36 protein-coding genes are annotated in these 53,046 nt (G+C 75.0%); 27 read left to right on the top strand and 9 right to left on the bottom strand.

Going from position 1 to position 53,046, the window contains the following annotated elements:
• From ABZZ17_RS32545 to ABZZ17_RS32520, 6 genes are all read left to right on the top strand, one after another.
• Positions 1 to 1,887: condensation domain-containing protein (locus tag ABZZ17_RS32545; protein WP_356881516.1), on the top strand; the 1,887-nt coding region annotated here is incomplete at its 5' end.
• Positions 1,884 to 9,044: an amino acid adenylation domain-containing protein gene (locus ABZZ17_RS32540; protein ID WP_356881514.1), complete on the top strand. Its 7,161-nt coding sequence runs from the start codon at positions 1,884 to 1,886 to the stop codon at positions 9,042 to 9,044. The genes ABZZ17_RS32545 and ABZZ17_RS32540, both read left to right, overlap by 4 nt.
• Positions 9,045 to 9,178: 134 nt before the next feature.
• A complete protein-coding gene (locus tag ABZZ17_RS32535) occupies positions 9,179 to 10,003 on the top strand; it encodes a 2,3-dihydro-2,3-dihydroxybenzoate dehydrogenase (RefSeq protein WP_356881512.1) in 825 nt (274 codons plus the stop codon).
• A 109-nt stretch (positions 10,004 to 10,112) separates the two neighbouring features.
• Positions 10,113 to 11,339 (top strand): isochorismate synthase, encoded by a 1,227-nt coding sequence (locus ABZZ17_RS32530; protein ID WP_356881510.1) that lies wholly within the window; start codon positions 10,113 to 10,115, stop codon positions 11,337 to 11,339.
• Positions 11,336 to 12,976, top strand: coding sequence for a (2,3-dihydroxybenzoyl)adenylate synthase (locus tag ABZZ17_RS32525; RefSeq protein WP_356881508.1), 1,641 nt, complete (start codon positions 11,336 to 11,338; stop codon positions 12,974 to 12,976). Before ABZZ17_RS32530 ends, ABZZ17_RS32525 begins: the two co-directional genes overlap by 4 nt.
• 68 nt (positions 12,977 to 13,044) lie before the next feature.
• Complete coding sequence (locus ABZZ17_RS32520) at positions 13,045 to 13,677, top strand: isochorismatase family protein (protein WP_356881506.1); 633 nt, start codon at positions 13,045 to 13,047, stop codon at positions 13,675 to 13,677.
• An 89-nt stretch (positions 13,678 to 13,766) separates the two neighbouring features.
• Here ABZZ17_RS32520 and ABZZ17_RS32515 read toward each other — a convergent pair whose 3' ends face one another.
• The gene (locus tag ABZZ17_RS32515; protein ID WP_356881504.1) at positions 13,767 to 14,522 is read right to left on the bottom strand and encodes an AraC family transcriptional regulator; all 756 of its coding nucleotides are present in this window, start codon (positions 14,520 to 14,522) and stop codon (positions 13,767 to 13,769) included.
• 307 nt (positions 14,523 to 14,829) lie between these two features.
• Between ABZZ17_RS32515 and ABZZ17_RS32510 the strand changes: the two genes are divergently transcribed.
• The 3 genes from ABZZ17_RS32510 to ABZZ17_RS32500 all read left to right on the top strand — a co-directional run bounded on the left by ABZZ17_RS32510 (position 14,830) and on the right by ABZZ17_RS32500 (position 17,146).
• Positions 14,830 to 15,528, top strand: a complete 699-nt coding sequence (locus ABZZ17_RS32510) for a pyridoxal 5'-phosphate synthase (protein ID WP_356881502.1) — start codon at positions 14,830 to 14,832, stop codon at positions 15,526 to 15,528.
• A 114-nt stretch (positions 15,529 to 15,642) separates the two neighbouring features.
• Entirely contained in the window at positions 15,643 to 16,419 is a 777-nt protein-coding gene (locus ABZZ17_RS32505; protein ID WP_356881499.1) for a class I SAM-dependent methyltransferase, read from the top strand.
• A gap of 22 nt (positions 16,420 to 16,441) precedes the next feature.
• The gene (locus ABZZ17_RS32500; protein WP_356881497.1) at positions 16,442 to 17,146 is read left to right on the top strand and encodes a M24 family metallopeptidase; all 705 of its coding nucleotides are present in this window, start codon (positions 16,442 to 16,444) and stop codon (positions 17,144 to 17,146) included.
• 23 nt (positions 17,147 to 17,169) lie between these two features.
• Here the strand turns inward: ABZZ17_RS32500 and ABZZ17_RS32495 are convergent, their stop codons facing one another.
• Positions 17,170 to 17,559 carry a gamma-glutamylcyclotransferase family protein gene (locus ABZZ17_RS32495; RefSeq protein ID WP_356881495.1) on the bottom strand — a complete coding sequence of 130 codons (390 nt, stop codon included), beginning with the start codon at positions 17,557 to 17,559 and terminating at the stop codon, positions 17,170 to 17,172.
• A gap of 510 nt (positions 17,560 to 18,069) precedes the next feature.
• On the opposite strand from ABZZ17_RS32495, the gene ABZZ17_RS32490 reads away from it, so the two are divergent.
• Positions 18,070 to 19,296, top strand: coding sequence for a cytochrome P450 (locus tag ABZZ17_RS32490; protein ID WP_356881493.1), 1,227 nt, complete (start codon positions 18,070 to 18,072; stop codon positions 19,294 to 19,296).
• A 196-nt stretch (positions 19,297 to 19,492) separates the two neighbouring features.
• On the opposite strand, the gene ABZZ17_RS32485 is transcribed toward ABZZ17_RS32490, so the two are convergent.
• Complete coding sequence (locus tag ABZZ17_RS32485; protein ID WP_356881491.1) at positions 19,493 to 20,353, bottom strand: SDR family NAD(P)-dependent oxidoreductase; 861 nt, start codon at positions 20,351 to 20,353, stop codon at positions 19,493 to 19,495.
• Positions 20,354 to 20,442: 89 nt separating this feature from the next.
• On the opposite strand from ABZZ17_RS32485, the gene ABZZ17_RS32480 reads away from it, so the two are divergent.
• A complete protein-coding gene (locus tag ABZZ17_RS32480; RefSeq protein ID WP_356881489.1) occupies positions 20,443 to 20,919 on the top strand; it encodes a MarR family winged helix-turn-helix transcriptional regulator in 477 nt (158 codons plus the stop codon).
• Positions 20,920 to 20,959: 40 nt separating this feature from the next.
• On the opposite strand, the gene ABZZ17_RS32475 is transcribed toward ABZZ17_RS32480, so the two are convergent.
• Both ABZZ17_RS32475 and ABZZ17_RS32470 read right to left on the bottom strand, forming a co-directional pair.
• Positions 20,960 to 21,655, bottom strand: coding sequence for a VOC family protein (locus ABZZ17_RS32475; RefSeq protein ID WP_356881487.1), 696 nt, complete (start codon positions 21,653 to 21,655; stop codon positions 20,960 to 20,962).
• Positions 21,656 to 21,740: 85 nt separating this feature from the next.
• Positions 21,741 to 22,400, bottom strand: a complete 660-nt coding sequence (locus ABZZ17_RS32470) for a TetR/AcrR family transcriptional regulator (RefSeq protein WP_356881485.1) — start codon at positions 22,398 to 22,400, stop codon at positions 21,741 to 21,743.
• Between the two features lie 64 nt (positions 22,401 to 22,464).
• On the opposite strand from ABZZ17_RS32470, the gene ABZZ17_RS32465 reads away from it, so the two are divergent.
• Positions 22,465 to 24,072, top strand: a complete 1,608-nt coding sequence (locus tag ABZZ17_RS32465) for an FAD-binding oxidoreductase (RefSeq protein WP_356881483.1) — start codon at positions 22,465 to 22,467, stop codon at positions 24,070 to 24,072.
• A 57-nt stretch (positions 24,073 to 24,129) separates the two neighbouring features.
• Here the strand turns inward: ABZZ17_RS32465 and ABZZ17_RS32460 are convergent, their stop codons facing one another.
• Entirely contained in the window at positions 24,130 to 24,486 is a 357-nt protein-coding gene (locus ABZZ17_RS32460) for a hypothetical protein (protein ID WP_356881481.1), read from the bottom strand.
• Positions 24,487 to 24,754: 268 nt separating this feature from the next.
• Here ABZZ17_RS32460 and ABZZ17_RS32455 point away from each other — a divergent pair, with 268 nt between their 5' ends.
• The 5 genes from ABZZ17_RS32455 (at position 24,755) to thpD (ending at position 29,231) form a co-directional block, all read left to right on the top strand.
• On the top strand, positions 24,755 to 25,615 hold the full coding sequence (locus ABZZ17_RS32455) for a DUF4344 domain-containing metallopeptidase (protein WP_356881479.1): 861 nt from the start codon (positions 24,755 to 24,757) through the stop codon (positions 25,613 to 25,615).
• Between the two features lie 299 nt (positions 25,616 to 25,914).
• Positions 25,915 to 26,472, top strand: coding sequence for a diaminobutyrate acetyltransferase (gene ectA, locus ABZZ17_RS32450; protein ID WP_356881477.1), 558 nt, complete (start codon positions 25,915 to 25,917; stop codon positions 26,470 to 26,472).
• A 68-nt stretch (positions 26,473 to 26,540) separates the two neighbouring features.
• Positions 26,541 to 27,809 carry a diaminobutyrate--2-oxoglutarate transaminase gene (gene ectB / locus ABZZ17_RS32445; protein WP_356881475.1) on the top strand — a complete coding sequence of 423 codons (1,269 nt, stop codon included), beginning with the start codon at positions 26,541 to 26,543 and terminating at the stop codon, positions 27,807 to 27,809.
• 44 nt (positions 27,810 to 27,853) lie between these two features.
• Positions 27,854 to 28,258, top strand: coding sequence for an ectoine synthase (locus tag ABZZ17_RS32440; protein WP_356881473.1), 405 nt, complete (start codon positions 27,854 to 27,856; stop codon positions 28,256 to 28,258).
• A gap of 70 nt (positions 28,259 to 28,328) precedes the next feature.
• Positions 28,329 to 29,231 carry an ectoine hydroxylase gene (gene thpD, locus ABZZ17_RS32435; protein WP_356881471.1) on the top strand — a complete coding sequence of 301 codons (903 nt, stop codon included), beginning with the start codon at positions 28,329 to 28,331 and terminating at the stop codon, positions 29,229 to 29,231.
• 75 nt (positions 29,232 to 29,306) lie between these two features.
• Here the strand turns inward: thpD and ABZZ17_RS32430 are convergent, their stop codons facing one another.
• The 3 genes from ABZZ17_RS32430 to ABZZ17_RS32420 form a co-directional block, all read right to left on the bottom strand.
• On the bottom strand, positions 29,307 to 29,819 hold the full coding sequence (locus ABZZ17_RS32430; RefSeq protein WP_356881469.1) for a universal stress protein: 513 nt from the start codon (positions 29,817 to 29,819) through the stop codon (positions 29,307 to 29,309).
• 172 nt (positions 29,820 to 29,991) lie between these two features.
• Complete coding sequence (locus tag ABZZ17_RS32425) at positions 29,992 to 31,176, bottom strand: Ig domain-containing protein (RefSeq protein WP_356881467.1); 1,185 nt, start codon at positions 31,174 to 31,176, stop codon at positions 29,992 to 29,994.
• 106 nt (positions 31,177 to 31,282) lie between these two features.
• On the bottom strand, positions 31,283 to 32,176 hold the full coding sequence (locus tag ABZZ17_RS32420) for a LysR family transcriptional regulator (protein ID WP_356881465.1): 894 nt from the start codon (positions 32,174 to 32,176) through the stop codon (positions 31,283 to 31,285).
• A gap of 671 nt (positions 32,177 to 32,847) precedes the next feature.
• Between ABZZ17_RS32420 and ABZZ17_RS32415 the strand changes: the two genes are divergently transcribed.
• From ABZZ17_RS32415 to ABZZ17_RS32370, 10 genes are all read left to right on the top strand, one after another.
• The gene (locus tag ABZZ17_RS32415) at positions 32,848 to 39,675 is read left to right on the top strand and encodes an SDR family NAD(P)-dependent oxidoreductase (RefSeq protein WP_356881463.1); all 6,828 of its coding nucleotides are present in this window, start codon (positions 32,848 to 32,850) and stop codon (positions 39,673 to 39,675) included.
• Positions 39,665 to 44,221 (top strand): beta-ketoacyl synthase N-terminal-like domain-containing protein, encoded by a 4,557-nt coding sequence (locus ABZZ17_RS32410; protein ID WP_356881461.1) that lies wholly within the window; start codon positions 39,665 to 39,667, stop codon positions 44,219 to 44,221. Before ABZZ17_RS32415 ends, ABZZ17_RS32410 begins: the two co-directional genes overlap by 11 nt.
• Positions 44,211 to 44,534: an acyl carrier protein gene (locus tag ABZZ17_RS32405; protein WP_356881459.1), complete on the top strand. Its 324-nt coding sequence runs from the start codon at positions 44,211 to 44,213 to the stop codon at positions 44,532 to 44,534. Before ABZZ17_RS32410 ends, ABZZ17_RS32405 begins: the two co-directional genes overlap by 11 nt.
• Before the next feature lie 5 nt (positions 44,535 to 44,539).
• On the top strand, positions 44,540 to 45,373 hold the full coding sequence (locus ABZZ17_RS32400; RefSeq protein ID WP_356881457.1) for an alpha/beta hydrolase: 834 nt from the start codon (positions 44,540 to 44,542) through the stop codon (positions 45,371 to 45,373).
• Complete coding sequence (locus tag ABZZ17_RS32395) at positions 45,370 to 46,542, top strand: nucleotide disphospho-sugar-binding domain-containing protein (protein ID WP_356881455.1); 1,173 nt, start codon at positions 45,370 to 45,372, stop codon at positions 46,540 to 46,542. The genes ABZZ17_RS32400 and ABZZ17_RS32395 overlap by 4 nt, the downstream gene beginning before the upstream one ends.
• On the top strand, positions 46,539 to 48,389 hold the full coding sequence (locus ABZZ17_RS32390; RefSeq protein WP_356881453.1) for a class I SAM-dependent methyltransferase: 1,851 nt from the start codon (positions 46,539 to 46,541) through the stop codon (positions 48,387 to 48,389). The genes ABZZ17_RS32395 and ABZZ17_RS32390 overlap by 4 nt, the downstream gene beginning before the upstream one ends.
• Positions 48,386 to 49,294, top strand: coding sequence for a galactokinase (locus ABZZ17_RS32385; protein ID WP_356881451.1), 909 nt, complete (start codon positions 48,386 to 48,388; stop codon positions 49,292 to 49,294). Before ABZZ17_RS32390 ends, ABZZ17_RS32385 begins: the two co-directional genes overlap by 4 nt.
• A 101-nt stretch (positions 49,295 to 49,395) precedes the next feature.
• Positions 49,396 to 50,634: an alkaline phosphatase family protein gene (locus ABZZ17_RS32380; protein WP_356881449.1), complete on the top strand. Its 1,239-nt coding sequence runs from the start codon at positions 49,396 to 49,398 to the stop codon at positions 50,632 to 50,634.
• Between the two features lie 66 nt (positions 50,635 to 50,700).
• A complete protein-coding gene (locus ABZZ17_RS32375) occupies positions 50,701 to 51,939 on the top strand; it encodes an MFS transporter (RefSeq protein ID WP_356881447.1) in 1,239 nt (412 codons plus the stop codon).
• Positions 51,936 to 52,958, top strand: coding sequence for a TolB-like translocation protein (locus ABZZ17_RS32370; protein WP_356881445.1), 1,023 nt, complete (start codon positions 51,936 to 51,938; stop codon positions 52,956 to 52,958). Before ABZZ17_RS32375 ends, ABZZ17_RS32370 begins: the two co-directional genes overlap by 4 nt.
• The last annotated feature ends 88 nt before the right edge of the window (positions 52,959 to 53,046 follow it).

Genomic DNA, 53,046 nt, shown 5'->3' with positions numbered 1-53,046 from the left:
CTCCCCGAGTACATGGTCCCGGCCGTCGTCCTCACCCTCCCCGCGCTCCCCCTCTCCCCCAACGGCAAACTCGACCGACGCGCCCTGCCGGCACCCGCCGCTCCGGCGCGCCCCGCGGCGGCCCCGGTGGAGCGGTCCGGTCCGGCCGGAAGCCCCGAGGAGGTCCTCGCGGCGCTGATGGCGGAGGTCCTCGGACTCCCCTCGATCGGCGCCGACGAGAACTTCTTCGAGCTCGGCGGTGACAGCATCGTCTCCATCCGGCTGGTGGGCCTGGCCCGCAAGGCAGGGCTGACGGTCTCCGCCCGGCAGGTCTTCCAGCACCCGACCCCGGCCGGCCTGGCGGCCGTCGCCACACCGCGCGGGGACGCGGCGGCCGCTCCGGCCCGGCCTGCGGACGGCGGTCCCGGGCCGCTGCCGCTGCCTCCGGTCGCGCAGTGGCTCGCCGCACGCGGTGGCCCGTTCGCCTCGTTCGGGCAGGCCCGGCTGGTCCTGCTGCCGGCCGGGGCGGATCACGCGTACCTGGCGGCCGCGTTGCAGTCCGTACTGGACCACCACGACGGCCTGCGGCAGGCCCTGACCGTTCCGCACCCCGGCGTGTGGAGCGCGGAGATCCGCCCCGCGGGCTCGGTGGCGGCCGCGGCGGTCCTGGAGCGCGTCGACGCCTCCGCCGCCGGGGACGCCGAGCTCCGCGAGCTGGTCGCCGGGGCGTCCGCCCGGTTGCCGGGGCTGCTCGATCCGGTGTCCGGGGCGCTGGTGCGGGCCGTGCACCTCGACCGGGGGCCCGGCGCACCGGGGCGGCTGCTGATCGCAGCGCACCACCTGGCGGTGGACGAGGTGTCCTGGCAGATCCTGCTGCCCGACCTGCGGTCGGCGTACGAGCAGGCCGCCACGGGCCGGGTTCCGGTACTGGAGCCCGTCGGGACCTCGCTGCGGACCTGGACCACGCACCTGCTCGCCGAGGCGCAGCACCCCCGCCGGACCGCCGAACTGGACCGTTGGCTGGCGGCCGCGCCGGCCGGGCCGCTCCTCGCCGGGCGTCCGCTGGACCCGGCCCGGGACACGGCGGCGACCGCGCGGGCGCTGACCGTACGCCTGTCGGCGGAGCGGACCGCGCCGCTGCTCCAGGCCGTGCCGTCGGCCTTCCACGGCACGGTCGGGGACGTGCTGCTGACGGCGCTGTCGCTGGCCGTCGGGGAGTGGGCGGTCCGGGAGGGCCGGTCGGGGCGCGGCGGGTTCACGGTGGACCTGGAGGGACACGGCCGGGAGCAGGAGTTGCTGCCGGGCGCCGACCTCACCCGTACCGTCGGCTGGCTGACCAGCATCCATCCGTTGCGGCTGGCGGCGTCCTCGTACGATCCGGCGGCCGTGCTGGACGGGCGGGAGGATGCCGGGGCCGCGCTGAAGGAGGTCAAGGAGCTCCTGCGCGAGGTGCCCGACGGGGGCATCGGTGCCGGGCTGCTGCGGTACGCGAACCCGGCGACGGCCGCGCTGTTCGCCGGGACGGGCCGCGCCGAGATCCTGTGGAACTACCTGGGCCGGCAGACCGGCGGGGACCACTCCGCGTGGGGTCCGGCCCCGGAGGCGGACGCCCTGTCCGGCCGTCCGCACCCGGAGCTGCCGCTGTCGCACGCGCTGGAGGTCAACGTCGAGGTCGTCGACGGGACGGACGGCCCCGAGCTGGCCGCCGTGTTCGTCAGGGCGGGCGAGGTCCTGCCCGAAGCGACCGTCGCGCTGATCGCCGACCGCTGGCTGGCCGCGCTCGACACCCTCGCCGCCTGGGCATCCGGCGGCACCACCGCGGGGCACACCCCCTCGGACCTCGACCTGGTCGAACTCGACCAGGACCAGATCGACATGCTCGAAGAAATGTGGAGGGCCCAGCAGTGACGCAGGCTCGTATCGAGGACATGCTTCCGCTGTCCCCCTTGCAGCAGGGCATGCTGTTCCATTCCGTGTACGACCGGAGCGCCCCGGACGTGTACACCGTGCAGGTGTCGGTGGCGCTGGGCGGGCCGGTCGACGCGGACCGGCTGGAGCGGGCTGCGGCGGCGCTGCTGCGCAGGCACCCGAACCTGCGGGCCGGTTTCTGGTACGAGGGCGTTCCGCAGCCGGTGCAGTTCGTTCCGGCCGAGGTGACCTTCGCCCTGGACCGGGTGGACCTGTCGGACGACCCGACGGCGTCGGCGGTGCGCCGGATCGAACGGGCCGAGCTGGCCCGCCGGTTCGAGCTGCACCGGCCGCCGCTGCTGCGGCTGGCGCTGGCCCGGCTGGGGCACGACGACCACCGGCTGGTGATCACCGTGCACCACATCCTGGTCGACGGCTGGTCGATGCCGCTGCTGGTGGCGGACCTGCTCGCGCTGTACGACCGGGACGGCGACCCGGCCGGGCTGGCGCCCGTGCGTCCCTACCGGGACTACCTGAAGTGGCTCAAGCGGCAGGACACCGGGGCGGCCGAGGCGGCCTGGCGGTCCGCGCTGGCCGGCGTGGACGGGGCGACGCTGGTGGCGGCGGCCGATCCGGCGCGGACGGCCGTGCGGCCGGGCGTGCACCGGCTGGAGCTGACCGAGGCCGCGACCGCGCGGCTGACGGCGACGGCCCGGCGCCTCGGGACCACGCCGTCCACGGTGATCCAGGCGGCGTGGGGGCTGCTGCTCGGTTCTCTCACGGGCCGTCAGGACGTCGTGTTCGGGCTGACGGTGGCGGGCCGGCCGGAGGAGCTGCCGGGCGTCGAGTCGATGGTCGGGCTGTTCATCACGACCGTTCCGGTGCGGTTCGCGGCACGGCCCGGGGAGAGCGTGGCCCGGGTGCTGCGCCGGTTCCGGGACGAGCAGAACGGCCTGCTGGCCCACCACCACCTGGGGCTGCGGCAGATCCAGAAGCAGGCGGGCGGCGGCGAGCTGTTCGACACCCTGGTCGTCATCGAGAACTATCCGGTGGATCCGGCGGCCCGGCCCGCGCCGGCCGACGGGGTCCGGGTGACGGGCGTCGAGGCGCGGGACGGCACCCACTACCCGCTGACGCTGGCGGTCTCGCTGGACGAGCGGGCCGAACTGGCCCTGGAATACCGGCCGGACCTGCTGACCGGGCGGGCCGTGGCCGTGATCGCGGAGCGGTTCGCCGACCTGCTGGAGCAGCTCGCGGCCGATCCGGAGCTGCCGGTCGGTTCGCTGGCGCTGCTGACGCCCGCCGAACGGGCGGAGCTGGTGGCCGGCTGGCACGGGACGGTGCGCGAGGTGCCCGCGGGGACGGTTTCCGACCGGTTCACCGAGCAGGCGGCGGCCACCCCGGACGCGTGCGCCGTCGTGGCCGGGGATCGGCGGCTGACGTTCGCCGAGCTCGACGAGCGGGCGGGCCGGCTGGCCTCGCTGCTCGCCGCGCGGGGGGCGGGGCCGGACACGGTGGTCGCTCTGGCCGTCCCCCGGTCGGTGGACTCGGCGGTGGCCGTCCTCGCGGTGCTGCGGGCGGGAGCCGCGTACCTGCCGCTGGACCTGGACTATCCGGCGGACCGGCTGGCGCTGATGCTCCGCGACGCGGGCCCGCTGTGCGTGGTGACGACCGCGGCCGCGGCGGAGCTGCTCCCCGCCGGGGACGCGGCCGGTCCGGCCCTGATCGTGCTGGACGCACCGGACACCGTGCGTGAACTCGCGGCGTGCGCAGCGGGGTTCGCGGCGGTGGCGGTGGACGCGGCGCACCCGGCGTACGTGATCTACACGTCGGGTTCGACGGGTGTGCCCAAGGGCGTGGTCCTCACCCACGGCGGGCTGTCGAACCTGTACGCCAACCACCTGGCCGACGTGTTCGGGCCGGTGGTCGCGGCGGCCGGCGGGCGGCGGCTGCGCGCCCTGCACACCGCCTCGTTCAGCTTCGACACCTCCTGGGAGCAGCTGTTCTGGCTGATCGCCGGGCACGAGCTGCACGTCCTGGACGAAGTGGGCCGCAGGGACGCCGAGTTCACCGTCTCCTACGTCCGCGAGCGGCGGGTGGACGCCATGGACGTGACGCCGACGCACGCGCAGGCGCTGCTGGAGTGGGGTCTGCTCAGCACGGACCACCACCGGCCGGGGCTGCTGCTGCTGGGCGGTGAGGCGGTGCCGGAGGCGGTGTGGAACGAGGTGCGGTCCACGCCCGGGGTGATGTCCGTGAACCTGTACGGGCCCACCGAGTACACGGTGGACGCCCTGGCCGCCGACCTGTCCGTGTCGGACACGGCGGTGGTCGGGCGGCCCATCGGGAACACGTCGGCGTACGTGCTGGACGGGGCGCTGCGCCCGGTGCCGGCGGGCGTGCCCGGAGAGCTGTACCTGGCCGGTCGCGGCCTCGCCCGCGGCTACCTGGGCAGACCGGCGCTGACGTCGGAGCGGTTCACGGCCGATCCGTACGGGGCTCCGGGCGGGCGCATGTACCGGACGGGTGACCTGGTGCGGCTGCGGGCGGACGGGGAGCTGGAGTTCCTGGGCCGCGCGGACGACCAGGTCAAGATCCGGGGCTTCCGGATCGAGCTGGGCGAGGTGGAGGCCGAGCTGAGCGCCCTGGACGGGGTGGCGGGCGCGGCCGCGGTGGTGCGCGAGGACACGCCGGGGGTGAAGCGGCTGGTGGGCTACGTCACCGGTGACGTCGACCCGGTGGAGGCGCGGGCCGTGCTGGCGGCGCGGCTGCCGGAGTACCTGGTGCCGGCGGCGGTGGTGGTCCTGGAGGCACTGCCGGTGAACGTCAGCGGCAAGCTGGACCGGGCCGCGCTGCCCGCTCCGGCGCTGGGCGGCGGGGCTCCGTCCCGGGTTCCCCGCACGGCCCGCGAGGAGACGCTGTGCGCGGTGTTCGCCGAGGTCCTGGGGCTGGAATCGGCGGGCGTGGACGACGACTTCTTCACGCTGGGCGGGGACAGCATCGTCTCGATCCGTCTGGTGGCCCGGGCCCGAAAGGAGGACCTCGTCCTGACCCCGCGGGACGTGTTCGAGCACCGTACGCCGGCCAGGCTGGCGGCCGTCGCGGGCGCGGCCGGGCAGTCGACGACACAACTCCTGGCTTCGGACCGCCCCTTGGTGGAGCTGACGGACGCCCAGCGGGCGCTGCTCGCCGAGGCGTTCCCGTCGGGTGAGGAGGTGCTGCCGCTGGCCCCGCTCCAGGAGGGCCTGTACTTCCACGCGGTGTACGACGACCACGCGCTGGACGTGTACCTGATGCAGAACTTCGCCGAGCTGCGGCACGCGGTGGACGCGGAGGCCATGCGTGCGGCGTTCGGGACGCTGCTGGACCGTCATCCGCACCTGCGGGCCGGGTTCTGGCACGAGGGCCTGCCGGGCCCCGTCCAGGTGGTGCCCGCGGAGTGGGAGCTGCCCTGGCGGGTCGTGGACCACGCCGGGCTGGACCGGGCCGAACAGGACGAGGTGCTGCGCGTGTTCTCCCTGGCGGACGCGCAGACCCGGTTCGACCTGGCGGCGCCGCCGCTGGTCCGGGTGACGCTGCTGCGGTTCGCCGAGGACCGGTGGGTGCTGTGCGTGACCCAGCACCACATCCTGACGGACGGCTGGTCGGAGTCGCTGTTCCTGGAGGAGCTGTTCGCGCTGTACGGGGCGCGCGGCAAGGAGGCGGCGGACCCCGCGCCGGTGACCCCGTACCGGGACTACCTGCGCTGGCTCGCGGCGGTCGACACCGACGCTTCGGTGGCGGCCTGGCGGACGCACCTGTCGGGTCTGGAGCAGGGCACCCTGGTGGCGGCCGCCGACCCGGCCCGGACGCCGGTGACGGCCGAGGTCGTGGACCTGTCCCTGGACGCGACGACCAGCGACCGGCTGCGGGCCTTCGCCCGCGGGGCGGGGGTCACGCTCAACACGGTGCTGAGCACGGCCTGGGCGATGGCCCTGGCGGGGATGACGGGCCGTGCCGACGTGGTGTTCGGCGCCACCGTCTCGGGCCGCCCGGCGGACCTGCCCGGCGTGGACCAGATGATCGGCATGTTCATGAACACGCTGCCGTTCCGGGTGGCGCTGCGGCCGGGCGAGGCGCTGCGGGACCTGCTGGTGCGGGTGCAGAGCGAGCACGCGGCGCTGCTGCCGCACCACTACGTGGGCCTGGGCCCGGTCCAGCGGGAGACGGGGATCGGGCAGCTCTTCGACACCCTGTACGTGTTCCGCAACACGCCGCTGGACGACGCCGCCCGCGAGGCCGCCTTCGAGGCGCACCAGATCGGCTGGACGCACAGCGTGGACGGCACCCACTACCCGCTGACCCTCGCGGTCACCCCGGGACGGGCGCTGGAGCTGACCCTGGCCTACCGGCCCGACCTGTACGACGAGGAGACCGCGCGCGGGCTGGCCGGACGGCTCGCCCTGCTGGTGGCCCAGATGGCCGACGGCGGAGCGCTGCCGGTGGGCCGCCTCGCGACGCTGACGCCCGAGGAGCGGGCCGCCCAGCTGGCCTGGGGCGACGACACGGGCCGGCCGGTCCCGGACACCACGGTCGTCGACCTGTTCGCGGAGCAGGCGGCGCGCACCCCGCACGAGACGGCCCTGGTGTTCGGGGACGAGCGGCTGACGTACGCGGAACTCGACGGGCGGGCCAACAGGCTGGCGCGCGCCCTGGTGGCGCGGGGGGCGGGCCCGGAGCGGGTGGTGGCCCTGGGGCTGCCCCGCTCGGCGGACTTCGTCGTCGCGCTGTTCGCCGTACTGAAGACGGGTGCGGCCTACCTGCCGCTCGACCTGGACCACCCGGTGGACCGGCTGGCGACGATGGTCGCCGACGCCGCCCCGCTGTGCCTGCTGACGACGGCTCCGGTCGCGGACCGGGTGCCCCGGGTGGAGGGGGTGCCCGCGCTCGCGCTGGACGCGGACGCGGTGCGGACCGAACTGGCCGCGCTGTCCGGGGTGGCCCTGTCCGAGGCGGAGCTGACGGGGCGCAGGGACGGCAGGCATCCGGCGTACGTCATCTACACGTCCGGTTCCACGGGCCGCCCGAAGGGTGTCGTGGTGCCCTACGCGGGTCTGACGAACATGCTGTTCAACCACCGGGAGCGGATCTTCGCCCCGGCGGCACGGCTCGTGGGCGGGCGCCGGATGAAGGTGGCGCACACGGTGTCGTTCGCCTTCGACATGTCCTGGGAGGAGTTCTTCTGGCTGGTCGACGGGCACGAGGTGCACGTCATCGGCGAGGAGCTGCGGCTCGACCCTACGGCTCTGACGGCGCACTACGACCGGGTGGGCATCGACGTGGTGAACGTGACCCCGTCGTACGGGCAGCAGCTCGTCGAGGCCGGTCTGCTGGACGCGGACCGCCACCGGCCCGCCCTGTTCCTGCTGGGCGGCGAAGCGGTGCCCGACTCGCTGTGGGGCCTGCTCCGGCGCACCGAGGGCACCATGGGCTACAACCTGTACGGCCCCACCGAGTACACGATCAACGCGCTCGGTGCGGACGTCTCCGGCAGCGACACCTCCTGCGTCGGCAGCCCCATCCACAACACCCGCGCCTACGTGCTGGACGGTGCGCTGCGTCCGGTCCCCACCGGGGTGCCCGGGGAGCTGTACCTGGCGGGTGCCGGTCTGGCGCGCGGCTACCTCCGCCGGCCGGCGCTCACGGCCGAGCGGTTCGTCGCCGACCCGTTCGGCGGGCCCGGCACGCTGATGTACCGGACCGGCGACCTGGTGCGCCGGCGGGCCGACGACGGGATCGACTACCTGGGCCGGGCCGACGACCAGGTGAAGATCCGGGGTTTCCGGATCGAACTCGGCGAGATCGAGTCCGCGGTCGCGGACTTGCCGGGCGTGTCCGCGGCGGCCGTCGCCGTCCACGCGGGGGCGTCCGGGGTGAAGCGCCTGGTCGCCTACACGGTGCCGGCGGCCTCCGGGGCCTGCGACCCGGTCCGGCTGCGCGCCGGACTGTCCACGTCCCTGCCCGAGTTCATGGTGCCCTCCGCGTTCGTCGAGCTGGCGGCGCTGCCGCTGACGGTGAACGGCAAGGTGGACCGGGCGGCGCTGCCCGCCCCGGACTTCGGGGACGGCGGCGGGCGTCCGCCCAAGGACGCCCGGGAGGAGCTGATCGCCGCCGCGTTCGCCGAGGTGCTCGGCCTGGAACGGGTCGGCGCGGAGGACAACTTCTTCGAGCTGGGCGGGCATTCGCTGCTGGCGATGCGGCTCGTCGGCCGGATCCGCGCGGAGCTGGGCATCCCGCTCCAGGTCGCCACCGTGATGTCGGCGCCGACGGTGGCGGACATCGCCGCCCGGATCGGCTCCGACGCCCGCCGGGACGCGCTGCGGGTGCTGATGCCGCTGCGCGAACGCGGCACGGCGGCCCCGCTGTTCTGCTTCCATCCGGCGTCCGGGTTCAGCTGGCAGTACACCGGACTGCTGCGCCACCTGGACGCGGACCGGCCGGTGTACGGGCTCCAGTCTCCCGGCCTGTCGGGGCCGCGGCCGGAGGTCGCGGACGTGGCGGACCTGGCCGAGCTGTACCTGGCGGAGATCAGGACGGTGCAGCCGCAGGGCCCGTACCACTTCCTCGGGTACTCCTTCGGCGGGACCGTGGCGCAGACGCTGGCCGCGCTGCTCCAGGAACGCGGCGAGGAGGTCGCCTTCCTCGGGCTGCTCGACGCGTACCCCCCGGAGACCGACGACTGGTCGTACGTCGACGAGCCCGGCTGGCAGGAGCGGCTGGAGCGGGAGGAGAGCGGGTTCCTGCTGTCGGTGGCCGGGCTGGAGCAGCCGGCGGACGGCGGCGCGGTGGACCGGTCGGAGGCCGTCCGGGCGATCCGTGACAGCCAGGGGCTGTTGGCCGGGTTCGACGAGGCGCTCCTCGACTCGATCGTCGCCACCAACATGCACTGCGTGCGGCTGCTCTCGCGCAGCCGCACCCGCCGCTACCGGGGTGACGTCCTGTTCGTCACCGCGGGCCGCAGCACCCCGGCCGCCGAGGCACCGGGCCGGGTGTGGCCGCCCTACCTGGACGGGCGCATCGACGAGCACGTCCTGGACTGCGGACACGACGAGCTGATGTCGCCCTCGGCGCTGGACCGCATCGGACCGCTCGTGGCCCGGGCGCTGAACACCCGGTAGGTCCCCCCTCACCCCGGTGGCGGGCCGGCCGGCTGCTCGGGCGGCCGGCCCGCCACCGGACCCCGGTCCCCACCCGCCCCATCCCCATCCCCATCTCCTCATCTCATCTCATCTCATCTCTGGAGGACGGACCCATGTCCGCTGCCACACTGACCGGCCGGTCCCGGCTCGACGGACGGATCGCGCTGGTCACCGGGGCCGCACGGGGCATCGGCGAGGCCGTCGCCCGCACCCTGGCCAGGCTCGGCGCCGAGGTCGCCGCGACCGACCTGCGCGCCGCCACCCTGACCGAGCTCGCCGACCCGGTCGGCGCACGAGGCCGGCCCGCCGGCGGGGAGCGGTCCGGCCGCGTCCACGCGTACCCCATGGACGTGACCGACCGTACGGCGGTCGACGCGACCGTCGCCCGGGTCGAGCGGGAGCTCGGCCCGGTGGACATCCTCGTCAACGTCGCCGGGGTGCTGCGCACCGCGCCCGCCGCCGAACTCACCGACGAGGACTGGGCCCGGACCTTCGCCGTGAACACCACCGGCGTCTTCCACACCACCCGGGCCGTCGTCGGCGCGATGGCCCTGCGCGGCGGCGGCAGCATCGTCACCGTCGCCTCCAACGCCGCCGGCATACCGCGGACCCACATGGCCGCGTACGCCGCGTCCAAGGCGGCGTCCGTGATGTTCACCAAGTGCGTCGGGCTGGAGTACGCGGGCAGCGGTGTCCGCTGCAACGCGGTCTGTCCCGGTTCCACCGACACTCCCATGCAGCGCGCCCTGTGGACCGACCCGGACGCGCCGCGACGGGTCCTCGACGGGGACCTCGCCAGCTACCGCACCGGCATACCGCTGGGCCGGATCGCCGACCCCCAGGACATCGCCGACTCGGTCGCCTTCCTCTGCTCCGACCAGGCCCGTCACATCACCATGCAGGACCTCTACGTGGACGGCGGCGCCACGCTGCGCTGAGCACGGCCGCACCTCGGGCCCCACCAGCTCGACCAGCCCCACCAGCCCCACCAGCCCCTCACGACTTCCCCCTGTCTCCCCTCCCTCCCCTCCCCGAACAGGAGTCACCATGCCGACGGTCCACCCAACCGCCACCCCCACCGCAGCCGGCGAGCCCGCCCACCCCTCGGTGGGCGCCGCCACCAGCCTGCTCGACGCCTACCGGCCCGGGCTGCGCTTCCTGGCCACCCCGACCCGCACCCTGCTCACCGAGGGCGTGCACGCGGAGGTGCCCGACGACGGCCGCCCCCTTCCGGAGCGGGTCCGCTCCGCCGTGGCCCGGGCCGCCGGCGGCGGCCACGCCCGGCCCCTGGTGATCGGGAGCATCCCCTTCGCACCGGACGCGCCCGCCGCCCTGGTCGTGCCGGAGACCGTGTTCGAGGGACCTCCGCTGGCCTCCGACCCCCTCATCGCCCTGCCGCCCGAGCCCGCCTCCGGCGCCCGGTGGACGGTGACCCCCGTCCCGGAGCCCGAGGTCTACGGCCGGGGGGTCGAGGACGCCGTCCGGCGCATGCGCGCGGGCGAGTTCACCAAGGTGGTCCTCGCCCGCGCCCTGGACCTGGCCTCCGACGCCCCGCTCGACCTGCCCGCGATGCTCCAGCGGCTGGCCCGCCGGGACCCCGGCGCCTACACCTTCGCCCTGCCCACCGGCCCCGGCCGGACCCTCGTCGGCGCCAGCCCGGAACTGCTGGTGTCCCGCCGCGGGGAGCGCCTCGTCGCCAATCCGCTCGCCGGGTCCACCCCGCGCAGCGCCGATCTCGCCGAGGACGTCAGCCGGGCCGCGGCCCTGCTCCGTTCGCCGAAGGACCTGCACGAGCACGCCGTCGTGGTCGACGCCATGCGCCGTGCGCTGGCCCCGTACACGACCGGCCTGGTCGTACCGGAGCGGCCCACGCTGATCCGGACGGCCACCATGTGGCACCTGTCCACCACCCTCACCGCGACCGTGGCCGGCCCCGAGCTGACCGCCCTGGACCTGGCCGGCGCCCTCCACCCCACCCCGGCCGTATGCGGGACCCCGACCGATGTCGCGCGCCGGGTCATCGCCGAGACCGAGGGCTTCGACCGGGGCTTCTTCACCGGGATGGTCGGCTGGCAGGACGCGTCCGGCGACGGCGAGTGGGTCGTCACCATCCGCTGCGCCGAGGCGGAGGACGGCGGGGGCGGGCGGGGCGGCGGGCGACTGCGGCTGTACGCCGGGGCCGGGATCGTCCCGGACTCCCGTCCCGAGGAGGAGACCGCGGAGACCGCCGCCAAGTTCCGTACGTTCCTGCAGGCCGTGGGGGTCGCGCTGTGAGCACCCAGGCACCCGTGTGGCCCGCCGAGTTCGCCGACCGCTACCGGGCGGCCGGCTGGTGGCGCGGCGAGACCTTCGGCGGCATGCTCGCCGAACGGGCCGCCGCCCACCCCGAACGGATCGCGGTCGTAGACCCAGCCGGCGGCCCGGACGGCGGCCGTCGTACCTGGACGTACGGCGAACTCGACCTGCGGGCCGACCGGATGGCCGCCGGCTTCGCCGCCCGCGGCATCGGAGCCGGGGACAAGGTCGTCGTCCAGCTGCCCAACTGCGCCGAGTTCTTCGAGGTGGTGTTCGCACTGTTCCGCCTCGGGGCGCTGCCCGTGTTCGCGCTGCCCGCCCACCGGCGTTCCGAGATCGGGTACTTCTGCTCCTTCACCGGGGCCGCCGCCTACGTGATCCCCTCCGCGCACGCCGGTTTCGACTACCGCGAACTGGCCGCGGCGGTACGGGAGGACGCGCCGGAGCTGCGGCACGTGTTCGTGGCCGACGGGGATCCGGGGAGGTTCACCGCCCTGGCCGAGGTGCCCGAGGATCCGGGCCCGGACTTCCCCGCGCACCAGCCGGGCCCGCAGGACCTGGCCTTCCTCCAGCTGTCGGGCGGCAGTACGGGCGTGCCGAAGCTGATCCCCCGCACCCACGACGACTACCTCTACTCGCTGCGCGGCTCCAACGAGCTGTGCGGGGTGGACGCCGGCTCCGTCTACCTCGTCGCCCTGCCGGCCGCGCACAACTTCCCGCTCTCGTCGCCCGGTTCGCTCGGCGCGCTGTACGCGGGCGGCCGCGTCGTGCTCGCCCCGCAGCCGGTGCCCGACGTGGCCTTCCCCCTCATCGAGGCGGAGGGGGTGACGATCACCGGCCTGGTGCCGCCGCTGGCCCTGCTGTGGACCGACGCCGCCGGGCACACCACGCACGATCTGAGCAGCCTGGAGGTCCTCCTCGTCGGCGGCGCCAAGTTCAGCGAGGAGGCGGCGCGCCGGGTGCGGCCCGCCCTGGGGTGCACCCTCCAGCAGGTGTTCGGGATGGCCGAGGGCCTGGTCAACTACACCCGGCTCGACGATCCCGAGGAGGTCGTCGTCACCACCCAGGGGCGGCCCATCTCACCGGACGACGAGATCCTGATCGTCGACGACGAGGACCGGCCGGTGCCGCCCGGCACGGTCGGTCACCTGCTCACCCGCGGCCCCTACACCATCCGCGGCTACTGGAACGCCCCCGAGCACAACGCCCGTTCGTTCACCGAGGACGGCTTCTACCGTACGGGCGACCTCGTCCGGGCCACCCCGACCGGCCACCTGGTGGTCGAGGGGCGGGCGAAGGACCAGATCAACCGCGGCGGGGAGAAGATCGCCGCCGAGGAGGTGGAGAACCACCTCCTCGCCCACCCCGCCGTGCACGACGCCAACGTGGTCGCCGAGCCCGACCCCTACCTCGGCGAACGGACCTGCGCCTACGTGATCCTGCGCGCGGACGCCGAGCCCGCCACGGGCACCGCGCTGCGCAGGTTCGTACGGGAACGCGGGCTGGCCGCGTACAAGGTGCCCGACCGGGTGGTGTTCGTCACCGCCTTCCCCACCACCGGGGTCGGCAAGATCTCCAAGAAGGACCTGCGCACCCGCACCCCCGCCCGCCCCTGATCCGAACCGCTCCCCCTGCCCTCCCCCTCCCCCGCTGCCGCCTCCCCCGCACTCCGAACGGAACTCCCATGGCCCTGCCCGCCGTCGCCCCCTACCCGATGCCCACCGCCGCCGAACTGCCCGCGAACCGGGTGGACTGGAAGCCGGATCCGCGGCGGTCGGTGCTGCTGGTCCACGACCTGCAGAACTACTTCCTGTCCGCCTACGACGCCACCCGGCAGCCCGTCACCGGACTGCTCCGGGGGGTGGCCCGGCTCCGGGAGGAGGCGGCCCGGGCGGGCGTCCCGGTGTTCTACACCGCGCAGCCGGGGAACCAGAGCGCGCGGGAGCGGGGGCTCCAGCAGGACTTCTGGGGTCCCGGGCTGCCCGCCGACCCCGAGGCCGAGGCGATCGCGCCGGCCGTCGCGCCGGGGCCCGGGGACACCGTGCTGACGAAGTGGAAGTACAGCGCCTTCGTCCGTACCGACCTGCTGGAGCGGATGCGCGCCCTCGGCCGGGACCAGTTGGTGATCACCGGGGTGTACGCGCACATCGGCGTCATGATGACGGCCTGCGACGCCTGGATGCAGGACGTCCAGGCGTTCGTGGTGGCCGACGCGGTGGCGGACTTCTCGGCCGCGGAGCACCGGATGGCACTGGAGTGGGCGGCCGGCCGGTGCGCGTACGTGACCACCGCCGACGGGGTGGCCGCGGCCTGGTGACGGCGGCCCGCGGCGGCCCCGGCGTCGGCGCGGCCGCTGCGGGTCGCCACGGCGCCGGGGCCGGGTCCGGTGCCGTGCCGCGGGGGCCGTCAGGGCGACTGGCGGCTGTAGGAGCCCGGCGTTTCACCGAAGTAGCGCCGGAAGGCCGCTATGTAGCCGTTGACGCTGGTGAAGCCCACGCGGGCGGCCACGGTCCCCACCAGGAGCCCCTGGGCCAGCAGTTCCAGCGAGCAGTTCAGCCGCAGCCGGGTGCGCCACTCGGAGAAGGCCAGGCCGGTCTCGTCCCGGAAGGAACGGCGCAGGCTGGTCGAGCTGGTGTAGACGTCCCGGGCCCATTCGGTGGCGGTTCGCGGGTCGTTGGGCCGGCGGGACAGCAGCCGGGCGACCTCCGCGGCGGCCCGGCTGACGGGCTGGGGCAGCGGCAGGGAGTCCGGGTGTCCGCCGCTCAGCGCCGCGAAGACGGCCGGATCGTCCGGGACGGGCTCCGAACTGCGCATCCGGGCGAGCAGCAACGTCCGCTGGGCGCCGGTGACGTTGATGACGGCCGGCCCGGGGTACGGCAGGTGGTGCGCCTCGGGGTCGAAGGCCTCGACGACGATGAGCGAGTCCGGTTCGAAGCGGGCGCTGTGCCACACCCCTGCCGGGATCCACAGGCCGACCGAGGGGTCGAGCTGGTGCTCCTCGCGGCCGATGGTCACCGTGATCCGGCCCATGGGCACGTAGAGGAACTGGTGGAAGTCGTGGACGTGCAGGGGGTGTCCGCCGGCCGCGATGAAGTCGTCGTCCACCACGGTGTCGGGCGTCCGGCTCGCAACGGGGTCGCCGAGCAGAGCGGTTGTGGCCACGGGCCTACCTCCACAGACTGAAGTGCCCGGCCTGTCCGGGACTCCGGGGATCACGGGCCCGCCCCTGGTCACGGGCGGGGCCCGGCTCTCCACACCGAGCCACCCCCGCAAGTAAGGCTACCCTAAGTTTCCTGTTCCGCTCCGGTTCGGCGGGCGGGAGCCGAGTCGTGGCTCTCTCCAACATCCAACCGGCACCGGTGTCGTTTTTTGGCCGATCAACTAAGCATTTGCCATGCGATTGCCATCGATCAGGTAGCAGATGCAGGATGGCGGGTGAAGGGTTGCCGGGCGGAGGAAGGCGTATCGGGTGGCTGACACAGGAGGCGGCGGCGCGGACGTCCGCCAGTGGCTCAGGAGCATCGACGTGTTCGCGCGCCCGCTGCCCGCGTTCGACCGCGACCGGGCTCCGGCCGAACCGGCCGCCCTGTTCCTGGCGTGGCTCGCCGAGGCGGTCGCGGCGGGCGTTCCCGATCCGCACGCGATGACGCTGTCGACGGTGGACGCGGCCGGTGACCCCGACGCCCGCACACTGATCCTCAAGGGCGTGGACGCCTCCGGGTGGAGCTTCGCGGGGCACGCCTTCAGTCCCAAGGGCGGGCAGCTCGCGTGCCATCCGCGGGCGGCGCTCACCTTCTACTGGCCGGAGCACGGCCGGCAGGTGAGGGTGCGCGGGAGCGTCACCACGGGCTCGGCGCGGGACAACGCGGCGGACTTCCTGGGCCGTTCGGCCACCGCCCGCGCGGAGTCATTGCTGGGCCGCCAGAGCCAGTACCTGACGGACCCGGCCGAGCAGGAGCGGGCCGTCGCGGGCTCCCTGGCCCTGATCCGGCGCGAGCCCTCGCTCGTGGATTCCGCCTGGACGCTGTACACGCTGGAGCCGACCGAGGTGGAGTTCTGGCAGGCGGCCGAGAGCCGCCTCCACACACGGCTGCGCTACGAACGCGCCGGAGTCGGAGCCACCGGCGGCGGCGACGGCGGCTGGGAGCGTTTCGCGCTCTGGTCATAGCGCCCCGCCCGCTGCCACCGCAGCCACCGCAGCCACCCCCGCTCCCGCACGACCCGCGCGCCGCGACCCGTGGCGCCCCTCCATGTTCCTGCTCACGAGGCGAGGTAAGGACCCATGAACGCACGCACCCAGGACGGCAGCGCCGGAGACGTCGACTACGGCGCCGTCGGCACCGGTTACGCCTCCTACCGGAGGCCCGACCCGCGCGTCGCCCGGTTCATCGCCGAGGCCCTGGACGGGGCGCGGACCGTGCTGAACGTCGGCGCGGGCGCCGGATCGTACGAGAACGCGGCCCGCGCGGTGACGGCCGTGGAACCCTCGGAGTCCATGCGGGCCCAGCGCCCGGCCCGTCTCGCCCGAGCGGTCGACGCCGTCGCCGAGTCCCTCCCCTTCGGGGACGGGGAGTTCGACGGCGCGATGACCCTCTTCAGCGTCCACCAGTGGAACGACGTCACGGCCGGCCTGCGCGAGATGCGCCGCGTCACCCGCGGCCCGGTCGTCGTCCTGACCTGCGACCCCAAGCTCGTGCGCGACTTCTGGCTCCACGAGTACGCCCCCGAGGTCCTCGACACCGAGGCCCGCCGGTACCCTCCGATCGAGGACATGGCGGCCGCCCTGGGCGGCAGCGGCACCGTCCAGACCGTACCCATCCCCCTCGACTGCACCGACGGCTTCAACGAGGCCTACTACGGACGGCCCGAGATGCTCCTCGACCCCGCCGCCCGGCAGGCCTGCTCCGCCTGGAGCTTCGTCGACGACGGCGTCCGCGAACGCTTCGACGGGACACTGCGCCGCGATCTGGAGTCCGGGGCCTGGGACGATCGCTTCGGGCACCTGCGTACGCAGGCGACGTACCAGGGATCGCTCGTGATCGTGCGCGCGACCCCGTAACACCGGGAAGAGGAACAGCACCATGGGAGTACCCGACCGCATGGACGAGCAGCTGCGCGCCCTGGGGCTCGTCGAGGCCCAGCGCAAGGCCGTACGTCTCTTCACCGAGGTCGAAGCCCGGGGCCTGGTCGCCCCCGGAGCCGGTGAGCGGGAGGTCAGCGACCGGATCCGGGACCTCGCGAACGAGATGTTCGGCACCACCAAGCACTGGCACAAGCGGATCGTCCGCTCCGGGCCCCACACCCTGTTCCCGTACAAGGAGAACCCGCCGGACCGGATCATCGGCGGGGACGACATCGCCTTCGCCGACTTCGGCCCCATCTTCGAGGAGTACGAGGCCGACTTCGGCCGGACCTTCGTCTTCGGTGAAGATCCGGCCAAGCACCGCCTGCGCGACGGCCTCGAAGAGGCCTTCGCCGGCGGACGGCGGGCCTTCCGGGCCGATCCGCACATCACCGGACGGCAGTTGTACGCCGAGGTCGAGCGGCTCGCGCACGAGGCCGGCTGGAGCCTCGGCGGCTGGCACGCGGGCCACCTGGTCGGCGAGTTCCCGCACGAGACCATCGACGGGGCCAAGGCCGAGTCGTACATCACCCCCGACAACGACACCCCGCTGCGCCGCACCGACCGGGCCGGCTGGCGGTGCCACTGGATCCTGGAGGTCCACCTCGTGGACGAACGGGGCGGCTTCGGAGGGTTCCACGAGCAGCTGCTCGACCTGGAGTGACGTCGGCGGGGCCCGGGGCCCGGTCAGGCGGCGGGACCGGACTCCCCGTCGGCGGCCGGGGCCGCCTGCGCGCCGAGGTAGGCCCACGCCTTCGTGCCGGAGCGCAGGAGGACCCGGGTCCGGGCGTAGTCGTCGACCTCGTAGTCGTCCGCGGAGGCCAGTTCCTCGTCGGTGATCGAGAAGACCGTGCCCTCGACGGCGTCGGCCTCGTCCGAGGAGGCGACGAGCAGGGGGTGCCGGTCGGTGCCGCTCGCGGCGATCACCTCAGGGTCGGTGATCCGGATGTAGGTGATCCGGAATCCGGGCAGCGCGTCGGGAGCCCCTTCGAGCGGCCTGCCGAACCGGGCCAGCTGGACCTCGGGGAACTGCAAGGTGCCGTAGGAGAACAGCTGGTGGCGCATTGGGGCTGCCATGCGGAGAACCTCCTGGAATACCTGCCGGATACCTGCCGCGCGCACCTGGCGCCGACGTGATCACCCCAACCTACCGAACGCCGAGACGACAGGGACCGCCACTGCGCATTTGCCACCTGAACTTAAGGCTTACCCTTGCAGGTGCGCGAGATATTGCGCGATTCGGCTCTTGGATGATTCACTGCAATCACACGGGCCCCAGTGGCCTGATTCCGTTGCAGGAACCAGTCGTCCCCACGGGTCGGCCCTTGGTTCACTGGTGCGGACGCCCCGCCCCCAGGGACCGCTTGCGGCTCTCGCGGCCCCGAGGCGGCGCGGCGAAGGAAGCCCCTGCGCGTCGATCAGCGGTGTTCGACACGCAGGGGCTCCGTCATGCGCGCGGGCCGTCTCCCGATGTCCGGATTCGAACGGCCGGGCGGCGCCGTGGATCATCATGGGGTCGAGGACGCGCCACCGTGCGGCCGTCCGCCGGCCGCCCGGCCCGCCCCCGCCCCGCGACAGAGGACACCCATGACCGCACCGTCCGCAGCCCACCCCGGCGCCACCCCGTTCGACGACGCCTACCGCGACGATCCGCACGGCGTCCTCGGCCGGCTGCGGGAGTCCGGTCCGGTGCACCGGGTCGCCCTGCCGGACGGGACGCTCGCCTGGCTGGTGACCCGGGAGGCCGACGTCCGGGCGGGACTCGCCGACCCCCGGCTCTCGGTCGACAAGAAGCACGCGGGCAGCGGCTACCGCGGCTTCTCCCTGCCCCCGGCCCTCGACGCGAACCTGCTGAACCTCGACGGCGCGGACCACCTGCGGCTGCGGCGCCTGGTCTCCAAGGCGTTCACCCCGCGGCACACCGCCGCCCTCCGCCCCCGGGTGACGGCCGCGGCCGAGGGGCTGGCGTCCGAGCTGGCCGGACGGATCGCCGCCGAGGGCCGGGCGGACCTCGTGGCCGGCTTCGCCGCACCGCTGCCCCTGCGCGTCATCGGCGACCTCTTCGGGGCCCCCGAGGCGGACCGGGAACAGTTCGCCGCGTGGGGCGGCGCGATGGTTGCGCCGGCGGGACCGCAGGACGTCGCGACCGCCGTCAAGGGGATCTACGGGCTGCTGCTGCGCTGGGTCGCCGAGCGCCGGGCCCGTCCCGGCGACGACCTGCTGTCCGCGCTGATCGTGGCGCGCGACGACGAGGACCGGCTCACCGAGGACGAGCTCGTCTCGCTCGCCTTCCTGATCCTGCTGGCCGGCACCGAGAACACCCAGCACCTGATCAGCGGCGGAACGCTCACCCTGCTCCGGCACCCCGACCGGCTCGACGCCCTGCGCAGGGACCCGAGCCTCCTCGACGCGACCGTGGAGGAACTCCTGCGGTACGCCCACCCCAACCAGAGCGCCATCCGGCGCTTCCCCACCGAGCCCGTCGAGATCGGCGGCACCGCGGTACCGGCGGGCGACACGGTGCTGCTCTGCCTTGCCTCCGCCCACCGCGACCCCGAGCGGTACCCGGAGGCGGACCGCTTCGATCCCGGGCGGACCGACCTGGCGCACCTCGCGCTGGGCCACGGCGTGCACTACTGCCTCGGCGCGCCCCTGGCCCGCCTGGAGGTGTCGACCGCCCTCACGACGCTGCTGGCCCGCTTCCCGGCCTTGGCGGTCGCCGAACCCGCGGCCCTGCACTGGAACACCTCGTTCCGGTCCCGGGCGCTGCGCGAGCTCCACGTCACGGACGAGAGCCTTCGCGCGGGGGGCTAGCCGGCCCCCGTCATCGTCCGAGGGTGTTCATCAGGACGATGGCCGTGAGGTTGAGGAGGATGACGGCCATGACGCCGCCCACGGTGATCCAGGCCCGTCGCGATTCGTCCATGCGTACGCGTCACCTCCCGGTTCGGGCATGTCCGGCCATCATGGCCCGGTTCAGCGCGGGGCGCAGTTCGGCCGGGCGGGCCCGTCAGGCTCCGGCGACCCAGGCTCCGGTCATGCCGAGGACGGCGGAGCCGTCGCCGTCGGCCAGCTTGGTCCCGGTGAAGTCGCGGGCCCACTGCGAGGTCTGGATGCGGAACGCGGGGCGGTCGGCGGTCAGCGCCTCCATGACGGCCTCGGCGGCACCGGCGGGGGTCTGGGCGCCGTCCAGGAACTGGCCGACCGTACGGTCCACGTAGTGGCGCAGCGCGTCGGCGTACGGACCGGCCGCGGCGACGTGCCCCTCGATGTCGAGTCCGAGGTTGTTGACGAACTCCGTGGCCACCGCGCCCGGTTCGACGACGGACACGCTCACGCCGACGGCGCCCGCGACGGGGGCCAGGCTCTCCATGTATCCCTCGACGGCGAACTTCGCGGCGCAGTAGGCCTCGTTGAAGGGCTGGCCGACGACGCCGCCCACGCTGGTGACCGTGATCAGGCGGCCTCCGGTGGCCCGCAGGTGGGGCAGCGCCGCCTTGGAGACGTTCAGCACGCCGAAGAAGTTGACCTCCATGACCTCGCGGACGTCGGCGACGGTTTCGAGTTCGAGGGTCCCGACGTGTCCGGCGCCGGCGTTGTTCACGACGGCGTCCAGGCGTCCGTAGTCGGCGATCACACCGTCGACGGCGGCGGCCACGGAACGTTCGTCGACGACGTCGAGCTGCCGGACGTCGAGTTCGACGCCGGCGTCGGCGGCGGCCTCGCGCAGGGCATCGGCCTTGCCGGTGTCACGCAGCGTGGCGATCGTGCGCCATCCCGCGCGGGCGGCCGCGACGGCCGCGGCCAGGCCGATGCCGGAGGAGGTCCCGGTGATCAGGACGGTGCGGGGGGTGGTGGGGAGGGTCGACATGGCGGTCGCCTTTCACGGAACGTAATTTATGTGCGTGCACACACACCATAAAGTTATGTGCGTGCGCACGCAACCTCTAGACTGCCGACATGCCGAAGAAGCTCACCGAAGCCGAGATGCCCGCGGCCGACTACGCGTTCTACGGGCTGGTCTGGGCCGGCACCGTGCTGACCGACCGCGTGGACCGCGCCCTGGTGAAGGCCCATGACCTGCCCGTGTCCTGGTTCGAGGTCATGCTCTGGCTGGCTTCGAGCCCCGAGCCCGTACCCGCCTCGGTCCTCGGCAACAGCACGCTGCTCAGCCGCAGCCAGGTGTCCCGGGTCGTGGACGCCCTACGGGCGCGCGGGCTGGTCACCCGTACGCCCTCGGCGCGTGACGCCCGGTCGGTGGAGGTGTCCCTCACGGACGCGGGGCGCACGGTGTTCGCCGAGGCCGACGCCACCCGGCGCGAGGTCCTGGCACCGGTCTTCACCGGACTCCTCGACGAGCGGGACATGGAGGCGCTGGGGACGGCGTGGCGCAAGCTCAAGGCCGACCAGGGCCTCAAGGACGAAAACGCCTCCTAGCCGAACACGCCTCCTGGTCTCGGAGGTTTCGGAGCGCGCCTCAGTCGTCCCGGCCCTGCCACGTGGTCACGCAGACCTCGTTCCCCTCCGCGTCGGCGAGCACCCAGAACGCGGGGGCCCGGGTCGCGGACACGAGCCGGCCCCCTGCCGCCAGCGCCGCCTCGATCCGCCGGGGTGCCTCGTCATGGGGAACGCAGACGTCGAAGTGGATGCGGTTGCGCTGGGGGCGTGCCCGGTCCATCTGCTGGAACCAGATCGCGGGGCCCTGCCCGACGGGGTCGACGAGTGGATCCTCCGGTCCTTCGGCGCCCGCCTCGTCGGCATAGCCCAGCACCGCCTTCCAGAACGGCCGGATCCCGGCGATGTCCAGCGCATCGATCGCGATCTCCACGAGTTGGACGGACCGCGGTGCCCCCGTTCCGATCTCGGGCTCCGTCATCGGCGACCCGGTCTCCTTGACGGCGGTGGAGATCCGGCGCGCGAGTTCGACGTCCCGGGTGGTCACCGCCGCGTGGTCCGGCGACTGAAGGGTGAGCACGAGCCGCTGGGGGCGGGCATCGACCCGGAGGTGCCGGTCGGCGCTGCTGCCGCACACCGCGACGGCGTCCGCCGCCAGGCCGATCGCCCGAGCCAACGATCCGACCGGGACCGACGTCCGCAACGTGCCCAGCAGGAAGTGCCAGCCGTAGTCGTGGACGGCCTCCGACGCTTCCCGCCGGCTCAGTACTCGGTCCATGCCCGCATCCTCGCAGTCCACCGCGAGACCCGTCCGGTGGACCTCGAAATCCGCAGGGGGCGCACGGGGCGGCGGGGGCCGGGGGTCAGCCGGAGCCGCCGTCCGGCTCGCCGGTGACGGCGGACGCGTCCGAAGCCAGGCCCGCGGCGGCCGCGAAGAGACGGGCGCAGCGCCGCGTCATGGCCGCCGGCGTCTGCTCCGGGTGCTTGACCCACCAGCGGACGAGGGTGGCGACCAGGTCCCGCCAGACGTATTTGAGCGCGTCCGCGTCCAGCGGGTCCGTCGAGCCGGCCGCGCGCAGCAGTGCGGCGGTGCCGCCGGCCGCGAGCCGGTCGATGGCCGACCGGTACGCCGAAGCCCGGCGCTCGGCCTCGCCGCCGGGCGGCAGCGAGGTGTCATAGAGCACGAACCACGCCTCCCGCTGCCCCTCCAGGGCGGTGAAGAGGGCGTGCAGCACGCGCAGCGGCGTGTGCGGCGCGGCCGGGTCCGGGCCCATGGCCGTGCCGATCGTCTCCAGGAGCCGTTCGCCGACGGGCACCAGGCAGGCGACGTACAGCTCCTCCTTGGTGCCGACGTACTGGTGCAGCAGCGTCTTGGTGACGCCCACGCGCGCGGCGATGGCGGGGAGCGACGCGGCCGCGTAGCCACGGGTGCCGAACTCCTCCGTGGCGGCGTCCAGCATCTGCCGGCGGCGGTGCTCGCGCGGGACTCCCTTGGTGCCGGCCTTCGAAGGAGGGGTTGCCATGAGCCGATATTATCAGTAGGTAATTTACCTCAAGGTAAATTCCTGCGACCTCCGGAGCGCACCCATGACCGGCACCACCCCGCAGCCGACGTCCCGCAGCCGCTCCTGGTGGGGCTGGGGCTGGTCGGACGCCCATCCCGACGACGCGGAGTGCGCCGCGCTGGGCGCCCTGCTCCCCGGCACCCTCGCCCGGCCGCTCCCCGTGCCCCGCGTCCGCGACCTGGGCATCGGCGCCCCCGTCCTCGAACCCCCGACGAGCCTGGCCCACCTGGTCACCGCCGACCCGGCGGACCGCGCCGCCCACGCGATGGGCAAGGCGTACCGCGACGTCGTACGGGCCCTGCGCGGGCGCCCCGGCCGCGTACCCGACCTCGTCGCGCGCCCGACGGACGAGCGCGAGGTGGCCGCCCTGCTGGACTGGGCCGGTGACCGGCAGGTCGCCGTCGTCCCGTACGGCGGGGGTTCCTCGGTCAGCGGGGGCGTGGAATACCGCGGCGACGCCCACCGGGCGGTGCTGTCCCTCGACCTGACGGCCATGGGCCGCGTCCTGGAGGTCGACACCGAGGGCCGGGCCGCCCGCATCCAGGCAGGCACCCTCGGACCGGCCCTGGAAGACCAGTTGCGGCCCCACGGCCTGACCCTGCGGCACTTCCCGCAGAGCTTCGAGTTCTCCACCCTCGGCGGCTGGCTGGCCACCCGCGCGGGCGGCCACTACGCCACCGGCCGCACGCACATCGACGACTTCGTGCAGTCGATGCGCGTCGTCACCCCGGCCGGTACGAGCGCTTCCTGGCGGCTGCCGGCCTCCGGGGCGGGCCCCTCCCCCGACCGGCTGTTCCTGGGCTCCGAAGGGGCCCTGGGCGTGATCACCGAGGCGTGGGTGCGGCTCCAGGAACGCCCCCGCCACAAGGCGTCCGCGGCGGTCTCCTTCACGGACTTCCAGGACGCGCTGCGGGCGGTGCGCACGCTCGCCCGGTCCGACCTCTCCCCCGCCAACTGCCGTCTGCTGGACGCCGGTGAGGCCGCGCTGTCGGGCGCGGCGCGGGACGGGAGCGCCGTGCTGGTGCTGGGCTTCGAGTCGGCGGACGCGCCGGTGGCGGACCGGCTGGAGCGGGCCGTCGGCCTGGCCCGCTCGTACGGCGGCAAGGGCGGGATCCCGGACGGGGACCCGTCCGGCGGTGCGGGCGGCGACGCGGCGGTGGGCGCCTGGCGCTCGGCGTTCCTGCGGATGCCGTACCTCCGCGACGGGCTGGCCAGGATGGGCGCCGTCGCGGAGACGTTCGAGACGGCGGCCACCTGGGACCGGATCCCGGGCCTGATCGAAGCGGTGCGCACCGAGGTCGGCGCGGCCGCACTCAAGGCCACCGGCCACCCGGCGACCGTCAACTGCCGCCTGACACACGTGTATCCGGACGGCGCGGCCCCCTACTTCACCGTCCTCGCCGCGGGCCGCGCCGGTGACGAGGTGGCCCTGTGGGACGACCTGAAGGCCGTGGCGGGCGAGGTCCTGCACCGCCACCGGGCCACCATCACCCACCACCACGCCGTCGGCCGGGACCACCGGCCGGGCTACGACCGCCAGCGCCCCGAGCCCTTCGCCCTCGCGCTGCGGGCCGCGAAGGGGGCACTGGACCCGCGGGGCATCCTCAACCCCGGGGTGCTCGTGGACTGACCGGGGGCCGCGCGGGTCCGGGGCCCGCCGGCACCGGCCGCGCGTACGGGCCCGGCGTCACCAGGCGGACCAGGGCACGCGGCAGGTGTGCGGGGCCGTGCCTTCCGGGCACAGGCCCCGGATCACCGCCTTGCGGACGGCCCGGTAGGTGCGCAGCGAACAGTCCAGGCGGACGCGCAGTCCGACGCTCTCCCGTCCGCCGCTGCTGAGCCCGGGGTTCTCTACGGCCCACTGCTCCGCGAGGAGGCCGTCGTGCCCGTCGTCCGCCGGCCCGCCGTCGGGGCGGGCGCGTACGACGGTCCGCGCCGTGACGCGGGCGCGCCGGGAGGCGGCTTCCCGGTCGACGAGTTCCCCGACCCAGGCGAGCCCGTCCGTGTCCGCGTACAGGTCGAACCTCAGCGTGCGTGTCCCCACCGGCTCCACCAGCCCCTCTGCCGCGCCGTCCCGGCCGGGCCGCGCGGCGCCATGATCTCCGACGTCCCAGGAGATGCGACTGCGCCGCCCGGCCGCAACCGGGTTTCCCCCGGGGACCAGGCGCTCCACGGTCCGCGCCGGACGCCCACACGTCCGGCCGGCCCGCAAGTCGAGGAGCCCGCAGCCCACTCGAACGGCCCGGCGGAATCGCCCGTACGGCCTTCCCGCGGGATGCTGGTGCGGGGACCGGGCCGATCGGAGGTCTGCCGTGAACCGTTGGAGCACGTCCCTCGCCGCCGTGGCGGCGGCCGCGGCCTGGAGCCTGTGCGCGGTGGCGCCGCCGGCGGCGGCCTCGGTCCGCGCCGTCACCCCGGAGCCGTCGGCGAGCGCCGAGGGCGCGTTCCGCGGCGAGTACGCGCCGATCACGCGCCGTGACGGGGGCGCGGCGGCGCGCGGCCGGGAGATCATGGAGGGCGGCGAGTACCTGGAGAAGTACGTGGCCCTGTCCAACGCCCGCCTCACCCTCCCGACGGACATCGTCGTCCGGGCGGTGCAGTGCGGACAGGCCAACGCCTTCTACCAGCACCCGTACATCAACCTCTGCTACGAGTACGCCGCGCAGCGGGAGCGGATGTTCACGGAGGCCAACGCGGAAGTGGACGCCGCTGACCCGGGCGCCACCCACGACCCGGTCCTGGCCGACGTGGCCGGGGCGATGCTGGGCACCTACTTCCACGAACTCGGCCACGCCGTCATCCACGTCTACGACCTGCCGTTCACCGGCAACGAGGAGGACGCGGCCGACGAGCTGGCCGTGCTGCTGCTCCTCGCGGTCGACCCGAGCGGGGACACCACGCGCAGCACCCTGTGGGCGAAGAAGCTGGAGGCCCGCAGGGAAGCCGCCGGCACCCCCGACTACTCGGACGAGCACGCGTTGAGCGCCCAGCGCTACTACAACCAGCTGTGCATGCTGTACGGCTCCGACCAGGTCAAGTACGCCTGGGTGGTGTCGGACGAATGGCTGCCGAAGCACCGTGCGTACCGCTGCGAGGAGGAGTTCGAGCAGGCGAACAGCAGCTGGGGCAAGCACCTGGCCGCCCATTGGAAGGGGCGGCCCCCCGAGGGCTGACCCGCCCCCGCGTCCCGCGTTCCGGGAGCAGCGCGTCTTTCCCGTTCCGTCGTGCCGAAACGGGGCCGGCGGCGAATGTCACGGCTCTCACATCACGCATATGGGACAGGTCGAAGTCGTTATCGTCTCGTTACTTTCGCGGGGGGTGGGGTGAATTGTCCGGATAAACCCACCCTTTCCGCCCCGGTCGACCGGGGCTTCGACCGGTCGGGCCGTGCCGCCGGATAACACGGATGATCCGCGGGCGGAACCCCGTCGCGGCATGTGATTTCGGCCGACGGTCGGTAGCTTCGGCCCGCATGACCACTGCACCCGCAGCTCCGGCCACCCGTTCCCGAACCCCCGCCCCGACGACCCGGCCCGGCATCCGGGCCGACCGGCCCACCGTGTCCGACGGCCCCGCCCTCTGGCGCATCGCCCGTGACACGAAGACCCTCGACGTCAACTCCCCCTACAGCTACCTGCTGTGGTGCCGCGACTTCGCCGGGACCTCCGCGGTCGCCCGGGACGAAGCCGGCCGGCCGGTCGGCTTCGTCACCGGGTACCTGCGCCCCGACGCCCCGGCCACGCTGCTGATCTGGCAGATCGCCGTCGACGCGGCCGCCCGCGGCCAGGGGGTCGCCGGGCAGCTCCTCGACCACCTCACGGCACGGGTCGCCGCCGAGCACCGCATCGACGGCCTGGAGACGACCATCAGCCCCGGAAACACCGCGTCGGAGCGGCTGTTCGCGTCCTACGCCGAACGCCACGGCGCCCGCGTCACCCGGAAGGTCCTCTTCGCCGAGGAGGACTTCCCCGGCAACGCGGGGGCACACGAGGCGGAGGTCCTCCACCGGATCGCCCCCCTGTCCCCCTGACCGCCCCCCGACCGCGTCCGCCACAGAACAGCACCGACCGCCCCAGAGCACCTCAGGAGAGGATCACCTTGACCACCACCGCACCGAGCCCGACCGTCTTCGACACCGTCGAGTCGGAGGTGCGCAGCTACTGCCGCGCCTGGCCCGTCGTCTTCGACCGCGCGGAGGGCAGCCGCCTCCACGACGAGGACGGACGCACCTACCTGGACTTCTTCGCCGGGGCCGGCTCGCTGAACTACGGGCACAACAACCCCGTGCTCAAACAGGCGTTGGTCGACTACATCCAGCGCGACGGCATCACGCACGCCCTGGACATGTCGACGACCGCCAAGCGGGCCTTCCTGGAGACCTTCCACTCCACCGTCCTCGCCCCCCGCGCACTGCCGTACAAGGTGATGTTCCCCGGCCCCACGGGCACCAACGCCGTCGAGGCGGCGCTGAAGCTCGCCCGCAAGGCCAAGGGGCGCGAAGCGGTCGTCTCCTTCACGAACGCCTTCCACGGCATGTCCCTGGGCTCGCTCGCCGTGACCGGCAACGCCTTCAAGCGCGCGGGTGCCGGCGTTCCGCTGGTCCACAGCACGCCGATGCCCTTCGACAACTACCTCGGTGGCCGCACTCCGGACTTCCTCTGGTTCGAGCGGCTCCTGGAGGACCAGGGCTCCGGCCTCAACAACCCCGCCGCGGTGATCGTGGAGACCGTGCAGGGCGAGGGCGGGGTCAACGTGGCCCGCGCCGAATGGCTGCGCGCCCTCGCCGACCTGTGCCGCCGCCGGGACATGCTGCTGATCGTCGACGACGTGCAGATGGGCTGCGGCCGCACCGGTGACTTCTTCTCCTTCGAGGAGGCCGGCATCACGCCCGACATCGTCACCGTCTCCAAGTCCATCAGCGGCTACGGACTCCCCATGGCGCTGTGCCTGTTCAAGCCCGAGCTCGACATCTGGGAGCCCGGCGAGCACAACGGCACCTTCCGCGGCAACAACCCGGCCTTCGTCACGGCGACCGCCGCCCTGGAGACCTACTGGCGCGACGGCGTCCTGCGCGAACGCACCCGCGTCCAGGGCGCCCGCATCGAACGGGCCCTCGTCGACCTCTGCGCCGACCACGAGCGCGACGGCGCCTCGTACCGGGGCCGCGGCATGGTGTGGGGGCTGGAGTTCACCCGCAAGGAACGCGCCGCCGAGGTCTGCAACCGGGCCTTCGAGCACGGACTCCTCATCGAGACCTCCGGTCCCGAGAGCGAGGTGGTCAAGCTGCTTCCGCCGCTCACCGTGTCCGCCGACGAGCTCGAAGAGGGCCTCGACATCCTCGCCCGGTCCGTACGCGAGACCGCCTGACGGCCGCATCCCGCACCACCCCGACGACGAAAGGGACTTCCACCGTGATCGTCCGATCCTTCCAGGACATCGAGGGCACCGACCGCCACGTCAAGGCGGCCTCCGGCACCTGGGAGAGCAAGCGCATCGTCCTGGCGAAGGAACGCGTCGGCTTCTCCCTCCACGAGACCGTCCTGTACGCCGGCACCGAAACCTCCATGTGGTACGCGAACCACGTCGAGGCGGTGGTGTGCGTCGAGGGCGAGGCCGAACTCACCGACGAGGAGACGGGCCTGAAGCACACCATCACGCCCGGCACCGTCTACGTCCTCGACGGCCACGAACGCCACACCCTGCGCGTGGTCCGTGAGTTCCGCTGCGTGTGCGTCTTCAACCCGCCGGTCACCGGCCGCGAGGACCACGACGAGAACGGCGTGTACCCGCTGCTCACCGAGCCGGACCCGGTCTGACCCGACCGCGCACCGCGCCGCACCGCACCGCGCGCACCGTATGAATCCGAGAGGAGAGGAAAGCACCGCCATGACCACTGTCACCGAACGCACCCTCGCCGACCTGTATCCCACCCGGGGCTCCGAGGAGACCCTCGTCGGACGCAAGGACCCCGTCGTGTGGTCCGAACCCGGCACCCCGGGACCGCTCTGGGCGCGCGAGCTGGAGGGCTTCGAGCGCGACGGGTTCCTCACCGACGAGCAGCTGATCCGCCCGGAGGAGGTCGAGCTGTACCGGGCCGAGATGGACCGGCTGGTGGCGGACCCGTCCGTCCGGGCCGACGAGCGCGCCGTCGTGGAGCCCGGGTCCGGGGAGGTCCGCTCGGTCTTCGAGGTCCACCGCATCAGCGAGGCGTTCGCACGGCTCGCGGCCGATCCCCGGATCGCCGACCGGGCCCGGCAGATCCTCGGTTCCGACGTGTACGTCCACCAGTCCCGCATCAACGCCAAGCCCGGCTTCGGCGCGAGCGGCTTCTACTGGCACTCCGACTTCGAGACCTGGCACGCCGAGGACGGACTGCCCCGGATGCGGACGGTCTCGGTGTCCATCGCCCTCACGCCGAACCACGCGACCAACGGCAGCCTCATGATCATGCCGGGTTCCCACCGGACGTTCCTGGGCTGCGCGGGAGAGACGCCGAAGGACAACTACAAGAGGTCGCTGCAGATGCAGGACGCCGGCACCCCCTCCCGCGAGGCGCTGAGCAGGTTCGCGTCCGCCTGTGGCATCCGGCAGTTCACCGGTGACGCCGGATCGGCGACCTGGTTCGACTGCAACGCGCTGCACGGTTCGGGGGACAACATCACCCCCTACCCGCGCAGCAACGTCTTCCTGGTGTTCAACAGCGTGGAGAACCTGCCCGCGGAGCCCTTCGCCGCGCCGGTGCGGCGCCCGTCGTTCATCGCCTCGCGCGACTTCACTCCGCTGCGCTGACCGGCGGGAAGCACGTCACTCCCCTTCTGCCGGACGGCCGGAACGCCGTCCGGCAGAAGGGGGTACGGCGCCGGTTCAGGAGGTCAGCTCCCGCACGTCCAGCGGCAGCCGCCAGAAGTTGCGGCGGTGCACGGCGTCCAGCTCGGCCTCGAGGGGAGACGGCGGCACGACGAGGACCGGGCAGGCGGCGTGCGCGAGGCAGTACCGGGCGACGGAAGGACGGACCAGCCGGCGCAGCGGGACGCGTGGTCCCGTACCGATCACGAGGAGGTCCTCCGCGTCGCGGGCGACGTCCACGAGGACGGCGCCCGGGGTGCCCCTCACCGTGTAGCCGGTGAGGGTGACGCCGGGCGGCGCCGCGCCGAAGGCCCCGTCGAGCACCTCCCGCAACCGCTCGACGGCCGCCGCACGGCAATCCGCCGGCGCCGGAACCCCGGAGCCGCCCCGGCTGCCGAGGCCGCCTCCCGGCGCCTGCCAGGCCAGCACCACGCGCAGTTCCGCGCCCCGTGCCCGCGCTTCCGCGGCGGCCCGGTGCAGCGCGGTGAGACTCCCCGGGGTTCCGGTCACCCCGACCACGACTCTCGGCATGCGCCCCGCCCCTCTTTCTCTTTCTCTCGTTTCCGGCCACGGTCCTTCGGCCACGGACTCCCATGGAAGGCCTTGCCGGGTGGCGGGGCGCGGTCGTTGACGTTCTCCTCACACGGAACCGCGCAACCCTGACGGATTCCTGATGCCGCCCCGCCCTCGTGCGGTCACGGCACTAGAACCAGCTGAGGGTGAGCGGGAAGGCGGTGGTGGCGGAGGCTCCCGTCGAGTCGGTGGCGGTGGCGGTGAGCTGGACGGTGCCCGACGCCCACGGTTTGCCGCTGATGCGTCCGGTCGCGGTGTCGAGGACGAGGCCCCAGGGCAGTCCGCTCGCGGCGTAGCGCAGCGGGGGCTTCCCGCCGGTCGCGGTGAGCTGGATCGTGCAGCTCTGGTTGAACTTGCAGGTCTGCGGGCCGGGGTTGGCTAGCTTGAGGTCACCGGTGGGCGGCGGGGTGGTGCCGTCACAGCCAGGTGCGGCCTCGGCGGGCAGCGGCACGCGCCAGATCTGGTTGTCGTTCTCGGAGCCCACCAGGAGCGTGGCGCAGTCGGCGTACGTCACGATCTCGCCCTGGGGCTGGGCGGGCAGGGCCACATCGGCGAGTTTGGTTCCGGTCGCCGCGTCGTACACGGTGGCGGTGTTCGCCCCGAGGGGTCCGCCGCTGCGGAGGGCGTAGGACTTTCCGGTGGGCGAGAAGGCGCCGTCGGTGGTGAAGACGGGGCCGGACCGGACCGGGGTGAGGGTGTTGAGCTGCCCGGGCTGCGGGGGCAGCGGCGCCTTGTAGAGCCGGCCGGTGGCGCCGATGAGCTTGCTGGCGACGTACAGCTGCCCGGTCACCGGGTCGGCGAGGAGCGACTCGGCGTCGTGGCGGCCGTCGGAGTAGGCGAAGCGGTACGTGGCGGGGGTGACGGTGGCGTTGGCGAGGGTGTCGGGTTCGGGGAGGGCGTGGACGGTGAGCTCGGCGCGGCCGCTGAAGTTGTCGCCGATGTCGCCCACGAGGATCACCGGGCGGCCGGCCTGGTCCTTGCCGAGGGCCAGGGCTTCCCAGTCCGTGTTGGTGGCGCCGGCGACGGTGAGGGTGGCCCGCAGCTGTCCGGTGGGTCCGTTGCAGTCGACGGCGAACACCTGGTTGGTGTTGCCGCTGTCGTTGACGGCGTAGAAGACGCCGGGGTGGCGCGTGCTCATGGCGAGCCCGCTGATCTCGGTCAGGCCCGCGGGCAGGGTGCACTTGCGTTCCGGGGCGGCGGCCGGTGCGGAGGCCGGTGCCGAGGCGTACGCGGCCTGCGGCACCGGTGATAGCAGGACGAGGCCCGCCGCGGCAACGGCCGCCGCGGCGCGGGGAGATGCGAGGAGTGGGGACATGCGCACAATGTGGGGGCGGCGGCCTCGGTTCCCAAGCGGCAGGCACTCCCGCGTTGGGCATGGAGCGATGCCGGGCCGGCATGGGGCCCGCCTTCCGGCGGGCCCGTCAGCGACTCGGCTCGCGGACGGGGGAGTTGTGCCGGGCGTGGGCGAGGAAGGCCCGCGCGGCGCGGCTCAGGGGGCGCCGGGCGTGCACGATCCCCACGGGCCGCAGCAGCGGCGGGGTGAAGGAGCGGACCTCCGCGCGGCGGCCGAAGGCCCGTAAGACGACGTCGCGGTACCAGATGAGCGAGCCGCGGCCGTCGATCACGCCGGTCACCCAGGCCAGCCGTTCGTTGACCTCCAGCGTGGGCACGGGCCGTACGCCCAGGCTGCTGAACATCGCCTCCAGCTCCGTACGGCGGCCCGTGCCCGGTGCCGGCAACACCATGTCGAGACCGTCGAGCATCCGGAAGGGCAGCGGGTCGGGGAGTCTGGATCCGAGCGGCGAAATCAGGACGACCTCACGCTCCTGGATGTGGTGCGCCGACAGCTCCTTGTCCACGGGCAGGTCCACCAGCCCCAACTCGGCCGTTCCGTCGACGAGTTCCTGCACGAGGACTTCCCGGCTGTCGTGCTGGTGCAGGCGTACGTCGACCCCCGGACTGCGCTCCGTGAAGGCGGGCACGAGGTCGACGGCCAGATCGAGCGCCAGGGTCGGCGTCGCCACGACGTGCAGGGTGGCCCGGGCGTTCTGCGCGTGCGGTGCGCCGACGTCCTCGATCGCCTCCACCGCGTCGAGGACGGTACGGGCGAGCCGGACCACGCGGGTGCCCTCGGGCGTGAGGTCCACGCCGCGCCCGCGGCGGGCGAGCAGCTCCACTCCGAGGTCGCGCTCCATGGCCTGAACGGCCCGGGAGAGGGCGGACTGCGCGACGAACACCGAGGCCGCCGCGCCGGTGATGGAGCGGCAGTCCGCGACGGCCACGAGATAGCGGAGCTGCGCGAGCGTGGGGGTCATGACCGGACGGTAACTCCCAGATCGACACCTTGTAAGGGGCAGCCGAGTGAACAACGGGCCGACTGTGGAACCCCGCATACCAGGTCTCACGCGAGTCATACCGGCACGGCATGCCCGGTGGCGCGGACCGGTCGCGACCGCCGCCCGGAAGGCACGGCTCCGGTCCGTACAACCGTGCAGGCCGGGGCGCCGGGAGCCGTCCGGGGCTGCGGATTCCGCAGCGATCTCCGCGCGGCCGGAAGCCAATGGACCGTACCTGCGGGGCCGTTGACACTCCACGGCGGTCACCGCACGATGCAACGCGGCACGGCGTTACCGGCGGGTCACCTCTGGCGGGTGTTCCGTCGGTGCGGCCTGAGCGAACCCCCCGCCACCCCCCTGACCTGCCTGGACCCTCGCCGCACCGCCCGTCGCCGACCGTCCGCCGTCAGCACCGTGCGCCCCGTCCGTTCCGCCCGCTCGCGCTGCCGTCCCCCGGCGCGCCGGTCCGGCCCGGCGCACGGGCACCGCCCGTTTTCAGCCCCGCCCTTCTCCGCCCCGTCCGTTTTCCGCCCCGTCCGTTTTCCGCATCGCCCGCTCTCGCCCCGCCCGCTCGCCCCGCCCCGCCCGTCCGGTACCACCTGTCCCGCCCTGCCCGCCCGCCCTGCCCGTTCGGCACGTCAGGAGCGCCTGTGACCCCCCATCCGGCCCGTTCCGCCGTCCGCGACCTCGTCGTCGCGCTCAGCCCTTTCGAGGAGCCCAATCCCAGGATCGTGGTGGCCGCCGAGCGCGCCGGCGCCCTCGGTCTGCTCGACCTCGGCAGAGACGCCTGCCTGGCCCGCCGCGCCCTGGCCGAGGCGACGGGGGCGCTGCGGCAGCCCTACGGCGTTCGCGTGCCGGCCGGCTGCCCGGTGTGGCCGGACGAGCTGCCGGCCGAGGTGGACACCGTGCTCCTGGCCGATCCCGCCCAGCAGCCGCGCCCCGCGGCCTGGGCGGCCGGCGGGGCCCGGCGGGTCTGGGCCGAGGTGACCAGCCCGCAGGAGGCGGCCGCCGCCGTGGCGGCCGGGGCGGACGCGGTCGTCGCGAAGGGGCACGAGGCGGGCGGGCGGGTCGGCGAGCTGACGACGTTCGTCCTGCTCCAGCGGCTGCTGGCCGACCCGGACGTGACGGTACCCGTCCTCGCGCAGGGCGGGATCGGCCCGCACACGGCCGCGGCGGCCGTCGCGGGCGGCGCCGCCGGGGTCGTGCTCGACTCCCAGCTCGCCCTCACCACCGAGGGCGAGACCGCGCTCCCCGGGGAGATCACCTCCGCCGTCCGCGCGATGGACGGCAGCGAGACCCTGGTCGTCGCGGGCCACCGGATCTACACGCGCCCCGACCTCGCACCGCCGGACCCCGCGGAGCTCGCCCACCGGCTCGGCGCCCGCTCCCTGCACACCCACGCCCTGCCCCTCGGCCAGGACGGCGCCTTCGCCGCCCGTCTCGCGGCCCGTCACCGCACCACGGGCGGCGTGGTGCAGGCCGTGCGCGAGGCGGTCGCCTCCCATCTGGACGCGGCCGTGGAGAGCGCGCCGCTGCGGCCGCGGGACTCCGCCCCGCACCTGCCCGTGGCCCAGGGCCCGATGACCCGGGTCAGTGATCAGGCCGCGTTCGCCGGGGCCGTCGCCGACGCGGGCGGGGTCCCGTACCTGGCGCTGGCCGTCATGCCCGGCGACGAGGTCCGCCTCCTGCTCGCCGAGACCGCCCGGCTCCTGGGCTCGCGGCCCTGGGGCGTGGGCCTGCTCGGGTTCGCGCCGCCCGAGCTGCGGGCCGAGCAGCTGGCCGCCGTGGCCGCGGTCCGTCCCCCGTACGCGATCATCGCGGGCGGGCAGCCCGCCCAGGCGGCCCCCCTGGAGGCGGCGGGCACCCGGACGTACCTGCACGTCCCCTCCCCCGGACTGCTGGAGCGGTACCTCGCCGAAGGTGCCCGGAGGTTCGTCTTCGAGGGTCTGGAATGCGGCGGCCACATCGGCCCCCGCGCCTCCTTCACGCTGTGGGAGGAGCAGATCGACCGGCTGCTGGCCCACGACGACGTCCCGGCGCTGGACGTCCTCCTCGCCGGCGGCGTCCACGACGACCGGTCGGCCGCCATGGCCGCCGTCGCCGCGGCTCCGCTCGCCGCACGCGGGGCCCGGATCGGGGTGCTGATGGGCACCGCCTACCTGTTCACCGCGGAGGCGGTCACCGCCGGGGCCGTCCTGCCGGGCTTCCAGGCCGCCGCGCTCGACTGCGAGGCGACGGTCCTCCTGCGGACGGCGCCCGGGCACGCCACCCGGTGCGCGGCGACCGAGTACGCCGACACCTTCGAGGCGGCCCGGCAACGCCTCTCCCAGGACGGGACGAGCCCGCGCGAGGTGTGGGAGGAGCTGGAGCGGCTCAACCTCGGGCGGCTGCGCATCGCCAGCAAGGGCCTGCGGCACGGGAGTCCGGGACCGGTGCCGGTGGGCGAGGAGGAGCAGCGGCGCGACGGCCTCTTCATGCTGGGCCAGGCCGCGACGGCCCGGTCGGCCACCACCACGGTCGCCGCCCTGCACACCCAGGTGACGCAGGGGGCGAGCGCCTTCCTGGAGCGCAGGGCACGGGAGCTGGCCCCGGCCGCCCCGCCCGCGGCGCGGCCGGCCGAGCCGCTGGACATCGCGATCGTCGGCATGGCCTGCGCCTATCCGGGCGCGGGGGACCTGGCCGGCTTCTGGGCGAACGTCGTCGCCGGGCGGGACGCGGTCACCGAGGTCCCGGACGACCGGTGGGATCCGGCGCTCTACTTCGACCCCGACCCGGCGCGGGCCGGGGAGCGCACCCCTTCGCGGTGGGGCGGGTTCCTGCCGCCGGTGCCCTTCGACGCGCTCGCGCACGGCATCCCGCCGGCCTCGCTGCCGGGGATCGAACCGGTGCAGCTGCTCGCCCTGGAGATCGCCGGCCGCGCCCTGGCGGACGCCGGGTACGGGGGCGGCCGCGCGTACGACCGCTCGCGGACCTCGGTGGTCTTCGGTGCGGAGGCGGGCACGGACCTGGCGGGCGCCTACGGGTTCCGCGCCCTGTACCCCGGCTACCTGGGGGAACTGCCGCCGGAACTGGACGCCCGGCTGCCGAAGCTCACGGAGGACTCCTTCCCGGGCGTCCTGGCCAATGTGATCGCCGGCCGGATCGCCAACCGGCTCGACCTCGGCGGCGCGAACTGCACGGTCGACGCGGCCTGCGCCTCGTCGCTGGCCGCCCTGGACCTGGCCTGCCGCCAACTGCGCTCCGGTGACAGCGACATGGTGCTGTGCGGCGGTGCCGACGTGCACAACGGCATCAACGACTACCTGATGTTCGCCTCCGTGCGGGCCCTGTCCCCCACCGGCCGCTGCCGCCCCTTCGCCTCGGACGCGGACGGGATCGCGCTCGGCGAGGGGGTCGCCGCGGTGGTGCTCAAGCGGCTGGAGGACGCCCAGCGCGACGGCGACCGGGTGTACGCGGTCGTCAAGGCCGTCGGCGCGTCCAGCGACGGGCGCTCCCTCGGGCTCACCGCACCCCGCCCCGACGGACAGCGGCGCGCCCTGGAACGGGCCTACGAGCGGGCGGGCGTCTCACCGGCCGAGGTGGGCCTGGTCGAGGCGCACGGCACCGGCACCGTGGTCGGCGACGGTACGGAACTCGCCGTGCTGACGGCGCTGTTCGGTGGTTCCGGGAACGCCGGGTGTGCGCTGGGCTCCGTCAAGTCCCAGATCGGCCACACCAAGTGCGCGGCCGGACTGGCCGGGCTGATCAAGGCGGCCCGGGCGGTCCACGCCGGGGTGCGGCCGCCGACGCTGCACCTGGAGCGGCCGCACCCCGACTGGCGGGCGGAGGAGGGCCCGTTCTTCTTCGACACCGAGGCCCGGCCGTGGGCCGCGCCCGCCCGGCGGCGGATCGCGGGCGTGAGCGCCTTCGGCTTCGGCGGTACGAACTACCACGCCGTGCTGGCGGGTTCCGAGGACGAGCCCCCGCACGGGCTGGACGCCTGGCCCGCCGAGCTGTTCTGCTTCCGCGGCGCCGACCACCGGGCGGCGGGGCGGGCGATGGACCGGCTGGCGGCCCGGCTGGCGGAGAACGACGCCGCGGGACGGCCCTGGCCGCTGCGCGACCTGGCCGCCGAGACCGCCGCGTCGGCGTCCGGTCCCGTGCAGGTCTCGGTCGTCGCCGACGGCCTGGACGACCTCGCCGCCAAGCTGGAGCGCGCCCGCGGCCTGACCCCGGGCGAGGGGGTCCGCGTACGGGCGCCGGAGGCGGATCCCGGGCAGGTGGCGTTCCTCTTCCCCGGGCAGGGCAGCCAGCGCCCGGGCATGCTCGGAGACCTGTACGTAGCCTTCCCCCGGCTGCGCGGCCTGTTGGACGGGGCGCCGGCGCAGGTGGTGGCGGCGATGTTCCCGCCGGCCGCCTTCACCCCGGAGGAACGCTCGCGGCAGCGGGACGCGGTCACCGACACCCGCGTCGCCCAGCCCGCGCTGGGTCTGGCGGGCGCGGCCGCGCACCTGCTGCTCGGCTCGCTCGGCGTCCGGCCCGACTGCACGGCCGGGCACTCGTACGGGGAACTGACCGCGCTGTGGGCCGCGGGCTCCCTGGACACCGCGGCGCTGCTGCGGCTGAGCGGCCGCCGGGCCTCGGCCATCCTGGAGGCCGCCGGAGCCGATCCCGGGACGATGGCCGCGGTGACGGCCGCCCCCGAACAGGTCCGGGAGATCGCGGCGCGGTCCGGATGTGTCGTCGCGAACCACAACGCGCCGTCCCAGTGCGTGATCTCCGGTCCGACGGCGGCCGTCGAGGCCGCCCTGGCCGCACTGCGCGCCGCCGGGCTGCGCGGCGAACGCATCCCGGTGGCCTGCGCGTTCCACAGCGGGGTCGTCGCGGGCGCCGTGGACGCCCTCGCCGCCGAGCTGGCCGGGACGGCGGTGGCGGAGCCCGCCGTCCCGGTCTGGTCCACCGCCACGGCCCGCCCGTACCCGGCGGATCCGACGGAGGTCCGGGACGTGCTCGCCCGGCAGGTGGCCGAGCCCGTGCGGTTCGTGGACCAGGTCGAGGCCATGTACGCGGCCGGGGTGAGGACGTTCGTCGAGGCCGGGCCCGGCCGGGTGCTGACGGGCCTGGTCGCCAGGATCCTGGGCGACCGGCCGCACACGGCCGTCGCCGTCGACGTACCCGGTGAACCGGGCCTGCCCCGGCTGCTGACCGCGCTCGCGGAACTGGCGGCGGCGGGGGTGCCCGTCGATCCGGAGGTCCTCTTCAAGGGGCGGACCGCGCTGCTGCCCGAGCGGGCGCCCCGCAGGCCCGGCTGGCTGGTCGACGGCCATCTGGTGCGCACCGCGGACGGCTCGCCCGTGGCGGGCGGGCTCCTTCCGGCCCGGCGCGTGGCGCTGCCGCGGCCGGCGGCCGCGGTGGACCGCCGTGAGGAGACCGTACTGGAGTACCTGCGCGGGGCGCGGGAGCTGGTGGCGGCCCAACGCGAGGTCCTGCTGGGCTACTTGGGCGCGGAGGCGCCCGCCTCGCCGCTGCCCGTCTCGCCGCTGCCTGCGCCGCCGGAGCCGGCGGCGGTGGAAGAGGAGCGGGCCCCTGCCCGGCCCGCGGAGGTTCCCGCCGCCCGGGGTCCGCTCACGCCGCACGAGGTCATGGACGCCGTCCTGGAGATCGTCCACACCCGCACCGGCTATCCGCGCGACATGCTGGACCCCGATCTCGACCTGGAGGCGGACCTGTCGGTCGACTCCATCAAGCGCGTGGAGATCGTCGGGGCCCTGGCCGACCGCATCGGCCTGCCCCGGCAGCTCGACGGCGCCGCGGAGTCGGCGGTGGAGGAGCTGTCCCGGATCAAGACGATCCGCGGGATCGTCGACTGGATCGCCGCCCGGGAGCCGGCGGCACCGGCCGCGACCCCGGCCGGTGGGGGTGCGGTCGAGGACCCGGTCCGGCCCGCTGCCGCCGAGCCCCGGCCCGGAGCGGCCCTCGTACGCCGTCCGGTCCGGCTCCGCGTCGAGACCGCCCCGGCCGGGCCACCCCGCGCGGGCGACCCCGGGGAGGCACTGGCCGGGCGGAGCTTCGCCCTGGTGGAGGACGGGCTCGGGGTGGGCTCCGTACTCGCCGCGCTCCTGGAGTCCCACGGGGCCCGGGTGCGCACGCTCCCGGCCGAAACTCCGGCGGACACCGAGGGCGTGGACGGCCTCGTCGACCTGAGCGCCCTGCGCCCCGGCCTGGACCCCGCCCTGCCCGAGGCCTTCGCGAGGCTGCGCGGGGCGCTGCTCGGCGGGGTGCGGTGGCTCGTGGTCGTCACCGCCGGGGGCGGGACCTTCGGCCACGGCCCGGCGGCGCCCGACCCGGTGCCGGGTCTCGGGCTGCGCGGGTTCGCCCGCAGCGCCGCGCTCGAATGCCCGGGAGTCCTCGTACGGGCCGTGGACGTCGACCCCAAGGACCGTCCGGAGCGCATCGCCGCCCACCTGCTCGCGGAACTGTGCGCCCCGGACGAGCCGGTGGCCGTCGGGTACACCAACGGCACCCGTACCGTCCTGCGCACCGTGCCCGCGCCGCTCCCGGACACCGCGCCGGTACGGCTGCCGCTGGACTCCGGCAGCGTGGTCCTGCTCACCGGCGGGGCCCGCGGCATCACCGCCCGCGTCGCCCTGGCCCTGGCCCGGGCCGCGGGCTGCCACGTCGAACTGATCGGCCGCACTCCCCCGCCCGGGGCCGAGGATCCCGCCCTCGCCTCGGCGCACGACCGGGTGGCCCTGCGCGCCGCGCTGATCGCCGGGGGCCTGCGCACCCCGGCCGAGATCGAGGCGGTCGCCTCCGCGACCCTGGCCGCCCGGGAGGTGCGCGAGACCCTGCGCGCCCTGGGCGGCGCGGCGGCGTCGGTCCGCTACCACTGCGCGGACGTCACCGACGAGGCCGCCGTCCGCGCGGTCGTCGCCGGAGTACGGGCCCGCCACGGCAGGCTCGACGGGATCGTGCACGGCGCGGGCCTGCTCCGGGACTCGCTCCTGCGCGACAAGGACCCGGCGTCCTTCGCCGAGGTCTTCGCCGCCAAGGTGGACGGGGCCCGGCACCTCGCCGCCGCCGTCGCCGACGAGGGCGCGCCGGCGGCGCCCGCCCCGGCGTTCCTGGCCCTCTTCGGCAGCGTCGCCGGCGTGTACGGCAACCGCGGCCAGGTCGACTACGCGGCCGCCAACGACGCCCTCGACACGCTGGCCCACGTCTGGGCCGCGGCCTCCCCCGGCCGGGTCCTCGCCGTCGACTGGGGCCCGTGGGCCGCGGAGGCGGGCGGTATGGTCACCCCGGAGCTGGAGCGGGCGTACGCGCGACGGGGCATCGCGCTCATCGCGCCGGACGCGGGCGTGGAGGCCTTCCTGGCGGAACTGGCCCACGGCACGGATCCGCAGGTCGTCCTCATGGCGGACGGTCCGCAGGATCCGGGCGGCACGGCGGATCCGGCCGGCACGGACGCGACGGACCCGGAGGCCCGCCATGGCCGCTGACCCGCGTCCCTCCGATGCCGCGATCGTCGGCATGGGCGCCGTGTTCCCCGGCGCCGGCGACCTCGCCGCCTACCGGCACAACCTGTTCACCGGTGTCGACGCCATCACCGAGGTACCGCCGGGGCGTTGGGACCCGCAGGTGTACTACGCCCCCGAGGGGCCGTCCGGCAGTGACCGCTTCTACTGCCGGCGGGGCGGCTTCGTCGACGACCTCGCCGCCTTCGACCCCACCCGCTTCGGCATCATGCCCGCCGCCGTGGCCGGGGCCGAGCCCGACCAGCTGCTGGCTCTGCACGCGACGGCCGAGGCCATCGCCGACGCGGGCGGCGAGGACCGGCTGCCCGCCGACCGGGCCCGGATCGGCGTGGTGCTGGGCCGGGGCGGCTTCATGGGCGTGGCGACCGCCCGGCTCGACCAACGGGTGCGCACGGCCCACCAGTTGAGCGCGACGCTGCGCGAGCTGGCACCGGAGCTGAGCGACGGCCGGATCGCCGGGATCCGGCAGGCGTTCCAGAGCGCCCTGGGCCCGGAGCAGCCGGAGGCCTCGATCGGCCTGGTGCCGAGCTTCACGGCGGCCCGGACCGCCAACCGGCTCGATTTCCGGGGCCCCGCCTACACCCTGGACGCGGCATGCGCCTCCTCGCTGCTGGCCGTGGACCAGGCGGTGTCACTGCTGGCCGCCGACCGCTGCGACCTGGTCGTGGCGGGCGCCGTCCACCACTGCCACATCGCCACGCTCTGGAGCGTGTTCACCCAGCTGGGCGCGCTCAGCCCCAGCGAGCGCATCCGGCCCTTCGACCGGCGGGCCGACGGCACGCTCCTGTCCGAGGGGACCGGCGTGGTCCTGCTCAAACGGCTCGCGGACGCGCAGCGGGACGGTGACCGGGTGTACGCGGTGATCCGCGGGGTCGGCGTCGCGGGTGACGGCCGCGCGGCGAGCCTGATGAGCCCGCTCGTGGACGGGCAGGTCCAGGCGCTGGAGCGGGCCTGGACGATGGCGGGCCTCGATCCGAAGGCACCCGGGTCGATCGGTCTGCTGGAGGCCCACGGCACCGGCACCCCGGTCGGCGACGAGGCCGAACTGACCACCCTGGCCCGGGTGTTCGGCCCGCCCCGGAGCGGCGGCGGGACGGCCGCCGGTTCCGTCGCGCTGGGCTCCGTCAAGTCCATGCTCGGGCACACCATGCAGGCCTCCGGCATGGCCGGGCTGATCAAGGCGGCACTCGCCGTGCACGAGGGGGTGCTGCCGCCGACCCTCCACCTCGACGATCCGCACGAGGCCTTGGCCCGGACCCGGATGCGCCCGGCCCGTACGGCCGAACCCTGGGAGCCGGGCCGGGAGCCGCGCCGGGCGGCGGTGAACGCCTTCGGGTTCGGGGGCATCAACGCCCACGTCATCCTGGAGGAGGCCCCCCGGTCCCGCGCGGCCGCCCGGCCTCCCGTACGCCGCTTCCTCCCGCTGCCGGCCGCGGGCACCACGGCCGGCCCCCGCGGGTCGGCAACGCCCGCGTCCGTACTGCTCCTCACGGCGGAGACCCCCGAAGCCCTGGCCCGGCTCCTGGCCTCCCCGGAACCCGGGGCGGGGGCCGCCGGCTCCGAGCACGGCGGACCGTACCGGCTGGCGGTCGCCGGGCCGACCCCGGAGCGCCTGGCCCTGGCCGCGAAGGTGCTCGCGCGGGGCCGCCCCTGGCGCGGCCGGGGCGGCGTGTGGTTCACGCCCCGGCCGTTGCTCGGCCCGTACGCCGCCGAGCCGGGCGGCCGGCTCGCCCTGCTCTTCCCGGGCCTGGAACCGGAGTTCGCACCCGCCCTGGAGGAGGTCGGCGCCCGCCTGGGCGTGGCCGCGCCCGCGCTGACCGGCGGCACGGAGCTCGTCGAGCGCGCCCTCGACGCCCTCGCCACGGGCCGCTTCTTCGCCCGGGTCCTGACCGAACTGGACCTCCGGCCAGACCTGTTGGCGGGGCACAGCCTCGGCGAGTGGGCCGCGATGGTGGCCGCCGGCATGTACCCGCAGGACGCGGTCGACACCTTCCTCGGCTCGCTGCGGCCCGGCTCGCTCGCCGTCCCGGACCTCGTGTACGCGGCCCTCGGCTGCGGCGCGCCCCAGGCGGCCGCCGCCCTGCACGGCCTGGAGGGCGTGGCCGTCAGCCACGACAACTGCCCGCACCAGTCGGTGGTCTGCGGGCCGCCGGAGCAGATCGCGTCGGTGCTCGGCCGGCTCGCGGCCGAGGGCGTACTGGGCCAGGAGCTGCCGTTCCGGTCCGGTTTCCACACCCCCATGTGGGAGCCGTACCTCGGCCAGGTGCGGGCCGCGTTCGCGCGGCTGCCGCTCCAGCCGGCCGGGCTCCCCGTGTGGTCGGCCACCACGGCCGCCCCGTACCCGTCCGATACGGACGCGGTCCGGGAGCTGGTGCTCCGGCACCTGCTGGAGCCGGTGGACTTCCGCTCCCTGACCCTGCGGCTGCACGCGGCGGGCGTACGGGCCTTCGTGTCGGCGGGCCCGGGCAGCCTCACGGGCTTCGTGGAGGACACCCTGCGCGGTACGGAGCACCTCGCGGTCGCCGCCTCCAGCCCGCGCCGCCCGGGCCCGGACGCCCTGCGCCACCTGGCCGCGGCGCTGTGGACCGAGGGTCTGCAACCCCGCTGGGAACGGCTCCTCGACCGGCCCGCGCCGGAGCGCGCCGGGCATCCGGTGCTGCTCGACCTCGGCTCCCCGCTGGTGCACCTGAACGGCGCCGCCCGGCCCCTCCGGGAGGCCGGTCCCCTCGCCGGCCCTCGGCGCGGCCCGGCCGTCCCGGGCCGGCCCGTGCTCCTGTCCGCCCTGGACGCCGTCCTCGACGAGGCGGAGGCGGCGGCCCACGCCGTCACCGAAGCCCTGGCCGGGGCGGGAACGACGGCCGCCGCGGCACCTCGTACCGGCACCGGCACCGCCGGAGCGGGGCCGGCGGCCACCCCGGCCGGGGCACCGGCCGGCGCGGCGCGCGCGTACAGCCGCCGCCTCTCCCTCGACGCCCTGCCCTCCGTCCGCGACCACTGCGTCTACCTCCAGCCCGAGGGCTGGCCGGAGGACTCCGACCGCTTCCCCGTCGTCCCGATGACGACCATGCTGGAGCTGGCCGCCGAGGCCGCCCTCGCCACCCGTCCGGGGCAGCTCGTCACCGGCTTCGACGACATGCGCGCCCTGCGCTGGCTGCCGGTCGCGCCCGCCGTCGACGTCGAGTTCACCACCCGCCCGGACGGAGACGGCCGCGTCCGGGTGACCATCGGCGACTGCGCGTCCGTCGCCGTCCGCCTCGGGTCCGGCCACGGTGCGCCGCCCCCGCCCGATCCGGCCCCGCTCACCGCCGAACGCCCGGCGCCGGTCTCCGCCGAGGCGCTCTACCGGGACCGCTGGATGTTCCACGGCCCCCGCTTCGCCGGGGTCCACGAGGTCACCGCCGTCGCCGACGACGGCATCCGCGGAGTGCTCCGGGCCCTCCCCGCGCCCGGCGCGCTGCTCGACGCCGCCGGACAGCTCCTCGGCCACTGGATGCAGCTGCGCCTGGACTCCGACAAGCTCGTGTTCCCCGCCGTGCTCGCCCGGATCCGTCTGTACGGACCCCCGCCCCCGCCCGGCACCCTCCTCGGCGCGACGGCCCGCGTCCGCGAGGTGGCACCGACCTCCGTACGCGGGGACGTGGAGCTCCGCACCCCCGACGGCGCGGTCTGGGCCCGGCTGGAGGACTGGACGTACCGGCGCTTCGCCGCCGACGAGCGGGTGTGGCCGATGAAGTTCACCCCGGAGGTGTCCGGGATCGGCGAGCCGCAGCCCGGCGGCTGGTGCGTGGCCGTGCGCCGCTGGAACGATCCCGCGTCGCAGGAGCTGGTCATGCGCCGCTACCTCGGCGCCGCCGAGCGCGAGGCGTACGAGCGGCTCGCGCCGCGCGCCCGCGCCCCGTGGCTGCTGGGCCGGATCGCCGCGAAGGACGCCCTGCGACAGCTGTTGTGGGACCGGGGGGCCGGCCCGGTCTTCCCGGCGGAGGTCACCGTCACCGCCGACGGTGCGGGCCGGCCGGTCCCCGGGGGCCTGGCCGCCGGCCTGCACCTGAGCCTGGCCCACAAGGACCGGATCGCCGTCGCGGTCGCGCATCCCGACGCCCCCGTGGGCATCGACGTGGAGCCGGTCGCCGAGGACCCCGGCGCGCTGATCCGCATCGCGCTCACCCCGGACGAGCACCGCCTCGCCGAGCGTCTCGCGGCCCGGGACGGGACCGGCCTCGCGGCCGCCGTCACCACCCTCTGGTGCGCCAAGGAGGCCGCCGCGAAGGCGGAGGGCACGGGTCTGGGCGGCCGGCTCGTGCGCTGGCGGGTGACCGAGGACCCGGCGGACGGGCTCCGGGTCCTGTCCCCCGCCGGCCGCACCCACCACGTACGGACCACGACGCACGCGGGACACCTGGTCGCCCGGACCGTCCCGGCCGCCGCGGCCCCACGCTCCGCCCCCTCATCCGCACCGGAATCCGCCCCCGCAGTCCTTCCGACCCCGACGGAGAACAGCCATGGCATCTGACATCCTCGCCGAGATCACCGGCATGCTCGTCCGGATCGTCGGCGACGAGTTCCTCCTGGCCGACGAGGTCACCATGAAGACCACGTTCAACGAGGACCTGGCGCTGGAGAGCATCGAGTTCGTCGCCCTCGCCGAGCTGCTGCACGAGCGCTACGGATCCCGGGTCGACCTGATGGGCTTCCTCGCGGAGAAGGACATGGAGGCGATCCTCGCGATGTCGGTCGGCGAACTCGTCGACCACATCGCGCGGGTCGCCCACAGCTCCCTCGCCGCCCTCCCGGTCCGTCCGGTCCGTCCGGTCACGACGGCCTGACCGCCATGGCCGAGATCCTCGCCAACGCGCTGCGCTTCCACGTCCAGCGGCTTCCCGCATCCGAAGTCCCGGCGCCGGAGGGCACGTCGGGTGGCCGTGCCACCCCCGTCGTCTTCCTGCACGGCCTCGTCGTCGACAACCTCTCCAGCTTCTACTGCCCCCTGGCCGTGCCGCTGGCGCGGGCGGGGCACGAGGTGGTCCTCTACGACCTGCGCGGCCACGGCCTGAGCGAGCGCCCGCCCTCGGGGTACGACAGCCGCACCGCCGTCCGGGACCTGTTCGCCCTGCTGTCCGCGCTCGGGCTCGACTCCCGGCCGGTCCACCTGGTCGGCAACAGTTACGGCGGCACGCTCGCCCTGCACGCCGCCCTCGCCCGGCCCGGTCTCGTCGCGGGCCTGACCCTCCTCGAACCGCCGCTCAGCGGCCCCTGGGTGGAGAACATGGTCGACACCCTGTCCGTCGCCGCGCTCAGCCTGGAGGACAGCGAGGTCCCCGCCGAGCTGGCCTCGCTGCGGCTGCGGAAGGCGGCGAAGCTGACCGCCATCGCCGACGCGCTGCTCAACGGCACCACCCTCATCGACGACGTCGCGGCCGGCCGCACCTTCACGCCCGCCGACTACCGGGCGGTCGACTGCCCGGTCCTGGTCGTCTGCGGGGAACACTCCGAACTCGTCCCGGGCGCCCGGGAACTGGTACGGCACGCCCCGAGCGGCGCGCTGCGGATCCTGCCCGGGCTCGGCCACGACGTGCTCAAGGAGGCGAGCGGGGTGCTCCGCGAGGCGGTGCTGGCGCACGCGGCGGCCGTCCGCCGGGCCCGGGCGGGAGCGCTGATCACATGAGGTTCCTCTTCGTCGTGCCCCCGCTCGCCGGCCACGTCAATCCGACGGTCGCCGTCGCCGCGGAACTCGCCGCCCGCGGCCACGAGACCGCCTGGACGGGCCCCGCCGAAGTGCTGACCGGGCTGCTGCCCGCGCACGCCCGGCTGTTCCCCGCCGGCGACGCCGCCGGACCGGGATCCGGCGGGTACGCCGCACTGCACGGGCGGTGGCGGGACCTGCGGGGCGTCGCCGCGCTGCGGTTCCTGTGGGAGGAGGCGCTGGTGCCGCTGGCCCGGGCGATGGTGCCGGGCGTCGAGCGGGCCGTCGCGGCCTTCGCCCCGGACGTGGTGGTCGCGGACCAGCAGGCGCTGGCCGGGGCCGTGGTCGCCCGGCGGCTCGGCATCCCGTGGGCGACCTCGGCGAGCACCTCGGCCGAGTTCACGCGGCCGTTCGCCGGGTTCCCCAAGGTCGGGGAGTGGGTGGCGGAGCAGCTGGCCGGGCTGCTCGCCTCGTGCGGGGCGCCGCCCGGCTGGGACCCCCGGTTCTCGGACCGGCTGGTGCTGGTGTTCTCCACGCCGGAGCTCATCGGCGGCGCCGGATCCTTCCCCGGGCACTACGCCTGTGTGGGGCCCGCCTTCGGGGCCCGCCCGCCGGGTACGGACTTCCCGTGGCAGCGGCTCGACCCCGACCGGCGCCGGGTGCTGGTCTCGCTGGGCACCCTCAACCAGGAGGCGGGTTCCCGGTTCTACGCCGCGGTCCTGGCCGCCGGGGAACTCCTCGCCGACCGGGTGCAGTTGGTCGTGGCCGCGCCCCGGCACCTGACCGGCCCCGGGCCGGCGCACGCCCTGCTCCGGGAGACCGTGCCGCAGCTGCGGCTGCTGCCCCACCTCGACGCGGTCGTCAGCCACGGCGGCCACAACACGGTCTGTGAGGCGCTCGCCCACGGCCTCCCGCTGGTCGTGGCCCCGATCCGGGACGACCAGCCGATCGTCGCGCAGCAGGTCGCCGATGCCGGGGCGGGGGTCCGGGTGCGGTTCGGCCGGGCCCGGCCGGCCGACCTGTGCGACGCGCTCACCGCCGTACTGGAGGACTTCGGCCCGCACCGTCGTGCGGCCCGGCGGATCCAGGCGTCCTTCGCCGCCGCGGGCGGCGCCGCCACCGCGGCCGACAGGTTGGAGAAGCTGTCATGAGCCCATGGGTTTCCCTCGTGATCGCCGCGGCACTCGGCGCGGGAACGGTACGGGCCCGCAGCCGCCTGCACGCGTTGCCGGTCCTGCGCTCCGCCGACGGGCGGACCTCCGCGGAAGACCCGGACGGACGGCCCTCCCCGGGGCCGCGCCGGCGGCTGCTCACCGCGCGGGGCGTCGTGGTGGAGCCCGGGGTCCTCGCTGCGGCCGGCGCCCAAGCCGACCGGGAGGGTCTCGACGTACTGGAACTGCTGCCGCGGGACCTGGCCGCCGAGGACGCCCTCGGGCTGCTGCGGCTGGTCGACCCGGCCGGGTACCGGCAGGACCGGCTGGCCGCCGGGCGCGGCGCGGGGTACGCCGTGCTCGTCTCCGGGGACGTGCTGGCGCGGGCCGGGGTGGATCCGGACCGGCCCCGGAACCGGGTGGAACTCCTCGAACTGACCCGCCGTTTGAAGGAGTACGCCACCGCCTCCACGGACCTGGCCGTCGCCCCCGGCCTGAGTTCCCGCCCGGCGTCCTCCGGCGGGGGGAACCGCGCTGCCGAACTGCGGGCCCAGGGCCTGCCGCCGGGGCTGCTGTCGGCGCTCCAGCTGGCCGGCCTCGCCCTGCTGGCGGCGGCAGCCGTGCGGGACGGCCGCTGGGGTGTGGCCGCGGCCGGCCTGTACTGGCTGCAGCCGCTGCTCGTACTGGGCACCGGCGGCCCGCTGCGGCCCGCGGACCTGGCGCGTGCGAGCGCGGCCCGGCCGCTGCGGTCGCTGCGCGCCGCCGTGCGCACGGCAGCCGGGGCCCGGTCCCGGCCGCCGGCCGGTGAGCGGGAGCGCACGGCGGAGTACGCCGCCGAACTGGCGGGCGGCACCGCCCTGTTCTTCGAGCCGCGGCGCGCCGACTGCCCGTGGTGCGGTGCGCCCGGGCCGGTGGTGCGGGTGCGGATGCCGGACCTCCTCCAGGGCAAGCCGGGGCGTTTCACCCTGGAGGAGTGCCGGTCCTGCGGGCACGTCTTCCAGAACCCGCGGCTGACGGTGGAGGGGCTGGACTTCTACTACCGCGACTTCTACGACGGCCGGGGCGGCGAGGGGGCCGGGGTGGTGTTCGGCCGGCTCGGCGCCCACTACCGGGCGCGGGCCGCGATGCTCGCCCCGTACGCCACCCCCGCCTCCTGGCTCGACGTCGGCACCGGTCACGGGCACTTCTGCGACGTGGCCCGTGACGTGTGGCCCGACACCCGCTTCGACGGGCTCGACATGGGCGACGGGATCCAGGACGCCGAACGGCGCGGCTGGGTCGCCACCGGCTACCAGGGCCAGTTCCCCGACCTCGCCGACAAGCTGGCCGGCCAGTACGAGGCCGTCAGCATGTACCACTACCTGGAGCACACCCGGGACCCGTTCGCGGAGCTCGACGCGGCCGCGCGGGTCCTGGTGCCGGGCGGGCACCTGCTGATCGAACTGCCCGATCCGGAGTCGCGGATGGCCCGCCTGCTGGGCGCGCACTGGCTGCCGTGGTTCCAGCCGCAGCACCAGCACCTGATCCCGGTGGGCAACCTCCGCGCGGCACTGGCCGGGCGCGGGTTCACCGTACTGGCCGAGGAGCACGGGGCGGCCCATCAGCACAACGACTTCGTGGGAGCCGTGGCCCTCGTGACGAACCGGCTCGCCCCCGACCCCGCCAGTCCGTGGGCCGATCCGGCCCTGGCCCGCCCCGGGCGGCGCGCGGCCCGGCTGGCGGTACGCGCGGCCGCGCTGCCGTGCCTGGCGGCGGCCGGGGTGCTGGACGCCGTCCGCAGTGCCGCGGCCCGCCGCACGGACGGCGGGAACGCGTACCGGCTGCTGGCCCGCAAGGAGGCGCGGTGAACGCCCCGGCCACGGAGGGGGCCCCGCTGCCGCTGTCCCACCGGGCGACCGCCGACCCGCTGTTCCGGCTGGTCGCCCACGCGCTGGAGACCGCGCACGGGCGGCCCCCGGCGGCGGTGTGGAGCGCGCCGCACGCCTTCCACCTCGGCTCGCCGGGTCTGGTGGCGGCGGCCGGCTGGCCGGTGGCGGCCGCGGCGGCCCCGCGCGAGGACGGCACGGTGCGGCTGAGTTCGCTCGGTCATCCCGCCCAGAGCTGCGACCTGCCGCTGACCGGCCCCTCCCCGGACACCCCGGAGTGGGCGGCCCGCCCGTACGCCCTGCTCCGGGCCCTCGCCGGAGCCGGTTACGGCCGCTCCGGCACCGACCTGCACGTCCAGGGCACCCTCACCGAGGCCGCCGGGCTCAGCCTCACGGAACCGCTCGACTGCGCGGTCGCGCTCGCGGTGGCCGACGTACACACCCCGGAGGGCGGGGCGCGGCCTTCGCGGGAGCGGCTCACCGCGCTGGTCCGGGAGGTGGCCCCGGGGGACGACGACGCCCTCCGCGACGCGGTGCTGTTCGCGCGACCCGGTACCGCCCTGCACGCCGGGCGCGGCGGGGTGCGGCGGAGCGTGCCCTTCGACCCGCCCGCCTCCGGGGCGTGCCTGGTGCTCATGGCCGTGCGGGGCTCCGCGCGGGAGCGCGCCGACGGCCTGGCGCGGGCGGTGGAGTGCGCGCGGCGGGCGGGCGCGCTCAGTGCCTGGCCGCCGGGTGGCCGGCCGGGCCGCAGCGTCCTGGTGCTGCTGCCCCGGGACCGGCTGACGGCGGTCCGCGCGGCGGTCGCGGACGCGTTCCGCGACCGGAGCCTGCCCGTGCCGCGGTTCGTGAACGTGGCCGTGGCCGGAGCGGCCCGCCGGGAGGAATGACCGGGGCCCGGCACCCCCGGGCCCCCGCACCCCCTGACCCCCACACCCCAGACCTCCGCACCGCGACACCCCGAGGACAGAGGACACAGGAGGCATCAGCCATGCGCACCAGACATCCGGCACCGGACATCCCGGTCGCACCACCGCACGGGCGGAACAGGAGGTGGCGGGCGACCGCGACCGCCCTCGCCTGCGCACTGGGCCTGGTCACCGCCATGACCATCGGCAACTCCCAGGCCGCCGACGTCGCTTCGGCGCCGAATCCCCCGCAGGCCGCCGGGGCCGCGGCGGCCCTCCCCGGCTACGACCACGTGGTGGTCGTCGTCTACGAGAACAAGCAGTACGGGGAGATCATCGGCAGCGCCAACGCCCCGTACGTCAACCAGCTGGCGAACGGCGGCGCGAGCCTCACGGGCATGAAGGCCCTGACCCACCCCAGCCAGCCCAACTACTTCAACCTCTTCTCGGGCGGCACCCAGGGCATCACCGGTGACGGCTGCTACACGCCCCAGTCCATGAGCGTGCCCAACCTCGGCCAGGAACTCATCGCGGCGGGCAAGACGTTCGCCTCGTACAACGAGGACCTGCCGGGCGAGGGGTCCACGGCCTGCACGAACGGCCAGTACGCGCAGAAGCACAACCCCTGGTTCGCCTTCAAGAACGTGCCCCTCACCACCGGCAAGACCTGGGCGCAGTTCCCCCGGACCGACTTCAACGCCCTGCCCCACCTGTCGTTCGTCGTGCCGAACCAGTGCAACGACATGCACTCGTGCCCGGTGAGCACGGGTGACACGTGGACCAGGAACAACCTGGACGCGTACGCCCAGTGGGCGAAGGCCAACAACAGCCTCCTCGTGCTCACCTGGGACGAGGACAACTACCTCGGGTCGAACCAGATCGCCACCGTCTTCTACGGCGCGCACGTCAAGCAGGGCCGCTACAGCGGCGCGTACAACCACTTCAACCTGCTGCGGACCTTCGAGGACCTGTTCGGGACCGGGCACGCGGGCAACGCGGCGAGTGCCCAGCCGATCACGGAGGTCTTCGGGACCGGTGGTGAGGAGCCGCCGCCGGGCGGCGGGCCGACCGTCGTCAACCCCGGCGCGCAGACCTGCAAGTTCAACCAGTCCTGCACGATCCAGGTGACGGCCACCGGGGGCACGGCTCCGCTGCGGTGGACCGCGGCCGGGCTGCCGTGGGGTCTGACCATGGACGCCTCGACCGGCCGGATCAGCGGAAAGCCATGGGGGTCCGGAACCGTGCAGATCACCGCCACCGCCACCGACGCCGCCGGAAAGGCGGCGAGCACCGTCTTCCCGCTCACCCTCAACTGGTTCTGACGGAACGGTGCAGCGAACAACGCAACACCAGCCGTGAGGACCTGAAGGAACCGGAAGGAGACGTCCGTGTACCTGTCGGCCAACCGAGCCGCCGATACGGCCCGGGGCGTGCCGCGCCCTGCGGCCGGCCCGGCCGTCGCGGGGAACGTGCTCGTGCTCGGCGCGGTCAGCCTGGTCACGGACGTCTCCGCCGAGATGGTCACCGCGGTCCTGCCGCTGTACCTCGTCGTGGGCCTCGGCATGTCGCCGCTGGCCTTCGGCGCCCTCGACGGGCTCTACCAGGGCGCGACCGCCCTGCTGCGACTGGCCGGCGGGCACGTCGCCGACCGCACCGAACGCCACAAGCTGGTGGCCGGCGTCGGCTACGCCCTGTCGGCGGTCTGCAAACTGGGGCTGCTGGCGGTCTCCACCCCGTGGGCGGTCGCGGCGGTCCTGACCGCCGACCGGACCGGCAAGGGCCTGCGCACCGCCCCCCGCGACGCGTTGATCTCCCTGTCGGCCCCGCCCGAGGGGCAGGGCCGGGCCTTCGGCGTGCACCGGGCCATGGACACGGCGGGTGCGCTCCTGGGTCCGCTCGTCGCGTTCGGCGTGCTGTGGTTCGCGCACGACGCCTACGACGCGGTGTTCACCGTGAGCTTCTGCGCGGCGGCCTTCGCGGTGCTGCTGCTCGCGCTGTTCGTACGGGACGTCCGCACCCGGCCGCCCCGGTCCCCCGCACCGCCCGGCGGGCGCGGGCCGGGCTCCGTGTTCCGCGACCGCGGCGTGCGGCGGATCGCGCTGACGGCGGCCCTGCTCGGCGTGTTCACGGTCGGCGACTCCTTCGTCTACCTGCTCCTCCAGCGGCGGCTGGAGCTGCCCGCCGCCGCGTTCCCGCTGCTCCCGGTGGCGACGGCGGCCGGGTTCCTGCTGCTGGCCGTGCCGCTGGGCAGGCTCGCGGACCGGGCCGGGCGCGGCCGGGTGTTCCTGGCGGGCCATGCCGCGCTGGTGGCGGCGTACCTGCTGCTGCTGTCCCCGCTGGGCGGTGCGGTCCCGGCGGTGCTCGTCCTGTTCCTCCTGGGCTCGTTCTACGCGGCCACCGACGGTGTGCTGATGGCGGCCGCGGGGCCGCTGCTGCCCGCGCGGCTGCGGGCAAGCGGCATGGCCGTGGTGCAGACGGCGCAGGCCCTGGCCCGCTTCGCGGGGGCGCTGCTCTTCGGTGCCGGCTGGACGTACGCGGGTCCCGGCGCGGCGCTGGCCGGGGCGGCCATCGGTCTCACCCTGTCGCTGGCGGCGGCCGGGATGCTCGGCAAGGGAGCCCTGCGATGACGCGCACCGTACGGAAGGTCCTGCTCCTGGTCCTGTTCTCCGCGCTGCTCGCGGCGGTGGGGGTGGTGTCGGTGGTCCGGGCCGCGGACCGGGCCGACGACCGGGCGCGGGCCCGGCCGGGCGGTCCCGCCGCGCGGTCCGGGGCGGTGAGCCTGGACCAGCCGGGCCGGCTGCTGTTCCGCAACCTGGCCTGGGGGCCCGGCCGCGACATGGTCGCCTCGGTGCCGCTGGGCGCGCCGGAGGAGGCCGCCCGGACCACCGCGGGCCAGGACTGCCTGCGTTTCCACGCGGCGGCGGGTACGGGGGTGTGCCTGCGCCGGGCGGGCGGGGTCGTCCCCCAGTACGAGGCGGTCGTCCTCGACTCCGCGCTGCGGCCGGTCCGTTCGTTCCCCGTGCCGGGTACGCCGACCCGGGCGCGGGTCTCCCCGAGCGGGCGGCTGCTGGGCTGGACGGTGTTCGTCAGCGGGGACTCGTACGCGGGCGGGGCGTTCTCCACCCGCACCGCCGTCTACGACACCCGGTCGGGGGCGCTCGTCGAGAGCCTGGAGGAGTTCGCGGTGTTCGACGGGGGCCGGCGCCTGCGGGCGGCCGACCACAACTTCTGGGGGGTGACCTTCGCCGCCGACGACAACCGCTTCTACGCGACCCTCGCCACGGGCGGCGGCACGCACCTCGTCGAGGGGGACCTGCGGGCCCGCGAACTGCGCGTCCTGCGGACCAACGTGGAGTGCCCCTCCCTGTCGCCCGACGGCACCCGGATCGCCTTCAAGAAGCGGGTGGACGGCCTGCCGGCCGAGGCTCCGTGGCGTCTGTACGTACTGGACCTGCGCAGCGGGGCGGAGACCGAGCTGGCGGAGCGGCGGAGCGTCGACGACCAGGCCCTCTGGTACGACGACACCACGCTCCTGTACGCCCTGCCGGGAGATTTCGGCGGCGACCTGTGGTCGCTGTCCGTGACGGGCGGGGGAACCCCGCGCCTGCTGCTGAAGTCCGCCGTCTCCCCGGCGGTCCGGCCCTAGGGCCTGTCGTCAAACTCCCGTCGTCGCCCGGAGGGCGGCCCTGCGGCGTCTGGTGCGTGCTCTCGGTGCGCCGGGCGGAAGCCCGCGT

The sequence above is a fragment of the Streptomyces sp. NPDC006512 genome, from assembly GCF_040611935.1.
Lineage (GTDB): Bacteria > Actinomycetota > Actinomycetes > Streptomycetales > Streptomycetaceae > Streptomyces.
This window is presented reverse-complemented; position numbering and strand designations above follow the sequence as displayed.

Excerpts from the sequence above, each read along its gene's own strand:
- ABZZ17_RS32535 (WP_356881512.1), top strand. The coding sequence starts at position 9,179 with ATGTCCGCTGCCACACTGACCGGCCGGTCCCGGCTCGACGGACGGATC.
- ABZZ17_RS32530 (WP_356881510.1), top strand. The coding sequence starts at position 10,113 with ATGCCGACGGTCCACCCAACCGCCACCCCCACCGCAGCCGGCGAGCCC.
- ABZZ17_RS32520 (WP_356881506.1), top strand. The coding sequence starts at position 13,045 with ATGGCCCTGCCCGCCGTCGCCCCCTACCCGATGCCCACCGCCGCCGAA.
- ABZZ17_RS32505 (WP_356881499.1), top strand. The coding sequence starts at position 15,643 with ATGAACGCACGCACCCAGGACGGCAGCGCCGGAGACGTCGACTACGGC.
- ABZZ17_RS32500 (WP_356881497.1), top strand. The coding sequence starts at position 16,442 with ATGGGAGTACCCGACCGCATGGACGAGCAGCTGCGCGCCCTGGGGCTC.
- ABZZ17_RS32495 (WP_356881495.1), bottom strand. The coding sequence starts at position 17,559 with ATGGCAGCCCCAATGCGCCACCAGCTGTTCTCCTACGGCACCTTGCAG.
- ABZZ17_RS32490 (WP_356881493.1), top strand. The coding sequence starts at position 18,070 with ATGACCGCACCGTCCGCAGCCCACCCCGGCGCCACCCCGTTCGACGAC.
- ABZZ17_RS32485 (WP_356881491.1), bottom strand. The coding sequence starts at position 20,353 with ATGTCGACCCTCCCCACCACCCCCCGCACCGTCCTGATCACCGGGACC.
- ABZZ17_RS32480 (WP_356881489.1), top strand. The coding sequence starts at position 20,443 with ATGCCGAAGAAGCTCACCGAAGCCGAGATGCCCGCGGCCGACTACGCG.
- ABZZ17_RS32475 (WP_356881487.1), bottom strand. The coding sequence starts at position 21,655 with ATGGACCGAGTACTGAGCCGGCGGGAAGCGTCGGAGGCCGTCCACGAC.
- ABZZ17_RS32470 (WP_356881485.1), bottom strand. The coding sequence starts at position 22,400 with ATGGCAACCCCTCCTTCGAAGGCCGGCACCAAGGGAGTCCCGCGCGAG.
- ABZZ17_RS32465 (WP_356881483.1), top strand. The coding sequence starts at position 22,465 with ATGACCGGCACCACCCCGCAGCCGACGTCCCGCAGCCGCTCCTGGTGG.
- ectA (WP_356881477.1), top strand. The coding sequence starts at position 25,915 with ATGACCACTGCACCCGCAGCTCCGGCCACCCGTTCCCGAACCCCCGCC.
- thpD (WP_356881471.1), top strand. The coding sequence starts at position 28,329 with ATGACCACTGTCACCGAACGCACCCTCGCCGACCTGTATCCCACCCGG.
- ABZZ17_RS32430 (WP_356881469.1), bottom strand. The coding sequence starts at position 29,819 with ATGCCGAGAGTCGTGGTCGGGGTGACCGGAACCCCGGGGAGTCTCACC.
- ABZZ17_RS32425 (WP_356881467.1), bottom strand. The coding sequence starts at position 31,176 with ATGTCCCCACTCCTCGCATCTCCCCGCGCCGCGGCGGCCGTTGCCGCG.
- ABZZ17_RS32420 (WP_356881465.1), bottom strand. The coding sequence starts at position 32,176 with ATGACCCCCACGCTCGCGCAGCTCCGCTATCTCGTGGCCGTCGCGGAC.
- ABZZ17_RS32410 (WP_356881461.1), top strand. The coding sequence starts at position 39,665 with ATGGCCGCTGACCCGCGTCCCTCCGATGCCGCGATCGTCGGCATGGGC.
- ABZZ17_RS32405 (WP_356881459.1), top strand. The coding sequence starts at position 44,211 with ATGGCATCTGACATCCTCGCCGAGATCACCGGCATGCTCGTCCGGATC.
- ABZZ17_RS32400 (WP_356881457.1), top strand. The coding sequence starts at position 44,540 with ATGGCCGAGATCCTCGCCAACGCGCTGCGCTTCCACGTCCAGCGGCTT.
- ABZZ17_RS32395 (WP_356881455.1), top strand. The coding sequence starts at position 45,370 with ATGAGGTTCCTCTTCGTCGTGCCCCCGCTCGCCGGCCACGTCAATCCG.
- ABZZ17_RS32390 (WP_356881453.1), top strand. The coding sequence starts at position 46,539 with ATGAGCCCATGGGTTTCCCTCGTGATCGCCGCGGCACTCGGCGCGGGA.
- ABZZ17_RS32380 (WP_356881449.1), top strand. The coding sequence starts at position 49,396 with ATGCGCACCAGACATCCGGCACCGGACATCCCGGTCGCACCACCGCAC.
- ABZZ17_RS32370 (WP_356881445.1), top strand. The coding sequence starts at position 51,936 with ATGACGCGCACCGTACGGAAGGTCCTGCTCCTGGTCCTGTTCTCCGCG.